The 57,213-nt window shown below is 33.8% G+C and carries 51 protein-coding genes and 1 pseudogene; 20 read left to right on the top strand and 32 right to left on the bottom strand.

Annotated features, from left to right (window positions below; all coding sequences use genetic code 11):
- The first annotated feature begins 931 nt into the window (after positions 1-931).
- From MTP08_RS14495 to MTP08_RS14470, 7 genes and pseudogenes are all read left to right on the top strand, one after another.
- On the top strand, positions 932-1,552 hold the full coding sequence (locus MTP08_RS14495) for a hypothetical protein (RefSeq protein ID WP_243577786.1): 621 nt from the start codon (positions 932-934) through the stop codon (positions 1,550-1,552).
- A gap of 11 nt (positions 1,553-1,563) precedes the next feature.
- Positions 1,564-2,133 carry a YciE/YciF ferroxidase family protein gene (locus MTP08_RS14490; protein WP_243577785.1) on the top strand — a complete coding sequence of 190 codons (570 nt, stop codon included), beginning with the start codon at positions 1,564-1,566 and terminating at the stop codon, positions 2,131-2,133.
- 26 nt (positions 2,134-2,159) lie between these two features.
- Positions 2,160-4,298 carry a catalase gene (locus tag MTP08_RS14485; RefSeq protein WP_243577784.1) on the top strand — a complete coding sequence of 713 codons (2,139 nt, stop codon included), beginning with the start codon at positions 2,160-2,162 and terminating at the stop codon, positions 4,296-4,298.
- A 145-nt stretch (positions 4,299-4,443) separates the two neighbouring features.
- Positions 4,444-5,610: a zinc-dependent alcohol dehydrogenase gene (locus MTP08_RS14480; protein ID WP_243577783.1), complete on the top strand. Its 1,167-nt coding sequence runs from the start codon at positions 4,444-4,446 to the stop codon at positions 5,608-5,610.
- A 642-nt stretch (positions 5,611-6,252) separates the two neighbouring features.
- Positions 6,253-6,813, top strand: coding sequence for a YciE/YciF ferroxidase family protein (locus MTP08_RS14475; protein ID WP_116095626.1), 561 nt, complete (start codon positions 6,253-6,255; stop codon positions 6,811-6,813).
- A 159-nt stretch (positions 6,814-6,972) separates the two neighbouring features.
- Positions 6,973-7,074, top strand: a pseudogene (locus MTP08_RS14795) (IS982 family transposase); the annotation flags it as partial.
- Between the two features lie 146 nt (positions 7,075-7,220).
- Entirely contained in the window at positions 7,221-7,670 is a 450-nt protein-coding gene (locus tag MTP08_RS14470; protein WP_243577782.1) for a ferritin-like domain-containing protein, read from the top strand.
- 349 nt (positions 7,671-8,019) lie between these two features.
- Here the strand turns inward: MTP08_RS14470 and MTP08_RS14735 are convergent, their stop codons facing one another.
- From MTP08_RS14735 to MTP08_RS14780, 11 genes are all read right to left on the bottom strand, one after another.
- Positions 8,020-8,850, bottom strand: a complete 831-nt coding sequence (locus MTP08_RS14735) for a PDDEXK nuclease domain-containing protein (protein WP_317233010.1) — start codon at positions 8,848-8,850, stop codon at positions 8,020-8,022.
- Entirely contained in the window at positions 8,813-8,983 is a 171-nt protein-coding gene (locus MTP08_RS14755; RefSeq protein WP_317233009.1) for a DUF1016 N-terminal domain-containing protein, read from the bottom strand. Before MTP08_RS14755 ends, MTP08_RS14735 begins: the two co-directional genes overlap by 38 nt.
- A 413-nt stretch (positions 8,984-9,396) precedes the next feature.
- A complete protein-coding gene (locus MTP08_RS14455; RefSeq protein WP_243577781.1) occupies positions 9,397-9,774 on the bottom strand; it encodes a SpoIIAA family protein in 378 nt (125 codons plus the stop codon).
- A gap of 5 nt (positions 9,775-9,779) precedes the next feature.
- Complete coding sequence (locus MTP08_RS14450) at positions 9,780-10,178, bottom strand: thiol-disulfide oxidoreductase DCC family protein (RefSeq protein ID WP_076387486.1); 399 nt, start codon at positions 10,176-10,178, stop codon at positions 9,780-9,782.
- Complete coding sequence (locus MTP08_RS14445; protein WP_243577780.1) at positions 10,171-10,833, bottom strand: hypothetical protein; 663 nt, start codon at positions 10,831-10,833, stop codon at positions 10,171-10,173. The genes MTP08_RS14450 and MTP08_RS14445 overlap by 8 nt, the downstream gene beginning before the upstream one ends.
- Positions 10,834-11,459: 626 nt before the next feature.
- A complete protein-coding gene (locus tag MTP08_RS14440; protein ID WP_243577779.1) occupies positions 11,460-12,035 on the bottom strand; it encodes a recombinase family protein in 576 nt (191 codons plus the stop codon).
- A 981-nt stretch (positions 12,036-13,016) separates the two neighbouring features.
- Entirely contained in the window at positions 13,017-14,147 is a 1,131-nt protein-coding gene (locus tag MTP08_RS14435; RefSeq protein ID WP_243577778.1) for a hypothetical protein, read from the bottom strand.
- A gap of 330 nt (positions 14,148-14,477) precedes the next feature.
- Positions 14,478-15,035, bottom strand: a complete 558-nt coding sequence (locus MTP08_RS14430) for a hypothetical protein (RefSeq protein ID WP_243577777.1) — start codon at positions 15,033-15,035, stop codon at positions 14,478-14,480.
- The gene (locus MTP08_RS14425; protein ID WP_243577776.1) at positions 15,032-15,790 is read right to left on the bottom strand and encodes a ParA family protein; all 759 of its coding nucleotides are present in this window, start codon (positions 15,788-15,790) and stop codon (positions 15,032-15,034) included. The genes MTP08_RS14430 and MTP08_RS14425 overlap by 4 nt, the downstream gene beginning before the upstream one ends.
- A gap of 189 nt (positions 15,791-15,979) precedes the next feature.
- A complete protein-coding gene (locus MTP08_RS14420) occupies positions 15,980-16,489 on the bottom strand; it encodes a hypothetical protein (protein ID WP_243577775.1) in 510 nt (169 codons plus the stop codon).
- Between the two features lie 477 nt (positions 16,490-16,966).
- Positions 16,967-17,179, bottom strand: a complete 213-nt coding sequence (locus MTP08_RS14780) for a DUF6876 family protein (protein ID WP_394803780.1) — start codon at positions 17,177-17,179, stop codon at positions 16,967-16,969.
- 673 nt (positions 17,180-17,852) lie between these two features.
- Between MTP08_RS14780 and MTP08_RS14415 the strand changes: the two genes are divergently transcribed.
- Both MTP08_RS14415 and MTP08_RS14410 read left to right on the top strand, forming a co-directional pair.
- Positions 17,853-18,896 carry a tyrosine-type recombinase/integrase gene (locus MTP08_RS14415; RefSeq protein ID WP_243577774.1) on the top strand — a complete coding sequence of 348 codons (1,044 nt, stop codon included), beginning with the start codon at positions 17,853-17,855 and terminating at the stop codon, positions 18,894-18,896.
- Between the two features lie 75 nt (positions 18,897-18,971).
- On the top strand, positions 18,972-19,526 hold the full coding sequence (locus MTP08_RS14410; RefSeq protein ID WP_243577773.1) for a VOC family protein: 555 nt from the start codon (positions 18,972-18,974) through the stop codon (positions 19,524-19,526).
- 294 nt (positions 19,527-19,820) lie between these two features.
- Here the strand turns inward: MTP08_RS14410 and MTP08_RS14405 are convergent, their stop codons facing one another.
- Together MTP08_RS14405 and MTP08_RS14400 are read right to left on the bottom strand one after the other, a co-directional pair.
- Positions 19,821-20,987 carry an IS91 family transposase gene (locus MTP08_RS14405; RefSeq protein ID WP_243577772.1) on the bottom strand — a complete coding sequence of 389 codons (1,167 nt, stop codon included), beginning with the start codon at positions 20,985-20,987 and terminating at the stop codon, positions 19,821-19,823.
- The gene (locus MTP08_RS14400) at positions 20,984-21,763 is read right to left on the bottom strand and encodes a tyrosine-type recombinase/integrase (RefSeq protein ID WP_243577771.1); all 780 of its coding nucleotides are present in this window, start codon (positions 21,761-21,763) and stop codon (positions 20,984-20,986) included. The genes MTP08_RS14405 and MTP08_RS14400 overlap by 4 nt, the downstream gene beginning before the upstream one ends.
- A gap of 464 nt (positions 21,764-22,227) precedes the next feature.
- Between MTP08_RS14400 and MTP08_RS14395 the strand changes: the two genes are divergently transcribed.
- From MTP08_RS14395 to MTP08_RS14380, 4 genes are read left to right on the top strand one after another with little or no spacing between them, the layout of a single operon-like run.
- Positions 22,228-22,533 (top strand): helix-turn-helix domain-containing protein, encoded by a 306-nt coding sequence (locus MTP08_RS14395; RefSeq protein WP_243577770.1) that lies wholly within the window; start codon positions 22,228-22,230, stop codon positions 22,531-22,533.
- Complete coding sequence (locus MTP08_RS14390; protein ID WP_243577769.1) at positions 22,533-25,133, top strand: AAA family ATPase; 2,601 nt, start codon at positions 22,533-22,535, stop codon at positions 25,131-25,133. Before MTP08_RS14395 ends, MTP08_RS14390 begins: the two co-directional genes overlap by 1 nt.
- Positions 25,134-25,137: 4 nt before the next feature.
- On the top strand, positions 25,138-26,814 hold the full coding sequence (locus MTP08_RS14385; RefSeq protein ID WP_243577768.1) for a site-specific DNA-methyltransferase: 1,677 nt from the start codon (positions 25,138-25,140) through the stop codon (positions 26,812-26,814).
- A complete protein-coding gene (locus MTP08_RS14380; RefSeq protein WP_243577811.1) occupies positions 26,814-29,327 on the top strand; it encodes a DEAD/DEAH box helicase in 2,514 nt (837 codons plus the stop codon). Before MTP08_RS14385 ends, MTP08_RS14380 begins: the two co-directional genes overlap by 1 nt.
- A gap of 354 nt (positions 29,328-29,681) precedes the next feature.
- On the opposite strand, the gene MTP08_RS14375 is transcribed toward MTP08_RS14380, so the two are convergent.
- Positions 29,682-30,848, bottom strand: a complete 1,167-nt coding sequence (locus MTP08_RS14375) for an IS91 family transposase (protein ID WP_243577772.1) — start codon at positions 30,846-30,848, stop codon at positions 29,682-29,684.
- Positions 30,845-31,624, bottom strand: coding sequence for a tyrosine-type recombinase/integrase (locus MTP08_RS14370; protein WP_243577771.1), 780 nt, complete (start codon positions 31,622-31,624; stop codon positions 30,845-30,847). Before MTP08_RS14370 ends, MTP08_RS14375 begins: the two co-directional genes overlap by 4 nt.
- A 543-nt stretch (positions 31,625-32,167) precedes the next feature.
- On the opposite strand from MTP08_RS14370, the gene MTP08_RS14365 reads away from it, so the two are divergent.
- The gene (locus MTP08_RS14365) at positions 32,168-32,800 is read left to right on the top strand and encodes a hypothetical protein (RefSeq protein WP_243577810.1); all 633 of its coding nucleotides are present in this window, start codon (positions 32,168-32,170) and stop codon (positions 32,798-32,800) included.
- A gap of 14 nt (positions 32,801-32,814) precedes the next feature.
- On the opposite strand, the gene MTP08_RS14360 is transcribed toward MTP08_RS14365, so the two are convergent.
- From MTP08_RS14360 to MTP08_RS14350, 3 genes are all read right to left on the bottom strand, one after another.
- On the bottom strand, positions 32,815-34,536 hold the full coding sequence (locus tag MTP08_RS14360; RefSeq protein WP_243577809.1) for an FAD/NAD(P)-binding protein: 1,722 nt from the start codon (positions 34,534-34,536) through the stop codon (positions 32,815-32,817).
- A 99-nt stretch (positions 34,537-34,635) separates the two neighbouring features.
- Positions 34,636-35,094 (bottom strand): LexA family protein, encoded by a 459-nt coding sequence (locus MTP08_RS14355; RefSeq protein WP_243577808.1) that lies wholly within the window; start codon positions 35,092-35,094, stop codon positions 34,636-34,638.
- Entirely contained in the window at positions 35,091-36,347 is a 1,257-nt protein-coding gene (locus tag MTP08_RS14350) for a Y-family DNA polymerase (protein ID WP_243577807.1), read from the bottom strand. The genes MTP08_RS14355 and MTP08_RS14350 overlap by 4 nt, the downstream gene beginning before the upstream one ends.
- A 74-nt stretch (positions 36,348-36,421) precedes the next feature.
- Between MTP08_RS14350 and MTP08_RS14345 the strand changes: the two genes are divergently transcribed.
- Positions 36,422-36,694 (top strand): hypothetical protein, encoded by a 273-nt coding sequence (locus tag MTP08_RS14345; protein WP_243577806.1) that lies wholly within the window; start codon positions 36,422-36,424, stop codon positions 36,692-36,694.
- 2 nt (positions 36,695-36,696) lie between these two features.
- A complete protein-coding gene (locus tag MTP08_RS14340) occupies positions 36,697-37,362 on the top strand; it encodes an SOS response-associated peptidase (RefSeq protein WP_243577805.1) in 666 nt (221 codons plus the stop codon).
- Positions 37,363-37,522: 160 nt separating this feature from the next.
- Here MTP08_RS14340 and MTP08_RS14335 read toward each other — a convergent pair whose 3' ends face one another.
- Positions 37,523-37,762, bottom strand: a complete 240-nt coding sequence (locus tag MTP08_RS14335) for a hypothetical protein (RefSeq protein WP_243577804.1) — start codon at positions 37,760-37,762, stop codon at positions 37,523-37,525.
- 524 nt (positions 37,763-38,286) lie between these two features.
- Between MTP08_RS14335 and MTP08_RS14330 the strand changes: the two genes are divergently transcribed.
- The 4 genes from MTP08_RS14330 to MTP08_RS14315 all read left to right on the top strand — a co-directional run bounded on the left by MTP08_RS14330 (position 38,287) and on the right by MTP08_RS14315 (position 43,245).
- Positions 38,287-39,363, top strand: a complete 1,077-nt coding sequence (locus MTP08_RS14330; protein ID WP_243577803.1) for a glycosyltransferase — start codon at positions 38,287-38,289, stop codon at positions 39,361-39,363.
- The gene (gene glf / locus MTP08_RS14325; RefSeq protein ID WP_243577802.1) at positions 39,360-40,505 is read left to right on the top strand and encodes a UDP-galactopyranose mutase; all 1,146 of its coding nucleotides are present in this window, start codon (positions 39,360-39,362) and stop codon (positions 40,503-40,505) included. Before MTP08_RS14330 ends, glf begins: the two co-directional genes overlap by 4 nt.
- A gap of 10 nt (positions 40,506-40,515) precedes the next feature.
- Positions 40,516-41,610 carry a hypothetical protein gene (locus tag MTP08_RS14320; RefSeq protein ID WP_243577801.1) on the top strand — a complete coding sequence of 365 codons (1,095 nt, stop codon included), beginning with the start codon at positions 40,516-40,518 and terminating at the stop codon, positions 41,608-41,610.
- A gap of 708 nt (positions 41,611-42,318) precedes the next feature.
- The gene (locus tag MTP08_RS14315; RefSeq protein ID WP_243577800.1) at positions 42,319-43,245 is read left to right on the top strand and encodes a lytic transglycosylase domain-containing protein; all 927 of its coding nucleotides are present in this window, start codon (positions 42,319-42,321) and stop codon (positions 43,243-43,245) included.
- A gap of 17 nt (positions 43,246-43,262) precedes the next feature.
- Here MTP08_RS14315 and MTP08_RS14310 read toward each other — a convergent pair whose 3' ends face one another.
- From MTP08_RS14310 to MTP08_RS14250, 13 genes are all read right to left on the bottom strand, one after another.
- Entirely contained in the window at positions 43,263-44,705 is a 1,443-nt protein-coding gene (locus tag MTP08_RS14310; protein ID WP_243577799.1) for a hypothetical protein, read from the bottom strand.
- Positions 44,706-44,741: 36 nt separating this feature from the next.
- Positions 44,742-45,311 carry a hypothetical protein gene (locus tag MTP08_RS14305; RefSeq protein ID WP_243577798.1) on the bottom strand — a complete coding sequence of 190 codons (570 nt, stop codon included), beginning with the start codon at positions 45,309-45,311 and terminating at the stop codon, positions 44,742-44,744.
- Positions 45,312-45,331: 20 nt separating this feature from the next.
- A complete protein-coding gene (locus tag MTP08_RS14300) occupies positions 45,332-45,979 on the bottom strand; it encodes a DUF4138 domain-containing protein (protein ID WP_243577797.1) in 648 nt (215 codons plus the stop codon).
- A gap of 8 nt (positions 45,980-45,987) precedes the next feature.
- Positions 45,988-47,028 (bottom strand): conjugative transposon protein TraM, encoded by a 1,041-nt coding sequence (gene traM, locus MTP08_RS14295; protein WP_243577796.1) that lies wholly within the window; start codon positions 47,026-47,028, stop codon positions 45,988-45,990.
- Positions 47,028-47,732: a hypothetical protein gene (locus MTP08_RS14290; RefSeq protein ID WP_243577795.1), complete on the bottom strand. Its 705-nt coding sequence runs from the start codon at positions 47,730-47,732 to the stop codon at positions 47,028-47,030. Before MTP08_RS14290 ends, traM begins: the two co-directional genes overlap by 1 nt.
- A 3-nt stretch (positions 47,733-47,735) precedes the next feature.
- Positions 47,736-48,536 (bottom strand): hypothetical protein, encoded by an 801-nt coding sequence (locus MTP08_RS14285; RefSeq protein WP_243577794.1) that lies wholly within the window; start codon positions 48,534-48,536, stop codon positions 47,736-47,738.
- Positions 48,536-49,018, bottom strand: a complete 483-nt coding sequence (locus MTP08_RS14280) for a hypothetical protein (RefSeq protein WP_243577793.1) — start codon at positions 49,016-49,018, stop codon at positions 48,536-48,538. The genes MTP08_RS14285 and MTP08_RS14280 overlap by 1 nt, the downstream gene beginning before the upstream one ends.
- 2 nt (positions 49,019-49,020) lie before the next feature.
- Entirely contained in the window at positions 49,021-51,456 is a 2,436-nt protein-coding gene (locus MTP08_RS14275) for a TraG family conjugative transposon ATPase (protein WP_262921842.1), read from the bottom strand.
- A 237-nt stretch (positions 51,457-51,693) separates the two neighbouring features.
- Positions 51,694-51,984 carry a hypothetical protein gene (locus tag MTP08_RS14270; protein ID WP_243577791.1) on the bottom strand — a complete coding sequence of 97 codons (291 nt, stop codon included), beginning with the start codon at positions 51,982-51,984 and terminating at the stop codon, positions 51,694-51,696.
- A gap of 81 nt (positions 51,985-52,065) precedes the next feature.
- The gene (locus MTP08_RS14265) at positions 52,066-53,709 is read right to left on the bottom strand and encodes a type IV secretory system conjugative DNA transfer family protein (protein WP_243577790.1); all 1,644 of its coding nucleotides are present in this window, start codon (positions 53,707-53,709) and stop codon (positions 52,066-52,068) included.
- Position 53,710: 1 nt separating this feature from the next.
- Complete coding sequence (locus MTP08_RS14260) at positions 53,711-55,111, bottom strand: DUF5712 family protein (RefSeq protein ID WP_243577789.1); 1,401 nt, start codon at positions 55,109-55,111, stop codon at positions 53,711-53,713.
- Positions 55,111-55,674 (bottom strand): hypothetical protein, encoded by a 564-nt coding sequence (locus tag MTP08_RS14255; protein ID WP_243577788.1) that lies wholly within the window; start codon positions 55,672-55,674, stop codon positions 55,111-55,113. The genes MTP08_RS14260 and MTP08_RS14255 overlap by 1 nt, the downstream gene beginning before the upstream one ends.
- Positions 55,675-56,146: 472 nt before the next feature.
- Positions 56,147-57,115: a zincin-like metallopeptidase domain-containing protein gene (locus MTP08_RS14250; RefSeq protein WP_243577787.1), complete on the bottom strand. Its 969-nt coding sequence runs from the start codon at positions 57,113-57,115 to the stop codon at positions 56,147-56,149.
- Positions 57,116-57,213 lie beyond the last annotated feature (98 nt).

Here is a 57,213-nt window from a genome sequence, read left to right as displayed (position 1 = left end):
AAAGAACTATTATCTAAACGGTTTTAGGGGTTTTCGAAAATGTCAAAGAACTCACTGCTTTTATCTTTATTCGTATAATTGAGGTGTCTTTTTCTTTGCTAAATGACTCTAAAAATGGAATGATTTCTAAAACTGATACAGCGTGGAAGCTAGAAATGAATTTGCCCGAAGGGTTTAGGTGGGTTCGTCAATATTTAAATTAATCGAAGAGTAAATATTGATGGATTCCCAAATTCATTTTTTTAGGAAGACTTCCATTTTTAATTTTGCATACAGAAAAACACCAGAAATGGGATGAAAGAAAAGTAGATGAGTTCTACGTTTTTTGGAATGCTCTAAAACGCTATCAATAACTTTCCAGTCAGTAGAAAATTTTTCAAACAAAACAGAAATTCAATATGAGCTCGGGCAAAGTAGTGGAAAGAAAAATTGCGATTTAATTTTTTTCCGAACCTATATTAATTTTAGTTGAAAAAGTATTGACCGAAAGCAAAGCGACAGGGAAATGGTTTTGAAACGTAAAGAAAATAGTATAGGTAGTGAAAAATAAAAGCAATAGGTCTAAATAAATGGCGGGAACCAGAATTTTTTAGATCTATTGCTTTTTTAAATCTGCAATTTTTTTAAGCGTAGGCAAAGCGGTGGCACTTTTTCCGAAAGTATTTTATTTTTAGCTGAAAAAGAATTGACTGATAGCAAAGCGGTAGGGAAATGTTTTTGAAGCGTGAAGAAAATAGAATAGTGAGTGAAAAGCAAAATTAAAAGTCTGAATAAATGGAATGTTCCCGACAGGGTTCAATGGAATGTTTCAGATTTTTAATTTTTGTTAATTCTGTCTCTTTAAAGATAAATTTAAAATGGATTGAATTAAAATATAAATCGCACTTTATCAGATAATTTGTACCTTTATGTTATAAAAACATTATTAAAAATGGATTTACAAATTGAAGTAAGTCATCATGATTCCAGTCAAACGAAAATCTTTGCCACTAAAGAAGAATGCACTCAGTATTTCAAAAATGTAAAGGAAATTTTTTTTAATATTTCTAATTGGGAGCATTTATTTGATAATGCTACCAAATTTTCACTTGTAGACAAAAATGGAGACGTAACAATATTACCTCCAGCTCCTGGCGATCTTATTAAGATTAAAATTCCTGGACCTTCCAATAAGACTGGAAAAGGATTTGACTGGGTTCAAATTGTAGAAATTAAAGTTGTGGACGAGAATAATGTTGAGTCTTATCTTATCACAGTAAGTCCTACGCACCCACCAGGAATTCAAACTACAGCGCATTTCTTTCAAAACAAAGCAAAAAACTACTTTAATATTAAAAAGCACAATTTAGAAATTGTTGCGGAAGTCCACGGACGAAATGAAATTGTTAATTACAGAAATTTACCAGTTATAGATAAAATCAGAAACTTTTTTGTAGCCAAGGGCGGAGTTTTTGGTTTGAGTAAAATTCACTGGGAGCTTTGGGTTCAAAACATTCTTGACGAGAAGTATCTTTATAAATGTCTTAAAAACGAAAATACAACAAATCAATAAAATTCAATATTATGGGAACTGACAAAAAAAAGACTACTAACCAAAAGGAGAGTAGCGACAAAGCAAAAAGTTTACGAGAGCTTTTCATCGACGGACTGAAAGATATTTATTGGGCAGAAAACGCGTTAGTCAAAGCGCTACCAAAAATGTTTGAAAATGCTACAGATCAAAAGTTGAAGACCGCCATTAAAAATCATTTGGATCAAACAAAGGTTCAAGTAACAAGACTGGATGATGCCTTTAAATCTTTGGGAGAAAAAGCTGAAGGAAAAAAATGTCTAGCCATGGAAGGACTACTCAAAGAAGGAGACGAAATTGTTCAAGAAACTGAAGCAGGACCAGTGAGAGATGCGGGTATAATTGCAGCATCTCAAAAAATCGAACATTACGAAATTGCCACTTATGGAACCTTAGCAGCTTTTGCTAAAACTCTAAATGAAAGAACTGCACTTGATCTACTATTGAGAACATTAGGAGAAGAAAAAAAATCTGATTGCCTACTAAGTACGATAGCAGATACTAATTTAAATTCTCAAGCGAATTCTGAAAATTTCCAGTCTAAAGATTTAAATGCCGTTTAATTTAAGTAATTCAAAAAATTAACAACATGAAAATAAATGAACAAGAACCATTTGAAAATGGAGCAAATCCTAAAAAAGAACAGCTAAGAAAGTTTACTACGGACAATCAAGGAGAATTTCTGACCACCGATCAAGGTTTAAAAATTAATGATGATCAAAATTCACTAAAAACGGGAGAACGAGGTGCTACCCTTCTTGAAGATTTTATACTTAGAGAAAAAATTACTCACTTCGATCATGAGAGAATTCCAGAGAGAGTCGTACACGCGAGAGGTTCTGGCGCACACGGTATTTTTGAATTGTATAAGCCAATGGCAAAATATACAAAAGCCAAATTTTTAAATGAGACTTCAATTAAGACACCAGTTTTTGCACGTTTTTCAACAGTTGCAGGAAGTAAAGGCTCTACCGATGTTCCCAGAGACGTTCGGGGTTTCGCAGTAAAGTTTTATACTCAAGAAGGTAATTATGATCTAGTGGGAAATAATATGCCCGTATTTTTTATACAGGATGCAACAAAATTCCCAGATCTGGTTCATGCAGTTAAACCGGAACCTGATAATATGATACCGCAAGCAGCATCTGCTCACGATACCTTTTGGGATTTTATCTCGTTGATGCCCGAAGCAATGCATAACATACTTTGGCTTATGAGCGATCGTGCTATCCCAAGGAGTTTGCGAATGATGGAAGGCTTTGGGATTCACACTTTCAGATTTATAAATGAAGATGGGAAGTCTCACTTCGTTAAATTTCACTGGAAACCATTACAAGGCGTCATGGGCTTGGTTTGGGACGAGGCGCAACGTATTTCAGGTAAAGACAGCGATTTCCACCGTCGTGATCTTTGGGAAGCAATTGATGCGGGCCATTATCCGGAATGGGAATTAGGTGTGCAAATAGTTCCTGAAGAAGATGAACATAAATACCCTTTTGATCTGCTAGATCCAACGAAATTGATCCCTGAAGAAATGGTACCGGTAGAAATTATAGGCAAGATGACCTTAAATCGAAATCCTGATAATTTCTTCGCAGAAACCGAACAAGTCGCTTTCCATCCAGGACACATCGTCCCTGGTATCGACTTTACAAATGACCCCTTATTGCAAGGACGTCTGTTTTCATACACAGATACTCAAATTTCTCGATTAGGTGGTCCGAATTTTCATGAGATCCCCATCAATAAATCAATTCCGGAAGTTACCAATAATCAGAGGGACGGCATGCACAGAATGCAAATAAATAAAGGGAAGGTTGCTTACAATCCTAATTCTTTAGGAGGTGGTTGTCCATTTCAGGCGAAAATGAGTGAAGGCGGATTCACCTCCTATGAAGAACGTATAGATTCGACAAAAATTAGAAAGAGAAGTAAGAGCTTTTTCGATCACTTTAGTCAGCCATCGTTATTCTATAATAGCATGACAGATCATGAAAAACGGCATATTCAAAATGCTTTCGCTTTTGAATTAGGAAAGGTAAAAACGGTACCCATTCGACAGCGTATGGTAAATATGCTTTTAGAAGTTAATGAAGAATTGGCAAATATTGTTGCAAAAAAACTTGGTTTAACAACAGAGCGACTACCACAACCGATCACTGACAGTATTCCTGCTGATGGAAATTTAGAACATTATTTTTCCTTTAAAAATGACTTACCAATCGAAGACGCTCCTTCCTTAAGTATGGCTACTAAATTGGTAGATCATATTAAACACAGGAAAATTGCCTTGTTAACGGCGGATGGTGTCAAAGATGAAGCATTTACGAAAATTAAAAGACAACTTGAAGAATTGGACGCGGTGGTATGTGTAATTGCACCTGATCATGGATTCGTGAGTACGGAAAATTCCGATCTTTATCCTGTAGATGATAGTTTATTGACCGCAGCTTCCGTTGTGTTTGATGCCGTTTATGTTCCAGGAGGAAAGAACATTGATCTTCTTTTAGAAAATCCAGATGCAGTTCATTTTATTATGGAAGCCTTTAAACACTGCAAACCAATTGGAGCAGACTCTAATGGTAGTGATTTAATACAAAAGGCGTTACCAAATCTTAAACTACCACAAGAAGGAGTAACAACTTCAGGCAATTTGGATGAGTTTGTGGACGCAATTAAAAAACATCGATTTTGGAATAGAGAAGAAAATCCGAAAGTACCCGCTTAAGCGATAATTTTTGCATTGAATTGTTAACCGCCTCACAACAGAGGCGGTTTATTTTTATTGATACTTTAAATATTTGATTCAATTTCATTTCTATGGCTAAAAATTTGATATAATTTATTTATTAATCCCTAAAAAAACAACCTATATGAAAGCAGCAGTTTTTCACAGTCCCGGAAAAATAACTTGTGATACGGTAGACGATCCAAAAATTAAAGAGCCCTCTGACATAATTTTGAAAGTAACATCTACAGCAATTTGCGGAAGTGATCTTCATATGTATTCCGGAGGTATTCCTCAACCAAGACCAATGACAATGGGTCACGAATTTATGGGAATAGTCGAAGAAATAGGTAGCGAAGTGACTAAATTAAAGGTGGGTGATCGTGTTGTTGTTCCTTTCCCAGTAGCATGTGGATCGTGTTATTTTTGCAATCATGATCTACCAGGGGCTTGCGAGCATAGTAATGAAGAAAATTATGGACCTGAAGGGGGAATAATGACCGAAAAAGGTGGTGGCATGTTTGGTTACACCGATTTATACGGGGGTTATGATGGCGGGCAAGCACAATATGTACGAGTTCCATATGGAGACTTCGGACCCAGAGTAGTGCCAGATAATTTAACGGATGATCAAGCATTATTCTTAACAGATATATTTCCAACAGGGTATACTGGGGTAATGTGGGGAGAATTAAAAGGCGGTGAAACCGTAGCAATATTTGGGGCCGGACCCGTAGGAAGTATGGCCGCAAAAAGTGCTATTCTAAAAAATGCCGGACAGGTTATTGTGGTGGATACTCAACAATATCGATTAGACCAAATTAAAAGATTAACTGGGTGTGAAACAATTTTGTGGAAAGATGGTAAAGAGGTAATTGAACACATACGAAGCCTGACCCATGGTCGTGGTGCAGATTTATGTATTGATGCTGTGGGATTCGAGCCAGATCGAAATCTAATAGATAAAGCTAAAGCTGTTATTAACTTAGAGAAAGGTTCAATTAAAGTGGTAGAAGCTTGTATGAGTGCAGTCCGCAGAGGCGGTAAGGTTTCCATTCTTGGAGTTTACCCCTACAATTATGATAATTTTAAAGTCGGTCAAATATTCGATAAGGGATTAAGAATACAGGCGGGACAGTGTCCCGTACATGCCATTATCGATGAATTAATAGGATATGTAAGAGATGGAAAAGTAGTCCTAGACGATATTATCACACATCGACTGTCAATAGACGAAGTAGCCAAAGGTTACGACATCTTTGACAAAAAAGAGGATGGTTGTGTAAAGGTGGTCTTAGATCCATGGATCTAAATAAAAAATAATTAAGAAAGGCTCAGATTATAAAATCCAAGCCTAAACTTTTTAACTTACACACTTTACTGGATAGTGTCTTTTTATAAATATTAATCCCGACTAACTGCCGGGATTTTGAATTGTAATGAGAATCACTTATTATTACACAACTTTCAGTATTTTTTTCCAGATCAGACATTGTATTCGCCCTCCTCTTCCTTATGCCAGAACTTAACATAGTGCGCGGTTACTGTGATTAAACAATTCCCGGTGTATCTATTCCTTCTGGAAACCATTGGTCGAGACCGTCCACCCACTTATTCTTCAAGATGTCCTTATTTTTAACAATTTCACCTTTAACTAAATAAACAATTCATTGAAGCGCAAGATGGAGAAATTTTTGTTAAAGCATATTGGGGGCTGCAAGCACAATAATGTTTAGTTTGAACAAGTGTACTGAAGATCTTAGTAGATAGATATGTGTAGAATGTTTGATTTAATGATAAACACGCTACCTGTTTTAAGCCTTTTCAGTAATTTATGATTTGAGCAATTTTTATGGTAGGCAAAAAGTGCTTTATTCCTTAAAAATTTAGTGATTCATTTATAAGGTCTGATATTTGTATTTATTTCACTGCTAATCACTAAAATTTTATGGTTATGAAAAAAACAGACACACAAAACGGAGGAGGTCAAGGCAAAGTAGAGGCAAAATCCAGTGCAGCAGAAGGACTTAGAGAACTTTTTGTTGATGAGCTTAAAGATATCATCTATGCTGAGAGAGCCCTCGTGAAGGCACTACCTAAGATGGCAAACAATGCGACAGAGCCAAAACTTATTTCAGCAATCGAACAACACATAACCGTTACGGAAGGCCAGGTCAAACGTCTCGAGCAGGTATTCGAGATATTGGGAGAATCAAACCGTGGCAAAAAATGTGACGCTATGGAAGGCCTCATTAAAGAAGGGGAAAGTATTTTGGAAGAAACCGAGCAAGGACCGGTGCGAGATGCAGGTATAATTTCTGCCTCACAGAAAATCGAACATTATGAGATCGCTTCCTACGGAACACTGATTGCTTTTGCAAAAACTCTTGGTGAAGACGAAGTAGCATCTCTGCTGGAAGCAACACTCGCAGAAGAAAAAGAGGCTGATGCTCTATTGACCGATTCAGCGTACAATTCTATCAACTTTGAAGCTTCTGAAGAAGACGCTGAATAATAATCCATTAAAAAAATAAGCTGCTTTTCGCAGCTTATTTTTTTTAATATGGTAGTGTCCCACTAACTGTGTAAGTAGAAAAGTTATTCTGAAAAATTTTGAGCCCTCAAAGCTCAAGAAATTTTTCGGAAATAACTTTTTACTATTTTTAAACATTATACAGGGGTATTGAGCAAAATAACAGCATTAACTTTCATTCAGTTTGTAAATGTTTTTGTTTTCAATAGAAAAATGAATAGACTTAAAATTGAAATAATTTAATAATGCACTACGAGTATATAGTAATTTACTTCTAAATACAAATTTTTTACCAATGACTTTTTTTTTCCATTTTAATCTTAACAGATTTTATAATTTGATGGCATACCCATTGATTCCTTATAGGTAACCAAAAAAAATAAAATATTATGAACAATCCAACAGTATCAACATTGAACGATCTTTTACAAATCACAAATGATCGAATTGAAGGTTTCAACAAAGTTGAAGATAAGGTGTGGGAAAAATATCCTAATCTTAAATCAGATTACAACAATATGGTTGATCAGTCGCAAAAAATGAGACTAGAACTGAAGAGTTTAATCTCTGAAAGAAATGGAGATGCAGATGATTCAACTACCGTAGCAGGAGGACTACACCGTACTTGGATAGATGTGAAAAATGCTTTTTCGAGCGATAATGCAGAATCAACTTTAGAAAATGTTACCTTCGGCGAAAATGCAGCTATTGAAGCTTACGAAAAGGCTTTGGACAGCGGTGAGTTATGCCCTGAAAGTTCGAGAGTAGTCCAGGATCAACTTCACAGTTTAAAAGCATCTTATGAGAAATTTAAAAATTTAGAAAATCGACACGACTAACGAATCTTTCACCTATTATTTAAAAAGCCGTCCTATTCTACTTGGACGGCTTTATTATGACTAAAAACTGTCAACTTGTGCAGTTCTCAGTATAAAAATTTATTTATTCTGTGATAGGTTGCTGTTCGCCGGTAGGCAAGTCTTGAAACAACTCAGGGAAAAAGGAAAGTAATATAAAATAAGAAATAATTGCAATAACTATAGCTGCAATTCCTATAATAACTATTGATGCAGGTTTGTTTTTTTCGATGGTTCCATGATTTCTTGTTTTAATGTTTGCTTTCTTAATACAATTTTTTAGACCACCAACCTAGTCTGTCCTCTTATTTCATACTCGACTCTCTACGATCTAAAATCTGATGAAGTTTTTCCTGTAACATTTTTTTTTAGCAGGCAGCTGTAAGTGATATTCGGCAATCATACTTGGTTTCAAATTTCGAGAAAGTGCATATTCTACGACTTCTTCATCCTTATCCCGACATAATAAAATACCAATACTCGGATTTTTATGAGATTTTCGTACATCCCGATCCAAGGCTTCCAAATAAAAATTGAGCTGACCCATATGTTCCGGTTTGAACTTGTCCGTTTTGAGTTCTAAGGCAACCAAACATTTCAATTCGCGATGATAAAACAACAGATCAATATAAAAATCACTATTTCTGACTTGTAGTTTGCATTCTTGGTCGATAAATAGAAAGTCTTTTCCCAACTCGATAATGAATTTCTTAATTTGCTTTACCAATTCCTTCTGCAGATCACTCTCACTATGTTCTTCTGCTAGGCCTAAAAATTCCAATACATAGCTATTCCTGAAAATGTGTTTTGTACTGGGTTCCAATTCTATCATCAATGCTGAGAGTTTCTCGTCTCCCAATTGCGTTCTTTCATATAGCGAGGCATTAATCTGTCTTTCTAAATTTCGGGTAGAATACTTTTCGCAAATACAACGTTTAATATAAAACATTCTTTCTTCCGTGCTTTTGCAACGGGAAAAAACAATGGTATTATGAGTCCAGGGAATTTCTCTCAGCAGTGCTGAGAGTTCTGGGTGATCAACATAAGTTTCGTAAAACTGCTTCATCCTCCAAAGATTCTTATCACTGAAGCCTTTTATATCTGGCGCATTTAAAGTAATGTATTTAGCGAACTGTGTTATAACACTTGTACCCCCACTCATTGTTCTTGACCTTTTCACTAAGCGTTTTACCAAGTTCCCAGTACAGATCAATGAGCGCCGTATTTATTTTCTGAAATACATGGATTTGTTTCTGCTGAATATGACTGGTGTCGGAAAGAAAATTTTCACCCATATTTTATGTTAAGTAGCCGGGATAAAACTATCGAAGATTCTTCATATTTGAGAATCTTCAATAAGACCATGACGGTTATTACAATATAATTTAATCCTTTCAAATGTAAGAATTTCAATAGAACTTTTGATTAAAAATCTCTTACAAAAAAGCTCTTTGATAGTCGGAAAAAACATATGAAAGTGACACTAGTAATCCATTCTAATATTACAGATAATTTAGAATGAAATAAACCAAAGGGATTTCCACTCAACTTCAGCGACATTCAAGGAAAAATAGCTTTATGTTTCCTTGATGTGAGCAAGCATGGAAACTCATAAAACAGCAGTAGCTTAACAAAATTCAAGGAATTTTTTAATTTCTACAGTAGACTGAAGAGATATGAGCCAGTTTGCGCTATTGGGCTTGTCCCATTATTCTCTTACTTTTGGTTGAGAGGCCCATTTTTTGGCTTCTTCAATGTCCTTATGTTTAAAAACTTTGAACTCCCCTATTGTTACCGTATTAAAAATTTTGGTGGCAGAATCAATAAGATCATTGTCTGAAACGATAGCCACTCGATGCCAATTTTTAAGTTCCTGCAGCCCTAAAGCCATATCATTCAGCCAGGCTCCTATACTAAAATTGGAAATATCAGTATCTAATATCAGCATATAATTCAAATAGTCGTGTTTTTCGGTAAATTTTGAAACTTCCGGCATTACGATATTTTTGAAATCATCAGCTACCACTTCCTCACTTGCCTTGAATGCTACAAGTGTTTCCGGAACGTCATTGATTTTAGTAATCATTTTCTTTAGTGTATAAATTTATTACGCTGTTCCTGTGTCGGCAGCAGGCAGGTTTCTCCGGCTAACTTTTTGCGGTTTTCGGCAACTTTATCATACATTTTATCTAATATAAATTTAGGTAAAAGTCTCAGCGAAAAAAGCCCGTGATAAGCCCCGCCCAATGTTTCGCCAATTTTAATAACCGCATACATTTTCTTGTAATACATGCCGTCCTTTATAAAATATAGGGTATCGAAGGTGTCAGTCGGTAATTCCTGATTTTTTAAAAAATTTTGTCCATATTCACTTTGGAGCGATGCAAATTTAAATCGGTCGTGAGAATCGTTATTTAAAATCCACTGTACCCAAAAGTTGCAGAATCCGCAATCGCCGTCATACAGCACTACATTGTTATAATTATTCATCTTCTTCTTTCATTAAATTATCGGTAAAAACTTCCCATTGTATTTTGCTACCTGTAATTATGCCGGCATTAGCCACTAAAAAGTTTCTAATCTTATCAATTAGGTTTTGATCGGATATATTGGCTACTTCATTTCTGCCGTGGATTGATACCTGCACTATATTTTCCTGCTTTGCAATCACGAAAGTATTGGTGGCATTTTCCCAATAAAAATGTGCTGTTTTTTCACTATTTTGATAAGGACAATTGCAGGGACTAACTTCCAGTAGATAAAATTGAACATTTTTGAAATATCCTTCATCCATTCGCACCACTTCTACCCAGTCAAAACGTAGACCTTCTTGATCTTTTGGACCGGGTAACTGCATTCTTATTTTATCTGTGATAATAGGCGGACTACTTTTCAAATTTCCCTGGTAGTCTGTCAATTCAAAAATAAAATTATCTCCGCCTGCAAATTTGCTCCACATCGAAATTGAAAGCAATCTTTTTTTTAGGTTTGTAAAGTAAAAGTCTGCTTGTGCTGAATGATCAAATTCCCGATACGCGAATGAATCGTTTGTGGAGCCTCGCTCATTTATTGGAAGAATTTTCTCAACATATATTTTTTGAGATTGTAACATTGAGAACTTTTCTTCAAATATAGTTATTTTCACACTAAAAGTTTCAAATTAGTATGGATTAAAAACGGATATTCAAAAAAATATTACTTTACTTCACGTCAAGCAATATATCTTTGAGGAATTTTTTTAACTGTAAACATACCATCTTCAAGTGGTATGTATACGATTTTCTACTTGCACCCTGCAATAAAGAAACAGTTGAAATAATTCATCATTACTCTGAAAATCATCCCAATTGCCCGGATAATTTATCAAAGAATTTAGAACCGATGGGATACAACAAGATGATATCTCAACAGCATTTACAAGTTGCTGTTTTGAAATAAAGCTAAATTTTCTAAATCTAACTTTCTAATTTAATTAATATAAGACTCCTCAGGAATTCTGTTTCCCATTGAATCCAAATCTATTAAGGCAGAAGTTTATGGTAGAGATGAAATGCCTAACTATAAGGGCTAATCGCTATATAATAAGTTAAGAAATTTTTATATGGCGAATGGTGGCATTTTTGGTAGGAGTAAAATTCATTGGGAAATTTGGTGCAAAAAATATATTAGACGAAAAATATATTAAAAAGTGCATTGAGAAAAACTAAAATAGAAATAGTCATTATATTAATTAATGCAGAAAAGAATAGTTCTAGATTAAGAGTATCATCTTTAAGTCGCGATTAACGTTAATTTATTGGTAATTTTTTTTAAAATTCTGTATATAGTCGCCTGATGCACATTAAATAATTGAGATAATTCGGGAGCCGATTTTCCTGCAGCATGCAGTTGAATAATCTCCTGGATTTGTATTGGTTTCAGTTTTGGCTTTCGACCACCCACTCTACCCTGTTCTTTTGCATATTCTAAACCTTTTTTAGTTCGTTCTTTCAGCATATTTCTTTCAAATTCTGCAAAAACCCCAACCATTTGCATCATCATTTTTCCTGCAGAAGTTGTAGTATCAATAGATTCTGTCAAGCTTTTAAAACCAGTTTCTTTATTTTCAATCTGCTCCATAATAAAGAGCAGATCTTTCAAGGATCTGGACAGCCTATCCAATTTCCAAACTACAATCGTATCTCCTTTTCTAATATAATTTAAAAGTTCCTGTAATTTTGGGCGATCCCATCTTCCTCCAGAAATAGTTTCTTCAAAAATCATTTCGCAACCTGATTTTTTTAATGCTTCAATTTGAATTGCATTATCCTGAACCTGGGTTGAAACTCTCGCATAACCTATGAGCATACTTTATAATTAAATTTTCTAAAAGCTAATTTACAACTTAATATTATGTATTTAATTATTTCGCAAAAATATATCGCACGATTATTTTAATTTGCGATACAATTAAGCGACCCTAGAATTAGTTACTTCTATCTTACTCCGAAAATAGTGCATAATTGAACGTTTATGCGACGAAAATTTTGTTCATTTTCTTTTTTGCGCAACTTTTTCTTTTAAATTTACGGGCGTGAAGAAAATTAAATGTTTTTTCCGACTATAAAATAAAATTAAGATTAAATAAAGAGTCCGTTAGCTAAAGGCTAACTCCTTATTTTTAATTATTAAATAATATTATTGATACGGTTATATTATTAGTAAAGCCAAGAAATCACTGCAAATACCTTTAAATACTGTTTTTTTAAATATTCTATAGGAAATACAGTGGGGGTATTGGGTATATTGAGTGGGGGTATTAAGGAAATTGGATGGGGGTAAGAGAACATTTGGTGGGGGTAATAGGAACTTTCGGTGGGAGTAACAAAGATATCCGATGGGGGTAATTAATGTTAGGAACATTTGGTGGGGGTATAATTGTTAGGAACATTGGATGGGGGTAGTAGTATCGGGATTAAACCTCTTCAACACTATTATATCTACTGACTTTATACTGAATGCTTTATAGCCCTTGTTTAACGCTCTTGTTTGCCTATTAATAGGCTTTTACATCTGTCGTTCGTTCAAATGACTATTGCTTTGTCTCAGGAAATTAAATTGGAATCCTATTATTTTTAAAAATCTTTCGTCTTACTCTATCATTTTACCTTCTTTTAATCAGAGCTTTCAACTTACCTATCTACCATTCATCTACTTTTATCTTTATGACAATTAATAAACGGAACTTCCAGTGGGGGTAATAACCGGATATTCCTGTTTACACTTCATTTAGTTTATGTTAGACATTCAATAAAAATTGGGAACATTCAGTGGGGGTAAATAGTCTTATTACAACTGTAATTCATTACATTTATCTACGAACCATATCAGATATTCATTTCCCGTAATTGCTTTATCTAAACGGCTTCTGGTTACTTCACTCATCTTATCATAGCCATGTTCTTTAAACTTTGCCGCTATATAAACAAGTTGCTTTTCATTCAACTTTCTTGATTTTTTTATATATTTCAAAGCGTTCTTGGCGCGGTATTCGTCCGCTGAAGGGTATTCAACAAAAACAGTGTTTTTAGTCTCATAAAGAGAAAAAGTTAAAGTATCCTCTGTAATCTTATATCCGAAAGATATATTTCCAATCTCATTTAATTTTTTCTGAATGCCATCCAAAAAGATAGTTAACTTCGATTTTTTCAAATAGTGATTCGCAAGAGATAAGTCTTCTACGAATTTTGAAATTTTTATATTACCCCCATTCATTTTCCCGAATTTCTTTTTCAGATACAAATAAATATTAAGAGGCATCGTTGAAGGAGTAGAGAATAAAATACTTCTATAAACTTTCGAATATCCATCAATGTTGTTAAGTAACATTCGGGAAGTCGCTTTAGAAATGTAGAAACGGATATAATTTTGTCCTTTATTGAAGATCGGGGTTTCAATAAAATTTGTAATTAAAAATTCTTCTCCGCTGTTTGATTTCACCGTATGGTTTCCTAAGGTCTTCAGAATTTTTAACTGTTCATGAAATACACTGTTATCTTTAACTTTTATATTTCCATTATCATTAAGAGCTTGCGTAGGAATAATCATTTGTAACATACTGAAATTATCTGCAAAAAAACTTTCTTCTATGACCGCCAGTTTCTTTCCGGATTCCAGTATTCTTCTTTTTTCAATCTGATCTGCTTTAATATCTTCCAAGGACGTAATTCTACCATCCTTGTATACCATATCGTTTGAAATGATCTCCTTGGTTTCATCAATACTTATTTTATGAACCTGCACAGACTTCATCATTTCCATCATTACATAAATAATACGGTGACCGAAAATATTAATTTTCTTAAGCGGTTCTACCCCACCTAAAAAATTTATTAATTCATTGGGATAAAGCGTGACTAATTGTGCTTCATACGAATCCAGTGTTTTGGTTACACTGTTCTTATTATTTTTCGCTTTCATGAAGATGATTTTAAAAAGGGTCGGAAGGAAAACTCAGTTACTGGATTATTTTTATCAAAAATACAATGATAATCTGTTGTTTTAGTGTTCGCATAATACGTACTCTTATCTATAAAAACTTTGATCCATAACCAGTTCTCAAGAGTACGGGCAAGTTTCGAAGGGGTATACACTTTATGGTAATAGGCGGTCTTTTTTGTATCTGTAAAATATACTACACAGAAAAAACCTTGACTTTCGGCTGTTTTCATAAATTTTCGTATCTTTGACTTAGGAAAAAACATAGAAATATGTTTAAGGACGCCTGGATTTATTAGGGGTCCTTTTTTTTTATTCTAACTCTCCATATTTATTTTTCAACTCTTTAATCATATCATTCATAAAAGATTCTTTGGTGAAACTTCCCAAAATGTCTCCACTTTTGGTATAAATGTAATCATATATATAATCAACTTCATCTTCAATTAAACTGAATGATGTTGTTACTTTTTCTTTTAATTCGGTTCCATTTGAAACCCGCCCACGACGAGTTGGAATCATACCTGCAGGACGATTTTTTAATTTCGGACCTTTCTTTCTCAGCAACGCTATTCCTTCCTTTACGACATCAGAGGAAGTAAAGTAGGAAAATTCAGAACCTTGTCTTCTTTTCTCGAATTCTAATCTTCGGATATAGTTAATATTTTCTGCTTCTGAGACAAAAGAAAAATTAAATGATTTCTCTTTAGTCTTAGGCTTCTTAACAGATGGTGTAACAATTTCTTCAACCGCCTCAGTTTGTGTTTCTGAAGGTTGTACCTGCATCTTCTGAAAAACATTTTGAAGTTTTAAAGATTGGCTACTGCTCTCCTTCTTTTTACCAAAATTTGTCAAAACTCTATCTTTCATATCATTTTCTTTTTTAGTTCTTTTACCAGATCTTTAAAATCTTTACTTGCTCTACTTTTGTTATCGATCTGAAATATGGTTTTACCTTCTTTGATCGCTTTTTTAATGTTTACGTCTTGCCGAACAAAAGTCTTTAACAGATAATTTTTCGTAAACTCATTAGACAAAAAGTCGTTATAATAGGAACGAAAATCGCTCGAATTAACTAAAACTGAATTAAAGAAAAATCCCAAATATTCAAAATCCAGGTTATGTCTGGCTTTTAAATTTAACAGCGATGGAATTAATGATGTAATTCCAGCTAGAGAATATTCATCATCCTTAATTGGACTTAAAACATAATCGGAGGCACACACAGCAACCTCTCCTAAACTGAGTTCATCATTAAGCGGTTTAGGCGGACAATCGATTAAAACATAATCAAAATAATCTTCTAAAAGTTTTAGACTATCCTTTAAAGCATACCGATCGATTTTATAACTTTCCAACTTTTCAGATCCTGCTAAAACATAAACGTTATTATGTTCACTTTTTTGGGTAAACTCTAAACCTTCCTTTTGTTCTAAAAAATCTACAACAGTGTAGGGAAAATCTTCATCGAGCTTGTAGCCCAACGAAAGATTTTTCTGGCTGTCAAAATCAATCACCAAAACCTTACTCCCTTTTTTTGCAAAACTGGCTGCTAAGTGGATGGTGGTTGTGGTCTTCCCTACTCCACCTTTCTGTGTCAAAACAGATATAACTTTTGTTTTCATTTAAGGTATTAATAATAATACAATTCGTGGACAAATTCCCCATAGTAGAAAGATCATATCCGACCAAATTGTCATTCGGTTCCGTAAATATAATAATTTTAGTTAAGTATTCATTACTTTTTTTATTCATTTAGTTATTTATTTATTAGAAAAAAATGAAGACGATTATATCTTCATTTTTTTTAGTTACTAACCTTCCAATATTGTAAAATCCTCGACACTGAATTTTTGATCCTCTGCAACATCTTTATTCCAGAAATTAGTGAGCTGATATTCTAAAGCACTTTTTAAAGCGCTATTATAGACCCATTCAGGCAAAGTAATTTTAAACTGTGGTTCCTCTTCATTCTCGGTTAGTTTCTCCACAGTAGCAACTTTGCTATTGGGTAAGAAAAGCCAAATGTCATTTACTTTGTCAAAACTTTTCAATCTGGCTTTAACTGCAACTTTAGTAGACTTCTCCCCTTTTTCATACAATGCTGAAATCATTGTAATCATTTTTTCCGGTGCAGGATTTTTGATCTCCTCTAGTTTACTACTCCAAAAATCATCGTCAATCAACAGTTTTTTGTCCTGAATTTCCAACTTAGATAGTGGGACAAAAAAGGTTTCCTCCTTACCAACTTCATCCACAAATGCTGATACTAAAATAGCGTTTTCTGTTCTTTTCTTTTCTGTAAATACTTCAAATGTTTTCATAATAGTAAACTTAGATATATAAAAATAACTGATTTTTACACGATTATATTGTATTTGATTAGTCTTTTATTTATTTAGTTATATCAGTATTTAGTTTTTACTTCAATAATTTATTTAGTTTTTTTGTTAAAATAGCGAGAGCTGTTCCCCTTATATCTTATTATGGTAGTCGATAAAATCTTGAAGTTTAACAGGAGTGAGATCCACTTCATTTTGCGAATAAATAACGTAACAAAGATTTTGTTCTTTTCCTTCAATTTGGAATACTTTGAATAGGTAATCGAAGCTTTCTGGAAATCGCTGAATTGAGAAAACAATCAATGGGGTTTTTGTTTTTTTATGGTAACTAAGATAACCACGCTGTAAAACCCTATAATTTTTTAAGTCTTGTTCAAGTGTTTTGTACATTGCAAAATTCATATCTTTATTGATTTAGTTATTTATCTGTTTATTGATTACATTATTTAATTAATAGTATTATCGTTCACAAGGAAAATATAATATTGAATTCTTCAACCACATTGTGAGTTCAAATATTCCGATGGAAGCCGACTGAAAATAATGTGCTAAAATTACATTCAGATTTCCATCGTTGAGTTCGAGAGAAAATGTAATTTCATCAATCTTTGTAATTTTCCAAACTTGAAAATCTTTATTGAAGGCTTGCGGGCTTTTTTGTAGTTCTATGATATGCTCAACAATCGTAAAGGCATTATTTGACTATAAGTATCGATGTAGGGTAGTGGTGATAAAAAGATTTTTCATGATAGTATTTATTAAGTTAATTATTTGTTTAGTTATTACGTTTTATACTTAATTAGTTATTTATTTGGCAATGAGGACACTTTTCTTATTTTTTTAAATTCTTTTGAAATAACCTTGACAAAGGCACTTTTGGAATTTTGTAATATAAATGAACGCAGCGTTTTTAGCTTTATTCGTATATTTGAGGTGTCTTTTTCATTGCTAAATATTTATAAAAATGTGAAGTATTTCTAAAACTGAAACAATGTGGCAGCCCGAAATAAATTTGCCTGGAAGGGTAGGTGGGTTCGTCAATATTTTAATTAATCGAAGAATTAATATTGATGGATTCCCAAATTCATTTTTTTAGGAAGACTTCCATTTTAATTTTGCATACAGAAAAACACCAAAAATAAGAGAGAGGAAAAGCAGTTCGGTAGAATATTTAGCAGGTAATAAAATTTTGTAATTTGAGGTTACAGCAATATTTAAATAAGGTTTTGAGGTTAGCACAATGTTACACTAGTCTTTGACAGAATTTACATTACTGCAAAAAAAAATAATGAAATGATTTAGTGTTCCAAATTTGATTATCTTTATTTCTCAAAATCAGAACATTATGAACTGGTCTGCAAAACTAATAAAGCATAGAGAGGAAGATCGAATTGGTGTAGAGTTCGAGAAAGATAAAGAGTTGATCCAAGGGATAAAACTAATTAGTGGAGCGCGATGGAGTCAGCAGAAAAGACTATGGCATATTCCGGATACACGGGAAAATAGAGAACGGTTTCAAATCGCACCGGAACAATGCACCGTACTTTCATCGGAGGGTCGAAAACATGATGATTCGTTTATACGGTGGCTTTCTTCCAAAAGATACAGTCCAAATACAATCAAAACCTATTCTGATGCATTGCGATCATTTTTACTTTACTATAAGTCAAAAGACGTTTGTGAGCTCACCAATGCAGATGTTCTTAATTTTAATAATGATTACATTTTGACAAAAAAATTATCTTCCTCTTACCAGAACCAGATCATTAGCGCTATAAAATTATACTTTAGAACAATACGGGAAACGAAAATAGAAGCCGATAAACTTGACCGCCCAAAAAAACCAAAAACATTACCAAATGTTTTGAGTAAAGAGGAAGTTAAGATTATCCTCGAGGCTCATGCTAATTTGAAACACAAAGTGATGCTTTCTTTGATCTACAGTTGTGGTTTACGATGCAGTAAATTACTCCAGCTAAGACCACTTGACATCGATTCTAAACGGAATATTGTTCTGATTAAGCAAGCAAAAGGTAAAAAAGATAGAATTACACCTTTATCTCCAAAGATTTTAGAATTATTGAGAGCATATTACCAGCTTTACAAACCAAAAACCTTTTTATTTGAAGGTCAAGAACCAGGTACTAATTATTCTGCAAAAAGTCTTCAAAGTGTATTAAAACAAGCATTACGAAAATGCGATATAAAAAAGCCCGTCACTTTACATTGGTTAAGGCACAGCTACGCCACTCACTTATTAGAAAGCGGCACGGATTTGCGATATATTCAAGAGTTATTAGGACATAACAGTAGCAGAACCACAGAAATCTATACACATGTAAGCACAAAAAGTATACAACAGATCAAAAGTCCGTTTGATGATTTATAAAGAAAAAAAATATATCTTATTGATCAGAAATAAGTCTCACGAATATCAGACAAATCACTACCAAATACGTTGTATTTGTCTGACGAAGTAAGACATATAAACAAGTTAGCGGTAAGCGTAGAGAACCGACACAAAAGAGAGGCAACAGAATTAAATTTGACAATAATGAAGAGACCAATTTTAATAGCTTTGACACTTGCGACAACCTTTTTTCTTGGTTTCGCTTTTAAATCAGTAACAACAAAAAATAACGACAATAAAATGAAAAGAGTAACAGGGATTGGGGGCGTATTTTTCAAATGCAAAGACCCAAAAGCGATAACAGAATGGTATCAAAAACACCTTGGACTTGACACAAATCCATACGGTGCGACATTTGAATGGTATGAAAAACCAGACAGTACAACAAAAGCCCAGACACAATGGACACCATTCAAACAGGACTCAAAATACTTTGACAAGGACTTTATGATAAATTACCGAGTTGAAAATTTGGAAGCTCTTGTTGAAGAATTGAAAAAAGAAGGTGTAACCATAGTGGATAAAATGGAAACATATGACTATGGAAAATTTATCCATATTCTTGACGGAGAAGGAAACAAAATTCAACTTTGGGAAGCAATTGACTAATCTTTATAGTAGATAACAAAAACTGCAATTGAATAAACGAAAAGAACGCCTAACCGCTAATAGCTAAGTTTTCGTTGCGTGCGCAGCACGAACAATGAAAACCCTGTTGAACGGAACCTTCGGCAGCTTTTGGTTGGGTATTTTCCCACACTATGGGTTTATCGACAAAAGATTTTTAGAGATACAAGAGACTTTGAGAAGAGTCTCTTTTTTTATGGGTGATTTTGGTGGTTTTTTCTTGGTTTTATTGTGTTTTCTTTCACCTTTAGACATAATTTCCCTTACCCAAATCTTTTAAAATGCAGATTTAGGAGCAGGTAAATTTCGGCTCATCTCCAAAAACCAACTTGGCGGACCTCGAAGATCGAACGTGGCAATCGTTACCAAATTTCCAACTCTGCAACAACTACATTTCGGCTGAAAAACTTTTGGCGGAAGCTTTTCTTTAGGCTGGATGCCTAATTTTTGTTGCAGTTTTTTAAGCTTAATTCGTTTCCAAGTGCTGCTCAAAAAACCATAATGACGGATTTTCACAAATCTTTTCGGCAAAATATGCATCGCAAAACGGCGGATAAACTCCTCGTGGCTCAAAACCATCTGCTTTTTGATGCCTTTTTGGCGGTAATCTTTGTAAGAAAAAGTGACCGTCTCCGCGTCAATTTTTCTGATTCTCTGGTTGCTGACTGCGATTTTGTGGGAATAACGACCCAAATATTCCACCACCGATTTTGGGCTTCCAAAAGGCTTTTTAGCATAAACCACCCAAGGTTTTTCCCACAGATTTCGCCTGATTTTGGGATATTCTTCAAGATTTTTATCTTTTAGTTTCTCACAAAATTTACCCCTGAAAACTTTGCTCAAAGCCTTTACCGGAAACAAAAATTTACCGTCACTTCTAATGTTTTTCCAAGCTCCGTTTTCATCCACACCACCGCCCGGAACAATGCAATGCAAATGCGGATGAAGACTAAGATTCTGTCCCCAAGTGTGCAAAACAGCAATCATTCCCATTTGGAGATTTTTGTTTTTGCCAAACGTTTGAAGGGTTTCCCAAGCCGATTCAAATAAAATATCATACAACATCTTGGGCTCGTGAAGCGCTGTTTTGTTCAATACTTCCGGAAGCGTAAAAACCACGTGGAAATAAGGCACAGGAAGCAGTTCGGTTTCCCGTGTTTGTATCCAATCTTCTCGGTTTTTTCCCTGACATTTTGGGCAATGACGGTTTCGGCAGGAGTTGTAACTGATGCTTAAAACGCCACATTCATCACAAGCATCAATATGTCCGCCCAAAGCCGAAGTTCTGCACTTTTTTAAGGCAAATAAAGTTCTTAACTGCCAGGAATTAAGTTCTAAATTTTCCAATTTTGAACCTAAAATATTTAAAACATCGGCGACTTCGTATTGAGGTTGAGATTGAGGTTGAACTGACTGTTTTTTTGAGGTTTTAAAACCACTCATTTCTTCCCAAATTCTGAAAAAAGGGTATCGAGCGGTGAAAAGAGTTTTTGGGTGGAAAGTTGTGCAATTTGAAGATAAACCAGCGTCGTATCAATACTTTCGTGACCGAGAAGATTTTTGATGCTCAAAATATCCATCCCATCTTCCAGAAGATGCGTCGCAAAACTGTGCCGAAGCGTATGGACACTCACTTCTTTCAGGATGTTTGCCGTTTTTGATGCCTGTTTTACCGCCCACTGAACGCCTCTTTGTGAGTAACGGGAATCAAACTCTCCGCCGGCTCTTCCTTCTCGTGGCATTCCAAAGAGATAATCTTCCGGTTTTTCAGCTTCGATATACTTTTTGAGCCCACGAATCAGATGCTCAGAAAGTGGTAAATAGCGGTCTTTTTTTCCTTTTCCCTGAACCACTTTGAGTTGTTTTCGACCAAAATCTAAGTCGCACAAACGGAGATTTCGAACCTCCATACAGCGCAATCCGCAACCGTAAAGAATCCCGATTAAGATTTTATGCTTTAAAAGCTTACACCCCGAAAGCATCTGCCAAACCTCCTGTTTACTGAGAACTACAGGCAGTTTTTTCTCTTTTTTAATTTCCGGAAGACTCAAAAAATCATAACTTAAACCTTCCGATTTTAGCAGAAACCGAAGCCCGTAAACGGTGTGTTTGAAGTACGATTGTGATGGAGATTTAGATTTTTTCTGTAGATAAAAAAGGTAATCGTGAATTTGCTCGGGATCCAATTCTGTAGGAATTTTCCCGAAATGTAGCGACACCGCAGCGACGTGTCTGGAGTAATTTTGAAAGGTACTTTGGCTTCTTTCCCAACACCGAAACCGTACGTTCAAACCTATGCAAAAGCTCCGCAAATCCCGGAACTTCGCGCTTTGCCTGATTGATGATTTTGTTTTCTCTAAGCTCTTCTACACTCTTTTTTTTGTTGCCATTTTACTGATTTTTAATTAGTTTTACAAAGTAACTAAATATAGCGCTGAGAAAGCTACCGAAGGTTTAGTTCAACATTGTATTGGCAAAATGCGGGGCTAAACTCTGAATTAAAAATCTTCTCCTTTTTTGCCGCCGCTACTTTTCAATTCCACATTTTTTCGTAATTTAATTCCATTGAAAAAGCATCGGCTTCGTTTGGTCGAAATTGAACTTTTCGTTTAATTTAGCCAGCAAGACAAAATTCATTTCGTATATTTGCCAATATTTGTCAAGTCAAAACAAAGCAATAAATTTGAAAACAATAGGGACAATACTAAGGGAATTGAGAGAAGCAAAAGGACTTTTACTTAGAGAAGTTGGAGCGAAACTTTCTCTTGACCCGACTATTTTAAGCAAGATTGAACGGGATGAACGTATGCCTACAAGAGAACAGGTAAAAGCACTTTCAGACTTTTACAAAGAGCAGAAAAATGACGTAATTATTGCGTGGTTGTCCGACAAATTGGCTTACGAAGTACAGGACGAAGATTTGGCATTAGAAGCAATGAAAGTGGCAGAGGAAAAAGTAAAGTACAATGTAAAACATAAAAATAAATAATGAGTGAAGTAACCGAAATAGCAGAAGTTGAACAACAATTGGAAACGCTTGAAACGGAAGTGAAGAAATTCGCTAACGAACTTCCCTATTGGGCAAAATTTCTTGCAGAGAAAATTTTGTTGGGCAATGCTATTTCTGATAACGATATTGATACTTCACATTCTTATTTGCTTGAACACTTACAACTCATTGAAGAAACCCCAAAACCTGAAATTGAGATTGACTACAATGCCGAAAATTCAGGAAATTACAAAACCGATTTACTTTTTACAAAACTTGAAAATGTTGAAGGCGTAAACGCCTTGACCGAAAACCAAACGATTGAATTTAGCCCTAACCTAACAATTATTTACGGCACAAATGGTTCAGGAAAGTCAGGTTATGTAAGACTTTTGAAAAATGTTTTTTATTCAAAAGCACCCGAAAATATTTTGCCGAATGTTCATATTGACAATGGACACAAAAACGTTAATGCAAAATTTACTTTCAAATCAAACAATGCTGAAACTTCATTGGAGTTTGCAAACAAAGACAATGCAGAATTTGAGCAGTTTGCCGTTTTTGACGGAAACAGTGTTTTAAAGCACCTCGAAAACAAAAACGAATTTGAATTTAGACCAGCAGGATTAAGTTTTTTTGCCGATTACACAAACTCTGTTATCCGTGTAGAACAAAAGCTAAATGCTGAAATCACAATTAAACAATCACCAAATGATTTTTCAGTTTGGTTTGACGGTAATTCTGAAATAAAAACACTTGTTGAAAGTCTTAATGCAGAAACAAAAATTGACGACTTAAAAAAGTACACGCCTTTTTCTGATGAAGATAAAACCCAAAAAGAAACAATTCAAAAACAATATGATGAACTTCTTTTAGCTTCCAAAGGAAAAGAGAAAGAAATAAAAACGCTTGAAGGCATTAAAAGTTTATTGGCTCAAAATAAACAAGCGATTGAAAAACTTAATCAGTTTTTCACAACTGAAACTATTGGAAAAGTAAAAACTGCAATTACGGATTGTGTAACAAAAGAAACGACAGCAAAATCCGAGGAAATAGAAAATTTTAAAACCGATAAAATTGAAAACATTGGAACAACGGAATGGAAAAGTTTTATCGTATCTGCCGAAACGTTTGCTAAAACGCAAAAAGCGGAAAATATAGTTTATCCCGAAAATGGCGACAACTGTTTGCTTTGCCAACAGCCACTTTCAGACGAGGCACAAAAACTGATTTCCAATTATTGGACTTTCATAAAAAGTGTTGCAGAGCAAAACTCAAAACAAGCACAGGAAAAACTTAATAAAGCAAAAGAAAATTACGAAAACTTGAACTTTGACTTGTTTCCGCAAGACAATACGCTTACTGTTTGGCTAACTGAAAAATATCCGAACGAATTAGAAGCATTAAAATTGAAACTTGCAGAACAGAAAACACTTGCCGAAAACATTGTTTCAGATATTCAAAGCAAAACTGCAAACGAGAGAGCAGAAATAAAAATTAGTGTTGAACAACACACAACGATAGAAACAGCTATTGAGGCTTCTATCAAATTACTTAAAGAAGATGAGCAAAGTAAGGAATTAGAAAAATTACTAACCGCAAAAACACTTTTAGAACACAAGGAAAAATTTAATACGCATTTCTCAAAGTTTGAGACGTTTGTCAATAATCAGATTTGGATTAAAAAAGCCAACAAAGCGGATTATGCAAAACAGACAATTACCAAAACAGAAAAAGCCTTATCAAATAAATATTTCAATCAAAAATACATTGATGCTTTTAACGAAGAATGTCAAAAACTGAATGGAAATTTTGGAATTGACATCAATCACACAGGTTCGGCAGGAAAATCGTACAGACAACTCAAACTAAAAGGGAAAAACCCTAATGCTGTTTTGAGTGAAGGCGAACAAAAAGTAATTGCTATTGCAGATTTTCTTGCAGAAATGCACTTATCGGAAATAAACAGGGGAATTATTTTTGACGATCCTGTTACCTCGTTGGATCATAGTCGCAAAGAAACAATAGCGCAAAGATTAGTTGAGGAAAGTGATATAAAACAAGTAATTATTTTCTCTCACGATATTGTCTTTATAAAATATTTAGAAAATCACGGAAAAAACAAATATAAAACAGACAAAACAAAAGTAGCCGTTCACTCTATTGTTAGTAGTGGTAGAGAAATTATTGGTATAATTGAGTTGCAGAATACACCATTGAAAGATAGTACATATACAAATTCACATATTCCTAAACAATACCATATCAGAGCAAAAAAAGAACCTGACCGAAGTTTTGCCCAAAACCTTATTCGTTCAGGTTATGGAGCATTGCGTAGCTGTTATGAAGGAATTGTTGTAACGAAGTTATTAGCAAGTACTGTTCAGAGATATGACACTTTGGTACGAGTTCCTAATATCCGAAATGTGAAGTTCAATAATGATTTATATGAGAGAATTGCCAAAAACCATTCCGTACTTCACGATTTAATCGAAGGACATTTACCTGTTGATGAGTTAAACCAATTTCTTACTTGTGATAAATTGGATAATGAAATAACTGAATTTGAAAACATTTTAGACGAAATAGATAAGATTTAACGATATGCCAACCCTCAATTTCAAAGGAAAAACATTTGTGCAAAACCACCATTTGGCGGTAAAGTACCACCAATTAGTGCCAAAGGCAGAATTAAGCCTTACAGACAAAGTTTCTCTGCACGATAACTTGATAGTACAAGGCGACAACCTGAAAGCATTAAAAGCACTTTTGCCAACTTATGCGGGAAAAATTAAGTGCATTTATATAGACCCACCTTACAACACAGGAAACGAAAATTGGGTGTACAACGACAACGTAAACAGCCCGATGATTAAAGAATGGTTGGGCAGTGTGGTGGACAAAGAGGATATGACACGCCACGACAAATGGCTTTGCCTGATGATGCCACGCCTAAAACTGTTGCGTGAATTATTGAGCGAGGACGGTGCTATTTTTATATCTTGTGATGATAACGAAAATTATCATTTAAGGTGTCTGCTTGATGAAATTTTTAGTGCAGATAATTTTGTTGCCAACATAACAGTAAAGGCCAATCCAAGAGGACGACAATCAGATAATAATGTTGCAACTCTTCACGACACACTTTTTATCTATGCAAAGAACAATCAGTTTTTTGAATTAGACGGATTGCCTCTTACACAAGATGATATTGAAGATTTTGGCAAACAAGATGAAGATGGTAAAATGTGGCGAGAATTAGGGTTGCGACAACGTGGAGCAGCTTCTTTGCGTACAGACAGACCTGATATGTTTTTTCCAATCTTTGTAAATCCAAAGGATTGTTCGGTAAGTCTCACAAAATCTCAAACCCATTCCGTTGAGGTATTACCTAAAAAATCAGACGGACGAGAAGGTAGATGGATGTGGGGACTTGATAAATCCAAAAATGAAGTAAACAGAGTTTATGCAAGACTAATACAGAGACGAAATGAATACGATATTTTTATCAAAGACTATTTAGAAAGAAATGATGAACAACGAACAAAAAAACCACGTTCAATATGGATTGACAAAGATGTCAATACAGAAGCAGGTGGAAAATTGTTGAAGCAAATCTTTCCAGACAGTAAATTCCCTTATCCTAAACCGTTAGGTTTATTGACAAAGGTTCTGCAAATAGGAACAGATAAAAACTCAATTATCCTGGACAGCTTTGCAGGTTCAGGCACAACGGCACACGCAGTTTTAGAACTCAACAAAGAAGACGGAGGCAATCGTAAATTTATTTTAGTAGAACAGGAAGATTATGCCAATACCATTACAGCCGAAAGAGTTCGCAGGGTTATCAAAGGTGTTCCAACAGCCAAAAACGAAAATCTGAAAAAAGGTACAGGCGGTTCATTCAGCTATTTTGAGTTGGGCGAAACCATAGAAATGGAAAGTTTGTTGAGAGGGCAAAGTTTACCGTCTTTTACCGAGTTTGCACGTTATCTTTTTTATACAGCCACAGGCGAAGAATTTAACGAGAAAAATATTGACACAAAAACAGGCTTTATAGGCGAAAGCAAAAATTATGAAGTATATCTGTTTTACAATGCCGATATTGAATGGTTGAAAACAAATGCTTTGACATTAGACCGTTGCAAAGCACTTCCAAAATTCAAAGGAAAACAGCGTTTAGTTTTTGCACCTGCCAAGTATGTGGACGATTACACATTGCTTGAACACCGTATTGATTTTTGCCAATTACCTTACGAAATTTATAGAATACAGAAGTAATGAGATTAAAGCACTATCAGGATAAGGTTTTAAAGGAACTCAAAGAATATTTGAGTGCTTTGGCTGATGCGAAAAAAGAGTTTGAAGAAATTGCCGAACTCAAACCGCACTTGGCAAAACATATTAATTTCCCGAAAGAGGCTTGGGAAAAATCAACAGGTCGTATTGTTTACAGTTCTAAAACAAACGGCTTAGACGAACCTGTACCTGATATTTACCTGAAAGTGCCGACAGGTGGCGGAAAAACGTTGTTGGCTTGCCACGCTATTGACAGTATTCAAAAAACATACCTTAAAAAACAAACAGGTTTGGTGCTTTGGGTTGTGCCGTCCACGCAAATTTATCGTCAAACCATAAAAGCATTAAAAGACAGAAACCACCCATACAGACAGGTTTTAGACATTTCGAGCGGTGGCAAAACATTGATAAAAGAAAAAACAGAAATGTTTAATCGCCTTGATGTGGAAGAACATTTGGTGGTTTTATTGTTAATGTTACCGTCTGCAAATCGTCAGAATAAAGAAACGCTGAAAGTATTCCGTGACCAAGGTGGATTTACAGATTTTTTTCCGAGAGAAGATGATTTTGAAGGACATAAAAAACTGAAAGAGTTACTTCCGAATTTGGATTGTTTCACAACCGAAATGGAAGTATTCGGAACGCAAATAAAAACTTCGTTGGGCAATACCTTGAAAGTGTTGCGTCCGCTTGTGGTTATTGACGAGGGACACCGTGCTTATGGCGAAAATGCGAGAAACACGATACGAAATTTCAATCCGAGTTTCATATTGGAACTTTCGGCAACACCACCGCCAAACAGCAATGAGTTGGTAAAAATTACAGGAAGGGAATTGCACGAAGAAGAAATGATAAAGTTGGATATTCACTTAACCAACAAAACAAGTTTGGATTGGGAAGATACATTATTGGCAAGTTTTGAGAAACGAAACGATTTAGAGAAAAAAGCCAAAGAATACGAAGCCAATACAGGCGAATATATCCGTCCGATTTGCTTGATACAGGTAGAGCGGACAGGAAAAGACCAACGGGATAAAAAGTTTATTCACGCAGAAGATGCGAAAGAATATTTAATCAAAAAATGTAATATCCCTGAAAGCCATATTGCTATCAAATCAAGTGAAAAAGACGATATTGAGGGAATAGATTTGTTTGCACAAGATTGCGAAATACGCTATATCATTACCAAACAAGCCTTACAAGAGGGTTGGGATTGTTCGTTTGCGTATGTGCTTACGGTGCTTACCAATCCAAGTTCCGCAACAGGAATTACGCAGTTGGTCGGTCGTATTTTACGACAACCATTCGCACGAAAAACCAAAGTGCAGGATTTGGACGAGTGTTACGTTTTTACGTTCCGTCAAAATGCAAAATCGTTGGTAAGCGATATCAAGAAAGGATTGGAAGATGAAGGATTAGGCGACATTGCAGGAAGAATTGTAAGTGATGATGCAGGAACTGACACAGGCGGTTTAAGAGAGCGTGAAATGCAGTATCGTTCTGGCTTTAAAAAATTTGAAGGGAAAATTTATTTACCAAAATTCGTTGTTCAGGAAACGGAAAGTTGGCGAAACCTGAATTTTGAAATTGATATTTTAAGTGATATAGATTGGGAAGACATCAATATTGACGAAATCAAAAATCTTTCGTTGCAAAACAAATTGAGTAAAGAGCAAGAAATTGTTTTGGGATTGAGCAATGAAGAACAGGAATTATTGAGAGAAACAGGCAGAGCAGAAAAGACAGGAACGTTGGAAATTGACGAAGTTTTTCTGACAAGACAGATAACCGAAATTGTTCCTAACCCTTGGTATTGCTTTCAAATTGGTAAAAAAGCGATTGATTTATTGCAACATAAATACGACCGTGAAACGGTTGCAACTAACTTTGTTTTCATTATTGAAGAACTGAAAAAGATTTTGGACAAAGAACGTAACCGCTTATCCGAACAGGTTTTTAGAAATATGATTACCGATAAAAAACTTTGTTTTTTCCTGATTGAAAACAAAGGCGGATTTGTATTGCCGTCCAGAATAAAAGTAAAAAGCAACAAACAATTGGTGCGGAACGACAACACAGCTATTCAAAAATCGCTGTTTGACTACGTTCCCGAAGAAAATATCAATGACCTTGAAAAATCGGTTGCTATTTATTTGGACGAACAGGAAAAACTATTGTGGTGGTATCGCAATATGAGCCGACAGGATTATCATATACAAGGTTGGAAACGCAATAAGATTTACCCTGACTTTATCGCAACAGACAAAAAAGCAGATAAAGACGACTACGGAACGGTGTATGTTTTGGAAACAAAAGGTATTCATCTAAGAAACGAGGACACTAAATACAAACAAGATGTATTTGCATTATGCAATGAATTGGGAGCAAAAAAAGCGTGGAAGGAATTGTTTGACGAATTTCCCGACCACGGTTTTCAGTTTCAAGTTGTGTTTGAGGACGAATGGCAAAACAAAATAAATGAACTGATGTCGTAACAGCCCACGCTTTTGGTAGCACATTTGCATTTTCCCAACCGCACAAAAGCCTAACAAAAATGCAAAAGAGCTACCAAGCCAACGCTCAACAGAACAACCGAAAAGAGCCACTACCGCTAATAGCTAAGTTTTCGTTGCGTGCGCAGCACGAACAATGAAAACCCTGTTGAACGGAACCTTCGGCAGCTTTTGGTTGGGTATTTTCCCACACTATGGGTTTATCGACAAAAGATTTTTAGAGATACAAGAGACTTTGAGAAGAGTCTCTTTTTTTATGGGTGATTTTGGTGGTTTTTTCTTGGTTTTATTGTGTTTTCTTTCACCTTTAGACATAATTTCCCTTACCCAAATCTTTTAAAATGCAGATTTAGGAGCAGGTAAATTTCGGCTCATCTCCAAAAACCAACTTGGCGGACCTCGAAGATCGAACGTGGCAATCGTTACCAAATTTCCAACTCTGCAACAACTACATTTCGGCTGAAAAACTTTTGGCGGAAGCTTTTCTTTAGGCTGGATGCCTAATTTTTGTTGCAGTTTTTTAAGCTTAATTCGTTTCCAAGTGCTGCTCAAAAAACCATAATGACGGATTTTCACAAATCTTTTCGGCAAAATATGCATCGCAAAACGGCGGATAAACTCCTCGTGGCTCAAAACCATCTGCTTTTTGATGCCTTTTTGGCGGTAATCTTTGTAAGAAAAAGTGACCGTCTCCGCGTCAATTTTTCTGATTCTCTGGTTGCTGACTGCGATTTTGTGGGAATAACGACCCAAATATTCCACCACCGATTTTGGGCTTCCAAAAGGCTTTTTAGCATAAACCACCCAAGGTTTTTCCCACAGATTTCGCCTGATTTTGGGATATTCTTCAAGATTTTTATCTTTTAGTTTCTCACAAAATTTACCCCTGAAAACTTTGCTCAAAGCCTTTACCGGAAACAAAAATTTACCGTCACTTCTAATGTTTTTCCAAGCTCCGTTTTCATCCACACCACCGCCCGGAACAATGCAGTGCAAATGCGGATGAAGACTAAGATTCTGTCCCCAAGTGTGCAAAACAGCAATCATTCCCATTTGGAGATTTTTGTTTTTGCCAAACGTTTGAAGGGTTTCCCAAGCCGATTCAAATAAAATATCATACAACATCTTGGGCTCGTGAAGCGCTGTTTTGTTCAATACTTCCGGAAGCGTAAAAACCACGTGGAAATAAGGTACCGGAAGCAGTTCGGTTTCCCGTGTTTGTATCCAATCTTCTCGGTTTTTTCCCTGACATTTTGGGCAATGACGGTTTCGGCAGGAGTTGTAACTGATGCTTAAAACGCCACATTCATCACAAGCATCAATATGTCCGCCCAAAGCCGAAGTTCTGCACTTTTTTAAGGCAAATAAAGTTCTTAACTGCCAGGAATTAAGTTCTAAATTTTCCAATTTTGAACCTAAAATATTTAAAACATCGGCGACTTCGTATTGAGGTTGAGATTGAGGTTGAACTGACTGTTTTTTTGAGGTTTTAAAACCACTCATTTCTTCCCAAATTCTGAAAAAAGGGTATCGAGCGGTGAAAAGAGTTTTTGGGTGGAAAGTTGTGCAATTTGAAGATAAACCAGCGTCGTATCAATACTTTCGTGACCGAGAAGATTTTTGATGCTCAAAATATCCATCCCATCTTCCAGAAGATGCGTCGCAAAACTGTGCCGAAGCGTATGGACACTCACTTCTTTCAGGATGTTTGCCGTTTTTGATGCCTGTTTTACCGCCCACTGAACGCCTCTTTGTGAGTAACGGGAATCAAACTCTCCGCCGGCTCTTCCTTCTCGTGGCATTCCAAAGAGATAATCTTCCGGTTTTTCAGCTTCGATATACTTTTTGAGCCCACGAATCAGATGCTCAGAAAGTGGTAAATAGCGGTCTTTTTTTCCTTTTCCCTGAACCACTTTGAGTTGTTTTCGACCAAAATCTAAGTCGCACAAACGGAGATTTCGAACCTCCATACAGCGCAATCCGCAACCGTAAAGAATCCCGATTAAGATTTTATGCTTTAAAAGCTTACACCCCGAAAGCATCTGCCAAACCTCCTGTTTACTGAGAACTACAGGCAGTTTTTTCTCTTTTTTAATTTCCGGAAGACTCAAAAAATCATAACTTAAACCTTCCGATTTTAGCAGAAACCGAAGCCCGTAAACGGTGTGTTTGAAGTACGATTGTGATGGAGATTTAGATTTTTTCTGTAGATAAAAAAGGTAATCGTGAATTTGCTCGGGATCCAATTCTGTAGGAATTTTCCCGAAATGTAGCGACACCGCAGCGACGTGTCTGGAGTAATTTTGAAAGGTACTTTGGCTTCTTTCCCAACACCGAAACCGTACGTTCAAACCTATGCAAAAGCTCCGCAAATCCCGGAACTTCGCGCTTTGCCTGATTGATGATTTTGTTTTCTCTAAGCTCTTCTACACTCTTTTTTTTGTTGCCATTTTACTGATTTTTAATTAGTTTTACAAAGTAACTAAATATAGCGCTGAGAAAGCTACCGAAGGTTTAGTTCAACAAGGGTTTTGCAAAATGGCGGGGTTAAGTCTAAATTGAAAGTTTGTGCATTTTAATCCGCAAAAGCCAATTTTATTGGCTTTTTTATTTAATTTAGCAAATAGAAATTGGCTTTTGCTACGTTCCGTCTAAATCGAAACTTTTCGCTTCGATTTTCCGCCACTTCGTAAAGCCCGAAAACGTTAGCCACAATTTTGCAAGAACGTCTCCGATTGAAAAACAAATATTTTTAAGTCCCTTCCTCTGAAATAAATATTATTACTTTTCACCAAATAATAATAATTTAAATTTTTTTTTAAATGAAAAATATTTCAATAATCATTTTAATATTTGTTTTAAGTTGCCAGCAGAAAAAATCAACTGAGATTAAAAGTCAAAATCACATAGTTGAGAGAGACACTGTTCAAAACGTTGAAAACAATCCAGTTTCGAAATCACTAGCAAAGGATACTGCCAAGCAAAAACTACCTGAAGAAATAAAGCAAAATTCTGTTGAAGCAGATGCAGATTTTCAGTGGGAAGCAAATGAGAAATTAAGTAAACTTTTAAAACATTACGGTGAAAATTTGCCTGACTATTTTGGAGGCGGATTCATCGATGAAAAAGGAAATTTAGTGATCAATATCAAAGGGAAATTGGAAAATGGTAAACGAAAAATCACGAATATTATTGGCAGTGATAATATTCGATTTAAGAGTACAAAGTATTCGAGCAAAGAATTGAATGATATTATGGATTATCTAAATCATTTTGCACAAAAATCTGAAAATAAAAAAACGATAACTAATCTCTCTGGCTGGTCATTAATGGCAAATTATATCGAAGTTTGTTTTAAAAAAATGGACAAAAATAGTGAAGCAGATTTCAGAAAATATATTTTAGATTCTGAGGCAATTCGTTTTAAGGAATGTGGCGAATTCCGAAATAACTAATGTACGTCTTCAAACTAAACCGCAGTGGCGGCATCATTAAAGTCATCTAGTATTGAATTTACAATTCTCTCAGATGCAGTATCACAAAAGTCCATTCCTGAATAATCTGGATTTAGACCACCAATAAATGGAACAGACATATTATAGAATTTTTTATTGCTGACTGCATAAATATCTTTTTTTTCGAAATTATCTCCTATGTTAAGACCTGTAACTAATAAATAGTATTTGCCTGTCGAATCCTGCTTAACATTCTGATTTCCATTTTGTATTTCTTCTTCAGCAATGTCATTATTTTTAAAATATAGAAATCCTCTTGATATCAATTGTTCGTTTTTTACACTTTCAAATGGAAAATCTCCGTAATTCATAGGTTTTTGACCGATGGCATCAACGAACATATCATATTTGATTTTCCTACTTCCGTTGTCATCTTTGATGTTATATATTGCGCCATAATTTTCATTAGGAACTACATCACTGTCTTTACCAACTGAACTTACTTCAAGGATATTAGCATTGTATAATGCCATTATTTCGTGGTAAGAAGATTGTGGAAGTGAAGCAATAATGATTGATATAAGCGGCATTAATTTTCCTTTTAACCTTAACATATCTTCTGCAGGAAAATGTTTTGCAGGATAATTTACAGCATAACTAAAAGCGGATAAAATTTCTTTCCAAACAATAGATTGGTGGCGTTCAATAGATTTTTCAGCTTCTGTGAATTCTGCTTTTAATAAAGTAAAACTGTCTAACTCATTTCTAATTTTTAGCATTTCATCAACGAATTGCTCAATTGATAGATCTTTTATGCGGTCATAAAATTTATAGTCTTTTTCTTTAACTCTTTCTATGAAATTCTTTTTAAAAACATAATCTAAATCAACGAAACCATTATTTTTGTTTTTATAATCATTAATTTCCTCATTGTTCATAGTCCAGTTTGTATCAAATGCTTCATCCTCTGTATGAAATCGTAACGCTGGTAAAAAACCACTTAATGAATATAAATGAATTTTAAAATTTGGACTCTCATGTGAGACTATATATTCTAGATTACCATTCTCATCTTCTTTATATATACCGTTGTTTCTAGAAATTGTTTTTATAGCATCAACTGCTGTAAGAGAAGCTCCCCTTATTGCAACAGGATAATTATTTTTACCTGTAAATTTTGACGGTGGGTATGGAGAATCATACCAATTTTCAATCTTATCTTCAAATGTTTTTTTCCATAGATGTCCTATACATATTACAGTGTAATCAGATTTAAAAGTATCATTATCAGTAATTATGTTGAAAATATTATCAGAATACTTAATGTCTTTAACTTCAGTATTTAGGAGTAACTGTAATTCAATGCCTTGCTTTATAAGTTCTGATGAATAAATTTTAAATTGTTCCTCAAGATAATTTCCAAGCAGTAGCCGTGGTATAACTTCGTATTCATTTATATTTCCACCTTTAACAAAATTCTGAAAACCTTGATCTGGTTTACGTTTAATGTATTCTGAAAATGATTCGAATAATTTAGGTAATTCATTAGCACTTACATTAGCTACGTGTTCTTCTTTGCTACCAAATTTACCATAAGGCATGCCTACACCAAATCTGTCATTTCTTTCAAAAATTATGATTTTTTTGAATTGTAATTTCTTGTCGTAAACTTGCTTAAGCATAAAAAGTGCTGCTGGTCCACCACCGATTAAAGCGAGGGTTGATGTTGCATTCATAGATTATCTTTTTTATTTTATTATGATTTGGTTTTTTTATTGATTTTAGAAAACCATTTAATTTTCTAATGCAACATTTTTATGAGTAAAAGGATACAATTAATCTAAATTTTTTACTTCTCTGAATATTGTTTTTACAACTCCTCTTGTCTCAATGATTTCTCCTTCTGGAATTGTCAAAATTGGGAATTCTTCATTAAGAGGTTTTAAGCATTTATTTTTTAAATCAATTTTTTTTGCAGAAAAACCATCTCCTGGAATATAAACAATTGCTAAATCATTGTTTTTTGCGTCTAAATCTGCTCTAATAACCAAATAATCTCCTGGCAAAATATAGGGATAGTTTGACATTCCTTTAGCTTTACCAATATATGTTGCTTCGGGTTTAGATAAAAATTTTTCGTCTAAACTGATACGTTTGCCTGAAAAATCTTCTGCAGGTGAAGGAAAGCCGTTTGCAATCGAATTGTGCAACTCTACATAAAACTTTTTACCATCTTTTTTAATTTCAAAAAATTCTAATTCATCAGAATTCTTGGTCATTTTCTTTAATATCATCCGATTTCTATTAGATCATTCCACTTTGTTGTATAGCATTTAGATAGTTTTTCTCTACGCATTTTTTCTCTTTTTTTCAAATCTTGGGAAGCAATTCTTACCACCGGATCCATTTTAGAGATATTTAATTTATCCAATGTCTCCATCAAAACTTTATGTTTATCTGATTCATTAAAAAATAGATTCATTTGTTTGTATGGTTCCGGTGTAATTTCGTGGACTACTACACCTGTTTTTTTATATCCGAAACCATCTATGTAAATGATATTTAGGGCTTGTTTGGCGTACTTTGCTATGGTAATGTCTGAGTTTGTAGGGAATGGTAAATTAATTACCACTTTATTTGAATATTGCGGATTATTTTCTTTAAATCTGTTCGTAATTAGAAAGACTTCAATTTTACTGCAAAATGATTTTTCTCTGCGAAGTTTCTCGGCACAACGCACTGCAAATGTGCTTACTCTTTCTGCAATATTATTATATTCATATTCATCAGAAGCAAAACTCCTTGTTGTAGCAATGGCTTTTTTTCTTTCCTGTACTTCTAAGTCTAAAAAATTAATCCCTAACAATTCTTTTTTTAATCTTAAACCGACAATTGAAAATTCCTTTTGAACCGTGTAATCATCTAATTGGGTGAAATCATAAGCCGTTTTTACATTCCACGAAATTAATTTTTTAGAAATCTGTCTGCCAATACCCCAAACATCTTCAATATTTAACCATTTTAATGCTTTAATACGCTTTTCCTCATTATCAATTACATACACACCGTTACATCTATCAGGAAATTTTTTAGCAATTTTGTTTGCCACTTTCGCCAATGCTTTAGTAGGTGCGAAACCAACACAAACAGGAAGCCAAGTGTTTTTTTTTACAGCATTTTTCATTTTTTGACCATAATCAAAAAGATTAAAATCTTGAAAGCCAACAAATTTTAAGAAAATTTCATCAATGGAATACACTTCAATGTCCGGCGTAAAATATGACAGCGTTTTCATTACCCTTTTACTCATATCATCATACAGTTCATAATTACTGGAAAATACTTTAATATCATATTTTTCTGTAAATTCTTTCAACTGATATGCAGGTAAACCCATTTTAATTCCTAAATCTTTTGCTTCATAACTTCTTGCAATAACACAACCATCATTATTTGATAAAACAACAATGGGAACACCTTCCAAATGAGGTTGGAATGCACGTTCTGCGGATGCATAAAAATTATTACAATCTACTAATGCAAACATTTTTTTGAATTATAAAGCAAATAAATTAAAATAAGTGTAAATTTATGCAATAAATCCTCAAGCCAAATAATTAAATGGATAATATTTTTACACAAGAAGAAATACGGTTTCTACAAAGGTTAAACAAAGAAAGTGGTTTTGATTATGCAAAATATAATTGTAATGGATTGGATGTTCGTGACGATGAAGTGATCATTAATATTGTTGATAATGATTTCAAAGGAGATGATTTGAATGATGCAGATATTTTAGCAGATTTATTAAAAAAAACTTATGATAAAATTCAATATGGCTATGAGTTATTTATAGAAAATGAAGGTAACGAAATTAAACTTGTAAAAATATAGATATGTGTTATCGCTTTAGTACATTATATACAGCAAAGGAAGCAGAACAGTATTACAATGCTTATGAAATTGAGGAAGGATATTATACTGTTGATGAATTAAATGGCTTTAATTATCCTGAAACTGCTATCATAATGGATATTGCACCTACAGAAATAGTTGTGGGTAAATGGGGTTTATTTCCTAGTTGGGCGAAAGAAGATTTCCAAAAGAAAACCAATACCTTAAATGCTAAGGTAGAAACGATACCTCAATTGGCTTCCTATAAAAATTCAGTTAATAAAAGATGCGTAATACCGGCAAAACATTTTTACGAATGGCAATGGTTGGATGAAAAAGGAAAAACTAAAAAAAAGTTTAAAATAAAAATTAAAGATCAAGAGTTATTCTCTTTGGCAGGTATTTATAATTTATGGACTAATCCGACAACAGGAAAGCAACTTAAGACTTACAGTATTGTTACCACTGCTGCAAATGATTTGATGAGTATTATACATAACAATAAGAAAAGAATGCCGATTTGTTTAAATAAAGATCTTCATAAATTATGGTTGGACCAAAAACCTTTAGAAATGTTTAGTTATCCTAATTTAGATCCCGAACTTGTGGCTGTGGAAGCAGAAGAAACATTTGCAGATACTTTGTTTCCAGAAGTGAACTCAAAATAATATTAATGAGTAAATGATTAAAAAAAAGGAAAAATAATTTCAATAAAATCTGCTAAAATAAAATATCAAATTTAAGTTTCAGAGATTAATTCAAGTTTTCATAATTGGAAGGGATGGCAAAACTTTGTTATTCCTTTTTTATATCACTGAAATTTCAGCTTTACCGTTTAACAAGTTTTAATAAAAGGTGTTCAGACTTTTGTACTACACTACTTAATTCTGCACAAATTTCTAGAAATGAAAGTCTATTAAAATATTCGTCCATTGAGTCATCCAGAGATTCTTCGGTAGGAAGTTTTGACTGATCAAATTCAAAATTATTATGGGTGAAGGAAATAGTTGCTAATTCGTAATGTTGAATTAAGTTTTTCAAATGCTCTGCGTCAATTGCAGGAATCATTTTATAAAGATCATAATTTCTCATTTTAATTAAACTAATTTATTTAAAATTGTTGATATAAAGATTAGTTATAATTTATTTAATTGTGTAGTATTTATAATAACAATTTATTAATACTAAAAAAAATAAATACGGATTAAAGAAACTTTGCTAATAGAAAACCTACAATTAACGCAATTATGATTAAAATAATGGTAAATGTAGAATTGTTTTTTTTATTTGACAAAACTGCATACAATAACTAAGCTTTAGCTTCGCTCTGTTCACTTCGTTCGGGTCGTCTTGTCTGCAAGACACAAGATGAAAGCCCCTTGAGCGGAAGCTTCGGTAGCTTTTCTCCAGCATTTTGGTATTCTTATGGGTTAAAAATATAAAATCCGAATTTATCATCTAATTTAAACGTTTAATAATTGAAATATTGGTATATTAGTTGATAAATTTCTTTTGAATTCTCAAGTAATTGCCATAGGGGCAATTTTTCTTTTTATTTAGCTCTAGTTTTACCAATCAGAAGAATATAACTTATGAAATTATTAAAAAACACCCATCTCCATTCCCATTATGATATGATTGTATTCTGTCATTTACGTTGGGATTTCGTATATCAAAGGCCACAACATTTAATCAGCAGATTATCAAAAAATTTAAAAATTTTAATGGTAGAGGAGCCTATTGGTAGGGCAGATCACAAGGAACTGGAAGGGTTAGCAGTAAGCGAATCAATTCATATCTTGCGACCAACTGTCGACAACATGAATGAATTAGGAGCATTCCTGAAGAAAACATTAAAAACTCAGGTATTTTCCTTCGGCTGGTTTTATTCTGCTGCATTTGTAGATGTCCTAGATTATTTAGATTTTGGCGTAATCGTTTACGACTGCATGGATGAACTTTCACTTTTTAAAGGGGCTTCACCAGAGTTAATTTCACAAGAAAAATATTTATTATCTGCTGCCGATGTTGTTTTTACAGGAGGAAAGTCTCTTTACGAAGCCAAAAAAGAAAAACACCATAATGTTTATTGTTTCCCGAGTTCCGTTGATCAGAACCACTTTGAACAAAATGATAAAAATGCCGAACTCCCTGAGGATATACAATCCATACCGACACCTATTGTTGGATATTACGGCGTAATCGATGAGCGTATTGATCTGGATCTCTTAGAAATGAGTGCTCTAAAAATGCCTGAGGTTTCTTTTGTGATGATTGGCCCAATCTGTAAAATTGGTGAAGAGGATTTACCAAAAGCAAAAAATATTTTTTATCTAGGAATGAAAACCTATGAAGAACTTCCAACTTATCTTAATGCTTTTGATTTTGCAATGATGCCTTTTGCGTTAAATGATTCTACAAAATTTATCAGTCCGACAAAGACTTTAGAATATATGTGTGCGAAGAAGCCAATCATTTCTACGAAAATTAAAGATGTCGTTAGGGATTATAGTGATTGTATTAATCTTATTGAAGATGAAAATGATTTTAAGCAAGCAATCTTGCAACCCAAAAGTAATTTCGAGGATTTATATAATGAAATTTTAGAACGAACGTCCTGGGACATTACTGCCTCAAAAATGTATAAAATAATAAAAGAAATAGCATGACGAATTTTGACATATTAGTTATTGGTGCTGGAATTTCAGGCGCTGTTCTTGCGGAACGCTACGCCTCTATAGGAAAGCAAGTTTTAATTATCGAGAAGAGAGATCACATTGCTGGAAATTGTTTTGATTATTTTGATGAAAATGGAATACTGACCTCAAAATATGGTGCCCACCTCTTTCACACCAATGACAAGGGAGTTTGGGATTATGTGAATCAGTTTTCGGATTGGTATACGTGGGAGCATAAAGTTATCGCTAAAGTAGACGATCATTTGGTTCCTATTCCAGTAAATATTACCACAGTCAATACTTTATTCAATGAAGAAATTTCATCAGAGGAGGAAATGCAAAAATGGTTGTCAGAGAACAGGGTTAAATATGATTCACCTAAAAATGGAGAGGAAGCAGTTCTAAACAGAGTAGGTAAAGTTTTATATGAAAAAATGTTTAAACATTATACAAAAAAACAGTGGGATAAATATCCCTCAGAACTCCACGCATCGGTTCTAGAACGAATTCCTGTTAGAGATAATTATGATGATCGTTATTTCTCTGACATTTATCAAGCCTTGCCTAAAGGAGGTTATACCAAAATGTTTCAAAAAATATTAGATCATCCCAACATTACCGTTTTACTTAACACCGATTATTTTGAGGTTAAAGATCAGATATCAGGATACGAAAAATTATTCTATACAGGTCCCATCGACCGCTTCTTTGCCTTTAATAAAAATCTTACTGAAAAATTGGAGTACCGATCTATCAACTTCGTTAGAGAAGATATTGATAAGGAATATTTTCAGGAAAATTCTGTGGTTAATTACCCCGGGGAAGAAGTGGACTATACGCGAATTGTAGAATATAAGCATTTCGGAAATCAAAAATCACCAACTACCAGTATCGTAAAAGAATTTACTGTTGATCACGGAGAGCCTTACTATCCGGTCCCCAACGAAAAAAACCAAGCCATCTATGCTCAATATAAAAAAGAGGCGGATAAATTAGTCGATGTTCATTTTGTAGGGAGATTGGCTAATTATAAATATTTCAATATGGATCAAGCCTTTAGAAATGCATTAGATCTTTTCGAGTCTCTAGAATTAAAAATCCTTAAAGATAATCACTGTGCAAAATCCATTTAGTTCTTTTTTCATGGGCGGTTTTGAATGTGCAGATCATATAAATCGTTCTGGTGAACGCGTAAATCTTTTAGAAATAACGCAACATCATCTAAAAGTTGAAGAAGACTACAAATTATTAATTGATATGGGAATCACCTCTGTAAGAGAGGGAATTTGTTGGAGCGCTGTAGAGATAAGTCCAGGTAAGTTTGATTTTAGTGAAGTTCTGAATAGAATTAAAATCGCGGATAAACTAGGAATTCAACAGATTTGGGACATGATCCACTTTGGATATCCAGATGATTTATTTCCAACTCATCCCAAATTCTGTGACCGATTCACACAATTATGCACAGAATTTGTCAGATTTTATAAACAAAATTCCACGCAAAATCTATTGATTGTACCGATTAACGAAATCAGTTTTTTATCGTGGTTTTCAGGGGATGCAAGAGGTACAGTTCCCTTTTTAGAAAGAAGCGGTTGGGATATCAAATATCATTTATGCAAAGCTGCAATTTTAGGTATTAAAGCTATTAAAGAAGAGGATTCTTCAGCGACAATAATTTTAGTGGAGCCTTTGGTTAAAGTTCATCAAAATGGATTACTATCTGAGGAAAAACTCTTCAAAATTAATGAGTACCAATTTGAAGCAGCTGATATGATCTCTGGTAGAATTTGTCCAGAGCTGGGAGGTAACCCCAACCTTTTTGACATTTTAGGAGTCAATTACTATTGGAATTGCCAATGGATAGAAGGAGGAGAAACTGTTTATTGGCCAGATGCAATTAAGGCAAGAGTTCCATTAAGAAAGTTGCTGTTCGGAGCTTTCCTGCGTTATAAAAAACCTCTATTTATTTCAGAGACAGGACATTTTGGAGAAGGAAGAGTAGAGTGGCTACAAGAAATTGGTGAGGAATGCCGATCTGTAATAAACGCTGGTATTCCGTTTTGGGGAGTTTGTATTTATCCGGTGACAGATAGACCTAATTGGGACAATCTGTTGGAATATAGCAATTGTGGCATTTTTGATCTTGATGAAGAAGGCAATCGAATACCTCATGCAGAATATATCGAAGAACTAAAGACTCAGCAACTCAATTTTAATAATATTTTGATCAAATAATCTTATTACCTGTGAATGCTCCCACGAAACAGGCTAATAGAAATTTCGCCTTAATTACGCTAAACAGAACTCAGATTTAATTTCCAACAGAATATTTAAAGTTGTCGCAACTTCAAATGAAATAATAAAATCCAAACAAAATTTTTCCCCCAGGTCTCAGCCTGTGTTAACTGTAGAATCTTTTATTTTTGCTAATTTTACTGTCAAACACGCAGAATATTTCTAGTAATATCATGACTACTAAGGAAGTGCGTAAAATGCTAATTAATAGGTTCTAATAAATAACATCTTGTAAATTAAAGTAAAACGCAGAAAAAAGAAATTTAGATTTTTCTTGATTTCAATTCAAATTAGTTGCGGAAACTACAAGTTCTTCCTCGATAATTCTATCCATTCTTACGCAGAAAAAGGAAATATCTAATATGTTTATTCGCAATGGTATTACTTTCGATGTAGTAAATACATTTAAGATTACAGCCAATATATTACGTGAACTCTTGCAAGTCTTGTTTAATATTAAAGATTTTTCGAATTTTTAAACTCATTTCTAATCGAAATAAATATATTATAGAAGTCTTTAAGCCAAATTTGAAAAATTCGATGCGTGTAATTTTCTTTTACTGATTTGATTACTTTTTTCATTTTGCAAATCTCAATCAAAGATAGAACTTAATCCACTAAGTTAATTTTAAAATTTAGGGAAAAAATATGAAGCAGTTATTTTTTAAAACATTTTTACTACTTATTATCAGCACTAAAGGATTTCATTCTCAAAATCAACTGACACGAGAAGATGGGGAGTATTTTATCAAAATTGATGACAAGTACATTCATAATTTAAATCAACTGAATAGCAGTAGCGAAAAATTTGAAAATACCCTCAATTTAACCACCTTTAAAAATCGATTCAATTTTTTAGATTCTAATACCAGACTTCACATTGACTACAATGACATTACTTATACCTACGTGAAAAAGTTTCTCGGTTATCAATGGTATCCTAAAATAATAGGATTGTCTGTTTATTATTTCCCACTTTTCGAAAGCAAACTAGATCATTATGGAATTCCAAGAGAACTCAAATATTTAGCTGTCGTTGAAAGCGCCTTAAATCCGCGTGCCGGAAGTTGGGCAGGAGCAAGTGGTATTTGGCAATTTATGCCTGCTACGGGAAACCAATATGGTTTACGTAAAAACGAATATATCAATACATTTTACGATCCTGTAAGTAATGCAGATGCAGGCGCACGATATTTGAGGGATTTATACCGTCAATTCGGCGATTGGAATTTGGCAATATCTGCATACAATTGCGGACCTGGTAATGTAAAGAAAGCAATTAAAAAAGCGGAAACAAAAAACTATTGGAAACTCAGAAAGTATCTTCCTAAAGAAACACAAGCCTATGTCCCCAGCTTTATTGCGGTCAATTACCTTTTCAATTATTACAAGGAACATCAGATGAAACCTAAATATTTTAGGTATTCATTTTTTGATCTAAAAACAATTAAGATTAATCAGACTACCACTCTTACTGCCTTATCAAAACGATTTGATTATAAAATTTTAAGGTTTGCTAATCCTCAGTTTATTACCGATATTATTCCAGAAGGATCAATCGTTTATGTTAAATGAAAAGGCTTCTTATAAACCTAACTTGCGACAATACTTGCAGTGGGTGTAAAAGTAATTTCAACAACGTCTCCCGTACTCGCCGTTCCTGATATTTTCATTGTCAAGTTACTTATATTTAAGTTACCGCTTGATATAGAAGCAACTTGATCGCCTATTGTTTCCCAAATGTCATTGTTTTTTTCAAAGACAGTCGTTCCCTGTATAATATTTTCGTTATAGGTTCTAGTAACATGAAAGGACGAAGTTGTAGTGGTAACATCATAATTTAATTCATATTTTACTGCTGCAATTGTTGCACTACCACCAGAAATCAGTTTAAACTTTCTTGAAAAATTCTGTTGAAATACTTTCGAACCCCAAAAAGGGTTTGGAACTTTAAATGTAACATTTCCTTCCTTCACAATACTATCGTCAAAGAAAATTGGTGCAGTTACTATAATCTCAAAACTTTTTACCTCGCTTTCATTTCCATATTCGTCTTTAACTTGAATATTGTAAGTATATATTCCTGCTACCAAAGCATTAACAGTACTTAAGAAAGAACCGTTTGATCCTAAAGCATAATTAGTGTAGGTATTATTGGTGTTCTGAATACCATTTAAATTTGAGTTTGATGCAGATGAGATCCAAGTTTTATATTGAATGGTAGTATTTGTGTTAATGGGAGATTTTTTAACTATTCCTGTTAAAGTAATCTGGGTATTGATTGAAATGTTTGCCGGACTAAAGTTCATACTTTCAATTGTAACTTCTCTAGCAATAATATTTTGTTGTATCTCATAATCTTTTGATAAAGTACTGTTCTTTATCGAATAGCTTAATTTACCCTGTCCGGCTGTGTTGGTTTTGAGAGAGGTTGTAAAACTGTCGATATTATTAATTGGATACCATGTACCTAAATTTGCTGCCACTCCGTTTAGTTTAACTTGCCCTGAATACGTATCGAATTTAATTTGATATCCTGTTGATGGTTGCCCAGACCCCGGAACAATTTTCATCAGATATTGGGTTTCATCGCCTTGATAAATAGAACCTGTACCACCGTTATAAGTATGGGAAAATTCTGAAACAGAGTAGGGCAGTGAGAAAACTTCTTCTTCTGTCGCTCCTTTCTCATTTTTAACAACAATTTTTAACTCGTGAATTCCAGAAACGTTTCCAACATACTCAAATATGTTTTTTTCAGTAGTGAAGTTATATTCCTGATTGGCAGTAAGTAGCTCTCCATTTAATTTAAGTGTGCCATTTAAATTCGTTGTGAATTTAAAAGAAGTCTTAATTGACTGAAAATCATAAGATGGCCGCACATTAAATTTTAGCTGGTTTATCTCGCCGACTGCCTTTTGAATAAAATTATTATCTCTTTCGATAGTGAATCCAAATTGTGCTGCATTGTCATTTCCCCAATCTCCGTCTTCACGACAAGAGTTGAATAGTAAGATGGAGATAATAGATAGCATTATTATGATTGTATTTCTCATATTAGGTCGGTTTTATTAATTAATGTAGTATCTAAATCCTCCGAAAAGGCCATAAGTAGACTTTGAAAATTCACTTTTTAAATCATAGAATTGGCTGTAGTTAGCCAGAAATGAAATTTTTCTAGCAAAAGCAAATTCGATTTCAGCACTGCCGGAAATACCGTATACAAATCCTTTAACCGGAACAGGAATTTCGGCATTGTATTTTGGATCTTTAGAATTACCATCATTCACAGTTTCATATCCTACATAACCTCCTAACCATCCGTTTAAATAGATTGGTGCAAGACCTTCATAACTATAGCCGGCATTTACATTAAAACCATATTTTTGATAGGGTAGGATTTGATTATCTAAATAAGAAACTTCATAATTCTGATAAAACCCCTCCACTTTTCCTAAGAACCCTTTTTCACCGAAAACTTTACTATATCCTCCCTTCAACATATACCCAGCACTGAGATCTCCTTTTTCCATCACATAACCATATTCTGCATGAACTGCAGATTGGTTTTTTCTTCGTCCCTGAGCTTGTGCAAGAATGCAAAAGCAAGCCAGGAATAATATCAAAACATTCTTCTTCATATTATTACATTTTAAAATTATTATTTCACATATTCAGCTGCTATAATATATTTAGGCTTAATGTCTAAGGAGATAGTACGTTCACCATCAATTTCACTCATAATAAAAAGTAAATTTTTGTTATCGGAAATGGTGAACTTATCAAAGACAAATAGTAATTTTTCCCGGGACTTTTTTGCTATACTTTCTGTTTGAATAGCGTAGATGGGTGAAAAGATTTTTTCTTCCGCCTCAATTTGACGGTCTTTAAACTGTACAGGGCTTGTTATAAAAGAAATACTTTCAACATCATAGCTGATATTCGTTCGATTAGCCACTTCTATAAGAACATAGACTTTACCACTTCCTACATAAACACCTTTTACAAAACCTTCAATTCCTCTTACAAAAGCAGAATTTCGATTTTTAATCCAACCATTTTTCTTAATAATTTTTTGAGCAATTATCTCATATTGTTCTGGATTATCTGCTTTTTGTTCATTTTTTTCTGCTACTTTTTCAACAGATTGCTCAACCGGAGCATCAATCATAATAGGAGTTACGGCTTTATTTGAAACAGTTTTCTTAAGACTTTTCTGTACAGGTTTTTTATAAATGTTTTGGGTGCTCTTTTGAGAATATCCATAAAAGCCGGCCAGCATACCTATCACTATCAGTACTCTTTTCATATTATTATTTAATTGAAATTAACGATGATACATTCCACATTGGATGTTAATTTTATTCGGTTATCCGACTGTTTGCTTATGGCATTTCCAACGGAATTGATGACGCCACCAATTACTGGAATCCTGCTGCTTTCATTTAAAGCTCTATTCTCTAAATCTGAATTTTGAGTCCCCGGTGATATCGGAAGTCCTGCCATTCCGTCGGCACCATATAATTGAAGCTGAACCGGAACAATTTTGTTTTTCACTTTAATTGTGGAAAAATTAACGAGTAAACGATTGTTTTGTTCTGAAGCTACTCCTGTTATTATTTGTCCTTTGGGAGTTTCTAACGTTCCTATTCTTGTACTTTCAAGCAATACAAAAGAGAGCGTTCTTCCTGAATTCGCATACCCTTTTGAAAGGAGTTTAGCTCTGATCTGCTTCCCTTCATTTATGCTTTTTTGATTGGTAGATGAATCACTATAGCTTGGTTGTACATAAGCAGGTTCGGAAATCTCGGTATAGTCTATATCTGAGGTAATGTTTTCATTTATTGATTTGGAACTTTTCGGATAATTTTTCACTTCTGTATAAGCAATTGAATTGTTTTTGGGTTCTTCCGCCTGCCACATCGAATAATCTCCATAAGTCGAATGACTGTTGTAACTGCTCCCTATATTTCGTTTTTCACTTCCTGAATTATTATAGTTTGGTTGGGTGTACACAGGCTCCACGTAGGTGGAAGTAGTTTTATCACTTCCGTCACTTTCTGAAATAATTTCAATTTGAGAATCTCCTGACTTACCAAAGAGATCGTCCATTGCTGTATTTAATTTACTGCTGTCTTTTTTGCCTAATTGGTTGGCTTCTATTCTGCTATTATATTTCTGGGCTTCCTTTGCATCGGGATTTGATATTTCATCTACGGCAACTTTTTTATCTCCACCGTTTAAAACATAAACTCCCACGAGAAGAAAGACAGCAAGTAAACTTGCAATAGCATAAACAATGATCTTTCTACGCTCTTCATTGCTTTTAATCTCCCAAAACTGTTTTAACTGTTCCATTACTTAACTTCAATTGTCGGGTTAATCTGTTCTCTTTTTATACTATCCTGGATGATGATCTCTTCATCAGTAGGCGCATTAACTTTTGATAGACTTTCGGTGAAATTCGTAATGAGATAACCGAAAGGATTATAAGGATAATTGATATTAACCTTTGTCATTCTTAGCTGCACATCTGCCTGAAAATAATCTTCTACGGTACCATTGATTCTTTTAATCAGTACCGAAAAACTGACATTTGGATTTCCATCTATATTGTCAATTCGCCAACTGTTGGGAAGTATTTCAGATTTTTGAACCAATCCATTAATGGAAAGGAAATTAGAATAATAGCCTTTCCGGTCTTTATCTTTAATTAAGTACGTAGGTTGCTCACCAACCAACCAAAGGACATTTTCTTTTTTCTCTTTGATAGAGTATTGGTCTAAATCATAGAACTGTTTGGTGAAGTAATCTGCATTAGCTTTGAGTACTTTCACCTTGTCATTTTTTTCGGAAATCAGACTTAAGGGAATTAAATCACCGTTATTATTGAATGTAAATATTTTAGATGTACTATCACTGTAAATGACCAATGCCAAATAAAGTACAGCAACAATCGAAATAATGCTTACTGCAACGACCCCCCAGACAACCCGGCTATTTTTTTTTAATTCCGAATAAATATCTTTTCCAACGGTAATTTCTGCTTTCTCCTTTTTCATATTCTAACTGAAATATCCTCTAATTTCTTTAGTAACAATCGCAAATAAACCCAACTTCACCATAAAGGAGATTAATAAAGCTCCCACTGTGTAGGCGAAAATAATCCCTAAATCAGTATCATATCCGATATCCGACATTTGAACATTCGCTTTACTCTGAACAAAATCATAGATGATATCTGAAAATTTCATAATTCCCATATATCCGATTCCTAAAACAAATAATCCGATATATATTTTGATCCATCTTGAAAGCATATCTTCAAATCCTTTTGTCGTAGAAAGTGCAATGGCAAAGGGAAAAATAACTTTGAAAAGTTGAATTAAAAAAACTCTTTGAATCAAATACATTCCTACCACCGCCATATCCAGAATATCTAAAAACATTTTGGTGAACGTCATCAAACCTGCAGTCAGATATAGAGGTATTAATGAAAGGTAAAAGCCTATATAATCTAATCCACTGTATTGATCAGCAATCTTATCTAATTCCAATAAGTACCTTTTTAATGCATCATCTTTTAATGGATGTTGCGCTGCAACAGAAACATCAACGGACGAGAATATACTTTCAATTGCATTTACAACCCAGTCGCTCCCTACCATAATAAGTCCATATCCGATAATGCTAATAATGCCTCCAATTTTCGGTGCTTCCGGATTTTCTCCTGTTTGTAAAAAATTACCAATGACTTTGAATAACAATAAGGTCATAGCCAAAGATTTCGCTCCAATAATGGTAAAGGAAAAAACTTTGGTTTGGGAAATAACCTGATTGAGTTCTGTAAGCCACGAGTAATCCATCAATAAGATAATTTAATAAGCTTAACACTAATTTTAGCATTGGCACTCTTTACCTTATTGTATTCGTTTTCCAATAAAGTAATGCGTTCACTATCGCTCATATTAAACATCCCGTTATTGAGTAATGCCTGAACTGTTTTAATACTGCCTGAAATTTGAGCCAACTGATTCTTAATACTGCTAACATCAAATTTTCCTTTGCGCGCTTTCTCTAAAATTTTATTAGAATTACTAATGGCTTGTTTCTGCATATTAATAATATTCTGCAACTGTCCCATTTGCTGGATATAACCATTGACTTTCTGATATTTTTCCTGTGCATCTTTCAAAAGAGAGTAGGATTTTTCCAACTGTTTTATTTGGGCTGCAGATTGCGTAATCTGTTTAGCAATTTGTCGATTGGCTCCTGCATCTACTACAGCCATTTGTGCAAATGAATATGATCCTACCAAAAGGCATAGTGTTAAGATTAATTTTTTCATTTTTAGTCTGTTTTAACGTATTGGTCAATTGCGCTTTCCATATTTCCAGTTTCGTGGTAGATTTTCATCAATTCCTCATTTTTAGCACCTTCAGTTTGATAAGCCCAAAAAACTTTCTGCGGAACTTCTAAACGGTAAACCTGATGTTGATTACCTCTCATAATGAAGACTTCCGAATATTTATGTTGCCCCTCAAAATCTGATGTTAGAGAACTCATTTGATGGTAAGCATGATCACTCATTCCGAACCTGTTCTGTAAACCCGAATAATCCTTTGCGTTTAAAACATAAAGAACTTGCGTATTTTCAATAATTGTCTTCGCAATTTGACCAAACTCTCCGCTGTCCGGTAGTTGACTTATTGCCTGCAGTACGATTCCAATTGCACCATTTTGCTTTCGAACTGCTTGAAAGAAATATTCTATTTTTTCCAAAACGCCTTTGAACTTAAACTGCTTGGCAACTTCATCAAAGAAAATATACCCTCTGGTAGATTTATCTTTCCATACTGTTTCATTAATTACAGATGATATTAACTGCAACATAATAGAAAGTAGCAGAGGATTGTCTTTAACTTCATCCAGTTCAAAAACAATAATTTTTTTGTCTTTTACCTTGGTTAAATTATCATTGCTTTCATCAGCATATAGAAAATCATAAATTCCACCTTTCTCAAATTCGCTCATGGCAAATAAAAACTCTTCAATATTGAAAAATTCACGTCTGATATTTAACTCTGTAAGTAGAGTGTATTTATTTTCTCGTATGGCTTGAATAAATTTTAAAAGGCTTTGTTCACCATCTTGAATATAATAGGCTTCAATAATTTTCCTAAGTGCTGTTTTTTCGTTTTCCGTCGCTTTAGAATCTCTTTTGTAGTGCGTAATAATAAATTCTGTTAAATCCTCAATTTTTGAAGCTGTTAATTCGTCACCTTGTAAATCGAAGGGATTTAAACCAATTGGTTCGCCTTCCTTATAATGAATAAATACAGTGTCTTCGGGATAAAGAGCAGATAGTTTTCGGTAAGATCCACCTAAATCAACTAAAACTACTCTTGCACCTTCTTCATAGTATTGGCGAAATAAATGATTGGCTAAAAATGATTTTCCATAACCAGTCGGTGCGAAAATCATAAAATTTCTGGCTCTTACATATTTCTTTTCTTCATCCCAGGTATCTACAATAACTGGTATGTTTGCTATACGGGAATTAAGCAGCACCCCTTTTTTATCATTCTTATAATTAGTACAATTATTAAAAAATAAGGTGGCTAAACTTAAATTCCCATAAAACATTTGTTTTTCGGAAAAATTAGCGGAAAACAAATAGAAGGAATTGCAAAAAACGGAATTAAGAAAATTTCCGATCGGTTGTCTGGTCTTTATATCTACTGACTTAAACCGCTCTGTAATTTGATTTCTTCTGTTCTTAATCTCGCTTTCATTGTCACCATAAAACAGAATGTTAAAATGTCCCCTGATAATTCTTTCATTATCGATATCCGCTGCGATACTCTCTATCAATGTTTCCAGTTTTCCGGCGTTTACTTTATTATTAGGATCGAAAGTGGACGATTTTTTTAACAGATCTTGCCTTTTCCTCAGACTGCTTAACTCATTCTGATTGTCTTCAAAGTAAATAACCTGATTATAAGCGTGGTCGAAATCCAACGAGAAACCAAATAAATCACCAATGTTTTGATAAAACTTATATTTTGCAGTGGTAAAATCTTTATCAATTTGTAAAGATGAAAAACTCTCCGGCATATGTTCTTCATCTCTCGTACAGATGGCTCCTAATAACCGATCTCCAATTTGCATATAGCCATTTTTCAAAACCCTGTCAGTAACGAAGTCATTTTGGAAATTATTGAAATAGTAGTCATAATAATTTCTCATTTCTTCCGATTCCAGTTCGCGAATTTGAAAAGCTCTTCCACTATTAATTTTTCCATTGCGGAGAAAATTAATGATCTGCTCTACAGTATTGATAAAGGCATTTATTTTATCATCAAACTTTTCAAAATTTTTTCGATTCAATCTTTTAAAGGGATTCGTTATTTTACTGGTAAAAGTATCTCCGGCAGGGAGAATAAAGAAAGCAAAGCACTTGTGTGACAGGAAAGGTCTTTTATGAAAATAGGCCTTTGTTTCCTTCTGTAAATAATTGTCCTGCAGAAAATTATCCGTGTCAAATTCAGACTCTTGAAAAATATCCTGTTTAAGAAATATGGAACCAGATGGCATATCCTTTAAAGCTCTGTTCCATAAATCATTCACAGATTCATAATCCTCTTGACCCATCGAGTATTTTTCAATCAAGCCGAACTCGTAGCCCATTGCAAATGTGCCATTTGTTCCCACAACTTTATTGGTATCGATATGTAAAAATAAATTATTCGTCATCTGAAAATTTTTCAGGTAGTTTCTCGTCAAAGAGCCATTCTTTGATGGTTGAATTATTCGTCAGCAGAAGCACAGTAAAATACGTGACCACAATAATGAGAGTCACCACTATAATTTTTTTAATAGTAAAACCTCCTAAAAAGGTTAATAAAGCGAGTATTGAAATAATAGTGGTCACTAGAAAGCCCGTAGTGTTTAGTCCGTAAATTGTAGGTTGTTGACGATATCCTTTTAGATTCTTTACTTTCCTCAATTTAAATAAATTCGTTACAGACTTATATTCCCTACGTAGTTAACTAAGCCGACAACTGCACCCAGAATGGCGGCGAAAATAACAATGTTAGTTACTCCTTTTTTCCAATCCCCATTGTCCTTAACAAAGTGACCAAGGTTGACAAAAATAACGACGATAAATATACTCACAGCAACATATGGGAAGATACCCTTAATTTCATTTGCCAGCTGTTGTGCCGGACCTCTCAAATTGATGCTTTGCGCAGAAGTCAACGAGAAAATTGAAAGTGCGAAACTGGAGAATTTTAGTTTTAGATTCTTCATAAGTTTTAACTTTTGGGAATTTCAAAAAAATTTCTTCCTAATATACACTATTTACAACGCTGTGATTTTCATATTATTATGTTAATCTAAAATATTTCTTGCTTCTCGAAGTATTTTTTCGAAATGAGCGTCTAACATTTTTTGTGTGATTACTTTTTGATTTTCAAATTTCTCAGTCACAATTGGAGGATGGATAATATTAACAATTTCGTTCCTCCCGTCAGACAGAAAAGCGAATTCACCAACGCAAAGTCTATTAAATTCATTGGCTCTATGTTTGTGAACTTCTCTTTCTCCGGTCGTGGTGGAAGTTTCTCCCCAAGCTAACAAATTACCATCACCACCTTTTTTAGACACCGACTTTGTTTTGATATTGACCATTTCAAAATAGCTTTCATAAAATTTCGATGTTTCTGAATCATTTGATTTCCCAAAAAACTGAGTTGAAAGATTGGCAATAATTTCTTTAAAACCATCTCTACCATACTGAACCACTCCCTGAACAAAATCCTGTGCACAATAAACCACCGCAACCCCAAAACTTCTCATGGTAGCCGGAATTTGTGCCATATTAAGAAGTTTAATTGTTGGTGCTTCATCCAACAAAATAAAGCTAGGCTTCCGATCTCGCACCATCATTTGTTTAGAAATAGTGTGAATAATTGTAGCATTTATCGGACTTAAAAATTCAGCAGATCTAGGTTCATTAATGACTGAGACGACCAAATTATTTTGAACCATATTAATATTAAGATCGAAATCACTACCACTTAAAATCCAGAATGCTTCGGGGAATGCAATTTTTCTAAGAGCATTTGCAAGCGTCGAAATTACAGAGGCAGTTTGTTTTGCAGAAGCAAGTCCCAAAATAAAAGTACTTCCTTGAATGGCAACACGCTCATTGGACGTAAGAAACTCTTTAAGTTTTGCAAACTTATCCATTGCATCATCACCTAAACCGGATTGCGGATTTTGAACGCTAAAATCAACACCAAGTATAAAAGCAATAACGTGGGGTAGGGTACATAATTCCTTATGATCGAAAGTAAATTTCAAGATAACTCCTGCTAATAAAGAAGAGGCACTATCTTTAAAAAAATCATCTCCTTTTCCAACTCCATTTTTAATTAAATTGTCAATAATGACTTTTACAATTTGATTGACATCTTTTTCCCCTTTGATATAATCAGGTGAAATAGGATTTACACGACTGCTTGAGTTAGGATTATGCAACGCTATTACTTTTAATCTTTCTTTGAAAATCGGCTTTGCTAATTCTGTAAGCTCTCCATTTTTGAAATCGTAAATAATCCCCGCAAAGTCGGCTTTGCCAAAATGAATCATCAAATTATAAATAATAGAAATCGTTTTACCAGAACCTGCTGCACCAAAAACAGCAATTCCACGCTGAATGCCCCGAATAATTCTTTTGCCCTGGGAAGTATTGAATTCAACATCCCAAAGTGGATCTGCTTTTTTTTCGAAAGTCCATAAATATATAAGACCACTAATGATAAGACTGGGAACGATAAGGTAAAGCAGAATGAAGATAAAACTCCCTAATTTAATACTCGCAAAAGCTACTAATCCCGCCAACAATAGGAAAAGAATGTATTTAAAGTTTTTGTTTCTTGATTTGAATACAATTGTAAAAAGGAAACTTACTACCGCAATTCCTGCAATAATAATTAACCAATTTCTTAAAGTAAGATCTAGAATTTTCATATTAATATCCTTTTGAAACATCACTAATTTTAGTTATTACTGACTTTATAGTTTTAACTGCAATTTCTAATGGAGTTTTACTAATACTTAAAGGCACTCGGAAACCAAGTTCTTTGCTGATGGTACTATTAAGATTTAATTTTTGTAGTTCATACAGACCTGAATTTTTATATAATTCATTTTTTATCGGTTTCATAATCGCTGAACTAAACGCTTTTCCTAAATTTTCAATATGTGCTTTTTTTCCTGTACGAATCTTTTTCTGCTCATTAAATCTCTGATAACTTCGGGTTCGATCGTATCTGAACTTTTGATCAAAACTATGCTCTACTTTTTTAAAAAATTGATCCCTATTGAATCCAACTTGTGCACTTTTTCCCGCTATTTTTGAATTTCGGTGATTTGCTAAAGGCGAGATAGACCCTTTATACCTTGCATTAGGACAGTTATCATATCTAGAAACGATGACGTGAATATGATACTGTTGTCCGCCTTTCTTCAATCCTTCTCTCACAATTTCACCTGTGATTCTATCCTTATGAAGTTGAGATTTTAGTTCTTCTATTTTAACACTGTTATTGCCTTTTTCAGATTCTAACAATTTTATTTCCCTATTAATTTTTCGATTATTAATCACCCATTTATCATTGCCTTTATAAGTTCTCTGCTCTTCAACTTTAGCGACCCATACCAAATCCTTGTCCTTCATTTTTCTCACAGATAAATCCTTGCCTAATTCCGCTGCTTTCTGTTCACGAATCATCTGAAATTTTTCAGCGTATTCGGGATCTTTCCGATCTATTCCCAATCGTTCGAGTTCATTTTTTGTTTCGGTGTTAATTTGAACTTCTTCCCTACGATTGGGGAGTTGATCAGGATTAGAATAAACATTACGATTGAAATTATCTGCATATTCTTTCATTACCTCTTTTGCATACTCACGTAAACACTGATGCATTAAATCATTTTTTATCAATTCTAATTGTTGCCCTCCTTTTACAGTTTGATTCAAAATGCCAATTTCCTTTTGGTTGAATCCATTAGACTTTAACTCCAGATCAATAATCTGATTTAAATGTTCAAGTTCATCTTTACTTGGAGAAATATTTAAAATAAAAAATTTGCTTTCGCTTTCTTTCGCTCTTGAGGAAATATTATCATCAATTAAATCTGTGGCAGTATTTTGATCTAAATATTTTTCTCCATCAATACCATCAGTTGTGAAAAATAAGTTTTGCTTCTCAATCTGTTTATCAAAATCGGAAAGTTCCAAGGCTTCAAATTCATCCATGAAATTTTCAAATTCTTTCTCTCGCAAAGAATTTTCCTTTTCCAAATATTCGGTCACGGGTTTGCAACTTTGTGAAATATCTGGGTCATGTTTTGTAAAAGAAATATGCATTATTTAAAAATTTCTTCAAATTCCTGAATACTCAAAACGGCTTTATAATTTTTGGAAAACGCACCACTTTCAAATTTAAATTTGCTCTTTAAATTATTAATTTGTGAAATTAAATCTTGATTAATCTCTTCAATTTCACGATGACTTTCCCATACCTCTTTTACTTCTTTCTCTAATTTTGAATTTTGATCAACGGACAAACTTTCAATGGAAATTTTATCCTCAATGACTGCCTCAGAACCCAACGTTTTTTCTCTTAAATTCATCGACAAAAATTCTTTCAAAAGTTGATGGGTATCTAAAATTTTAGTGAAATAAAATTTATCTAAATGACCCAATCTTTTATGAACTGCCTCAATTCTTTTTTCATTGGAAGATAATCCAGCCTCCAGAGATTTTTTAATTTCCGTAAAATAATTTAGTTCAGAATTTCCTTTAAAATTACTCTCAATTAGAAAGGCAATTACTTCATCATAACTGGATAAGTTTAAATTGTTTTTAAGGATTTTTAAGTTCTCAGCATTTTTCTGTGAAACGCGCATCATAGTATTTTGTTTACCCATTTGTTATACATTTTAACACTATAAAGTGGTGATTAATAAATCTTTATAATATTTTGTTATACAATTATGTATACATTTACAAAATAAAAATAATATAACACTCTGTGTTTCTGAACGTTGTCAATTTTGGACACGTTCCCTCTTGCTTTCCTTTCATCACCTCTTATTTCTACCAATCAGTTTTAAGAAAAAAACCCTACTTCCATAGTCGGAAAAAACATTTCATAAAATGCGGGTGGGTGAGATAAGCCAGAAATTGGCTACTTATATTGAACAAAAATTTTCCGGTATTATTGCATAAAAGTAAAAACCCAAAACATTGGATTTTGATTTTAAGTCTTTAAAATTCAGACTACGATTTAAAAAAAGAGTGCTTAAAAATGAAAAATTGGCATCCAATTTTTCCGAATTTTTTTTAAAGTTCCTATTCATAAAACAAAAAAAACCTCTCATAAAATGAGAGGTTGATTTCTTAAAATTGCTCTAAATATTTCTTTGCTTTTTTTGATTGAATGAAAGCATTTTTAATTTCTTCAATTCTATTTTCTTTGTGCATATCGGACCACCCTTTAAGGTATCTGATAGAATTCAAAAGTTCATCAGTAATTCCAAATTGAAGTGCCAAAAGCATTGAACCCATTTCGGCAATTAGTTCTTCAAATGAATACTTAATTTTGTCATTAAATCCTTCATGAAGATTTCTGTCTAATCTTTTTTCGTGTCCTGTCCAATGAATAATTTCATGAAATAAAGTTGTATAAAATTTCACTTCTGAAACGAAATGTTTTTTTAAAGGCATCTTTATATGATCAAAAATTGGAGAGTAACTACCATGTGAAATCTGTTCAAATTTAATTTTCAAAGATGCATTTTCAACTAATTTTTGAACGAAATTTTCACAATTTATTTGATCAACAAATTCTAAATCGTGGGCTTCATCGAGATCAATATTCAAATTTAATTCCTCTAAATTTTCAATCTGATTCGAATTAAAAACAACATAATTTTTAATCACCGGATATTTATTTATTTGCTGCAGTTCGGCGGAGCTCATATTTTTAATCTGCTCCATAGTGTAAGATTTTAAAGTTTCCCGATGCTTATATACAAAACTGAAAAATTCAATAACAACTCCTTTAGATCCTTTTTTAAGTTTTCCACCTGCTTTTGATATAGAATTGAATGTTGCGTATAAATTAGAGGTAAAACCATTTGTAAGGGTATCGATATATAAGGTCAATAAATTGAATCCTTTATAGGTATTCTGACTAAATAGATTTTTTGGTGCTTGAAATTTATATTTGGTGTAAAGTTCCCAATCCTGGGCTTTTACTTTATCTAAATTCTCAATAATTCTAGAGATAAATTTATCTTCACCTTTTTTAGAAATCTGATTTTTTTTACTTTTTGAACTGTTTGTTTTGGGGGCTGTTGCATTCATAATATTTAATTGTTTATTTAGTTATAAACTTATTTAGTTATTTATTTGGCAATTAGGACACGTTTTTTTTTAAACTGAAAGATTTTATAGCGGACTGG

Origin of the sequence: Chryseobacterium oryzae (genome assembly GCF_022811665.1) — a bacterium.
Lineage (GTDB): Bacteria > Bacteroidota > Bacteroidia > Flavobacteriales > Weeksellaceae > Chryseobacterium > Chryseobacterium oryzae.
Note: the sequence above shows the minus strand (reverse complement) of the source record. Positions and strands in the feature narration are given on the sequence as shown.

Coding starts and splice junctions, on each gene's coding strand:
- MTP08_RS14340 (WP_243577805.1), top strand. CDS start 36,697: ATGTGTTATCGCTTTAGTACATTATATACAGCAAAGGAAGCAGAACAG.
- MTP08_RS14265 (WP_243577790.1), bottom strand. CDS start 53,709: ATGAAAATTCTAGATCTTACTTTAAGAAATTGGTTAATTATTATTGCA.
- MTP08_RS14280 (WP_243577793.1), bottom strand. CDS start 49,018: ATGAAAAAATTAATCTTAACACTATGCCTTTTGGTAGGATCATATTCA.
- MTP08_RS14490 (WP_243577785.1), top strand. CDS start 1,564: ATGGGAACTGACAAAAAAAAGACTACTAACCAAAAGGAGAGTAGCGAC.
- MTP08_RS14420 (WP_243577775.1), bottom strand. CDS start 16,489: ATGAAAACATTTGAAGTATTTACAGAAAAGAAAAGAACAGAAAACGCT.
- MTP08_RS14495 (WP_243577786.1), top strand. CDS start 932: ATGGATTTACAAATTGAAGTAAGTCATCATGATTCCAGTCAAACGAAA.
- MTP08_RS14470 (WP_243577782.1), top strand. CDS start 7,221: ATGAACAATCCAACAGTATCAACATTGAACGATCTTTTACAAATCACA.
- MTP08_RS14360 (WP_243577809.1), bottom strand. CDS start 34,536: ATGAATGCAACATCAACCCTCGCTTTAATCGGTGGTGGACCAGCAGCA.
- MTP08_RS14260 (WP_243577789.1), bottom strand. CDS start 55,111: ATGCATATTTCTTTTACAAAACATGACCCAGATATTTCACAAAGTTGC.
- MTP08_RS14290 (WP_243577795.1), bottom strand. CDS start 47,732: ATGAAAAAGGAGAAAGCAGAAATTACCGTTGGAAAAGATATTTATTCG.
- MTP08_RS14450 (WP_076387486.1), bottom strand. CDS start 10,178: ATGAATAATTATAACAATGTAGTGCTGTATGACGGCGATTGCGGATTC.
- MTP08_RS14755 (WP_317233009.1), bottom strand. CDS start 8,983: ATGGGTGAAAATTTTCTTTCCGACACCAGTCATATTCAGCAGAAACAA.
- MTP08_RS14455 (WP_243577781.1), bottom strand. CDS start 9,774: ATGATTACTAAAATCAATGACGTTCCGGAAACACTTGTAGCATTCAAG.
- MTP08_RS14425 (WP_243577776.1), bottom strand. CDS start 15,790: ATGAAAACAAAAGTTATATCTGTTTTGACACAGAAAGGTGGAGTAGGG.
- MTP08_RS14300 (WP_243577797.1), bottom strand. CDS start 45,979: ATGAAAAGAGTACTGATAGTGATAGGTATGCTGGCCGGCTTTTATGGA.
- MTP08_RS14365 (WP_243577810.1), top strand. CDS start 32,168: ATGAAAAATATTTCAATAATCATTTTAATATTTGTTTTAAGTTGCCAG.
- MTP08_RS14355 (WP_243577808.1), bottom strand. CDS start 35,094: ATGATATTAAAGAAAATGACCAAGAATTCTGATGAATTAGAATTTTTT.
- MTP08_RS14270 (WP_243577791.1), bottom strand. CDS start 51,984: ATGAAGAATCTAAAACTAAAATTCTCCAGTTTCGCACTTTCAATTTTC.
- MTP08_RS14385 (WP_243577768.1), top strand. CDS start 25,138: ATGCCAACCCTCAATTTCAAAGGAAAAACATTTGTGCAAAACCACCAT.
- MTP08_RS14390 (WP_243577769.1), top strand. CDS start 22,533: ATGAGTGAAGTAACCGAAATAGCAGAAGTTGAACAACAATTGGAAACG.
- MTP08_RS14440 (WP_243577779.1), bottom strand. CDS start 12,035: ATGCTCATAGGTTATGCGAGAGTTTCAACCCAGGTTCAGGATAATGCA.
- MTP08_RS14415 (WP_243577774.1), top strand. CDS start 17,853: ATGAACTGGTCTGCAAAACTAATAAAGCATAGAGAGGAAGATCGAATT.
- MTP08_RS14330 (WP_243577803.1), top strand. CDS start 38,287: ATGAAATTATTAAAAAACACCCATCTCCATTCCCATTATGATATGATT.
- MTP08_RS14285 (WP_243577794.1), bottom strand. CDS start 48,536: ATGGATTACTCGTGGCTTACAGAACTCAATCAGGTTATTTCCCAAACC.
- MTP08_RS14735 (WP_317233010.1), bottom strand. CDS start 8,850: ATGAGTGGGGGTACAAGTGTTATAACACAGTTCGCTAAATACATTACT.
- MTP08_RS14475 (WP_116095626.1), top strand. CDS start 6,253: ATGAAAAAAACAGACACACAAAACGGAGGAGGTCAAGGCAAAGTAGAG.
- MTP08_RS14315 (WP_243577800.1), top strand. CDS start 42,319: ATGAAGCAGTTATTTTTTAAAACATTTTTACTACTTATTATCAGCACT.
- MTP08_RS14380 (WP_243577811.1), top strand. CDS start 26,814: ATGAGATTAAAGCACTATCAGGATAAGGTTTTAAAGGAACTCAAAGAA.
- MTP08_RS14335 (WP_243577804.1), bottom strand. CDS start 37,762: ATGATTCCTGCAATTGACGCAGAGCATTTGAAAAACTTAATTCAACAT.
- MTP08_RS14350 (WP_243577807.1), bottom strand. CDS start 36,347: ATGTTTGCATTAGTAGATTGTAATAATTTTTATGCATCCGCAGAACGT.
- MTP08_RS14375 (WP_243577772.1), bottom strand. CDS start 30,848: ATGAGTGGTTTTAAAACCTCAAAAAAACAGTCAGTTCAACCTCAATCT.
- MTP08_RS14345 (WP_243577806.1), top strand. CDS start 36,422: ATGGATAATATTTTTACACAAGAAGAAATACGGTTTCTACAAAGGTTA.
- MTP08_RS14310 (WP_243577799.1), bottom strand. CDS start 44,705: ATGCTATCTATTATCTCCATCTTACTATTCAACTCTTGTCGTGAAGAC.
- MTP08_RS14305 (WP_243577798.1), bottom strand. CDS start 45,311: ATGAAGAAGAATGTTTTGATATTATTCCTGGCTTGCTTTTGCATTCTT.
- MTP08_RS14255 (WP_243577788.1), bottom strand. CDS start 55,674: ATGGGTAAACAAAATACTATGATGCGCGTTTCACAGAAAAATGCTGAG.
- MTP08_RS14480 (WP_243577783.1), top strand. CDS start 4,444: ATGAAAGCAGCAGTTTTTCACAGTCCCGGAAAAATAACTTGTGATACG.
- MTP08_RS14250 (WP_243577787.1), bottom strand. CDS start 57,115: ATGAATGCAACAGCCCCCAAAACAAACAGTTCAAAAAGTAAAAAAAAT.
- MTP08_RS14405 (WP_243577772.1), bottom strand. CDS start 20,987: ATGAGTGGTTTTAAAACCTCAAAAAAACAGTCAGTTCAACCTCAATCT.
- MTP08_RS14435 (WP_243577778.1), bottom strand. CDS start 14,147: ATGAAAGCGAAAAATAATAAGAACAGTGTAACCAAAACACTGGATTCG.
- MTP08_RS14430 (WP_243577777.1), bottom strand. CDS start 15,035: ATGAAAGATAGAGTTTTGACAAATTTTGGTAAAAAGAAGGAGAGCAGT.
- MTP08_RS14485 (WP_243577784.1), top strand. CDS start 2,160: ATGAAAATAAATGAACAAGAACCATTTGAAAATGGAGCAAATCCTAAA.
- MTP08_RS14320 (WP_243577801.1), top strand. CDS start 40,516: ATGGGCGGTTTTGAATGTGCAGATCATATAAATCGTTCTGGTGAACGC.
- glf (WP_243577802.1), top strand. CDS start 39,360: ATGACGAATTTTGACATATTAGTTATTGGTGCTGGAATTTCAGGCGCT.
- traM (WP_243577796.1), bottom strand. CDS start 47,028: ATGGAACAGTTAAAACAGTTTTGGGAGATTAAAAGCAATGAAGAGCGT.